Here is a 55,692-nt window from a genome sequence, read left to right on the forward strand (position 1 = left end):
CAATGTTCTGTGTCCATTATCCGGAAAAATAGTGGACATTATCGTTACCTGGATGAGTCAGCTTATCCAGACGTCGCTGACGGGGCGCTTACAGAAGAGGTATTCACTATGCCTGAATGGTGCACTAATCGCCTGGAGTTCAGTGGCAAATCCGTCTGTATCGACATCCTGCTCGAGTGGGTGACCGGCGCGGAAGTGCCGCGCTACCGTCATGCGGTCCAGCAGAGTATCCGGCTGTTCCTGGCCGGCTGCGCGGGGATACTGAAACCCACCAGTACGACGGAGTATCGCCCGTATCCGCCATTGATACCCCTGGGTACCGGCCCCGCCAGTTCGCCCAACCAGGCGTTCGAGCAGTGGCTGGGCCTGCTTCGCCGGGACGTCCCGCTGAACGGGGAGACAATCCGCGAGACGGAGCGGCTCTACCATCAGACGGGTCTGGGGGCGCTCCGGTGGGACAACATTCCCGCCGCCGCGCAGCAGGTGATGCGTCTGATACTGCGCGGCCAGTACGCCGACTGGTTCGGGGTTGTCGGTCTGTCTGACAACATCGACGCCGGCGAGTGCTGGGAAAGGCTGGCTGTGCTGCCGGACTACGCCCCGCCCTGTGACATGCTGCTGGTTATCCCGACGCGGCTTGCCGCCGAGATTAACGGCAACGGCAGTCTGCTGAGCGGGATGTCCACCCAGGCGAGCCTATACGAGCGTCTGTACGGCATGGTCTGGCCGTCGGGTCACAACGTACGCCACGAGCGCAGCGAGGGCGGGGCTCTGACGGTATGGCTGGACTCGCCCTGGTATCCGCCTTCAGGCGAGCTTATAGGGGAGTTATCCGCTGTGTTTGACTGCCAGGTCCGGCACAGCTACTGCGAGCCAGTGAACGGTGTGCAGGGTTACGACTGCTATGACCAGGGCGAACACGTGGACGGCCATCAGGGCCTGCCCGTGGACGTGTGGTCAGTCGATCCGATGCTGACGGGCGGTGACATGCCGCATCTGTTGAACGCGGAGGCCGCCAGCTACGGTGGCATTCGTGGTTAAACCACAGGGCTGAACTCTCAGCCGGGTAGCAACCTGAGAGGGTTGCTGCCGCTTCACATACCCCGGGGGAACACGTTCCCCCTTGCCCGGGTGGCGTGTTCCCCTTTTTTACGGAGAACTCGCATGACCGGACTCATCGACCATGAGAAAGCCTTTATTTCACTCTTTAACCAGACTGCCTGCTACCACCACCGGCACCGGGTGTTTGAGGACTTCATCAGCTGCAGCGTCATCGCCCTGGAGAACCGCCTCTACTTCAGCGACCTGCGGGAGAGCAAGTACATGCGCATCATCAGCGGCTATCAGAAACCGGATGTGATGCGTATGACGCAATTGCTGGCCCATGTGGTCAACGGCCTGGAGGCGGGTTTCTGTGATTTTCTGGGTAAGGTATTTATGCAGCTCGACCTGGGCGATAAATACCGCGCCCAGTTCTTCACCCCGTGGGACCTGGCCAGAATGATGGCCATGCTCCAGTTGGGCGATATGGACAGGCTGTTTCAGGCCAGACCCTTCATCACATTATCCGAGCCGGCCTGCGGCGCAGGTTGCATGGTTCTCGCCGTCGCTGATGTGCTGAACCAGGCAGGGTATGCGTCACACTGCCGGCTCTGGGTATCAGCCACCGACGTTGACCCACTGGCGGCGGGGATGGCGTATGTCCAGCTGTCGCTCTGCGGCGTGGCCGGAGAGGTAGTGATTGGCAACTCGCTCGACAATGAGCGGCGCAGGGTGCTGTATACCCCAGGGCATTACCTCGGGAACTGGCCTTTGCGTCTGCGGCACACACGAGCTCATACTCAGCCACGAAGCCTGTAGAACAGGCTCGGCAATAGTTATGTATGTTTGGCCCTCCCTTCACCAGGGGGGCTATCTTCAGATTACCGCTGACACATGACTTCACTGTTCCAGGGTATTCTGTAGGATTTTAAGAGTGTCGATCATGGTTAGATTTTTTCCTAAGATCTGAAGTAATTCATCATAATTGATATTTATAGTTTCTCCATTTTCGTATTTTAAATAAAGATTAATGCCATGAATGAGTTTGTTTCGTTTGAAGTTTCTGTTTTTTACCAGAGAATGTAGAAGAAGAATTATTTGCTGATCTTGGACGGAAAATCTGTTTAGTCTGATGAAACTCTCTTCAATGGTGAATGTGTCCAAGGCTACCGCACTGACATTGTGTAGCCTGTAAGTGAAAAACGAGGATGTTTTTATCAGAAGCGTACCATCTGCTATAGTCATCCCTACGATGTGATATTTGAAAAGACTAATTAGATGGAAAAATATATTCTTGTAACAGGGCAGGCCAGTGGTATTGGCCATTATGCGGCTACGCAATTTCATAAGGCTGGCTTTAAGGTTATTGGGATAGATCATGCTATTTCAGAAGAACTCGATGAGTCAATTGTGCAGATTAGTTGCGATTTATCAAAATGGAGTGAAGCGGAGGCTGCTTTCAGCAAGATAGAACGAATTGATTATGCTGTTAATTGTGCTGGTGTGGCAGGCATCAGAAAACGCCTTTCAGACATTACAACTGAGGAGATCACTCAGTCCTACAATCAGATATTTCTTCCAACCTTCCATGCTTGTAAGTTGGAGGTTGCGAAAATGTTGGGGAATTGTGAGGTTGCTAAAATAATCAACATTGCAAGTTCCACCGCTTTTGTTGGTGGTAAGAATATGGTCGCTTACAGCAGTGCTAAAGCTGCTATTGTAAATCTGACAAAGGTATGTGCCGTCGAATGTGCTCCAAATATACAAGTGAATTCAATTTCACCTGCGACGATTGACACACCCATGATACGCAATAAATACGCAGGTTCTCTTCCTGATTACAGTGAGGCATACCTTACAGGGCGCTGCGGAACGGTAAAGGATGTATGGTCAGCGATAAACTTCCTGCTTCAAAATGATTTCATGACAGGAAGTGATATTGTCATGGATGGTGGGTATTCGTCCTTGTTTTCATTGAAACTAAACCAGAGAGAATGAACGATATAAATATTTTGTATAGCACTATAAACAATATTGATGCAACAGCTCCTTTATTGAGGTTGTTAACTCTCATCATAAGTGGGATTGAAATCCCACTTATGATGGTTTCGGCAGTGAAAGAAGAGACGAAATAGCGCAAAAAAATATGTTTTGTTATTTTTTTGATTTTTTCGAAAAGTAAAGTATTTAAAAGATTACTAATCCAGACAAAAATAAACGTCATCCCCATTATGGAGGGTAATTGGGAGTAGACAGCATAGTAGTCGGCCCTCTCACCCAGGCTGGCAAGGAAATACCCTAAGCCTACAAAAAGAGCATCGCACAGGAAGCCATACCTTACGGCGGTGTTCGCAAAAAGCTTGCCATACCGGTCCTGAATGATGTTGACTATCGTGAATGTAAAGGGGAAAAATACTAGTCCAACGGACATATGTATCTGATACCCAAGCAGATGCAGAGATTTATGATCGTAGAAGAAGAAGGTGGATGATGTAAGAAATATGCAAAAGAGTAATGGCAGATAAATTTTGTCATGTTGATTATCTGTTGTCTGTCCAAACATTTTGTCCAGTATTTTGAGGTCCATTCTAATTATTCCTAGATAAAATAAGTAATACGGGAATGATTAATGCGTTTCCTTCAACAGCAACGCAAGTTCCCTGCTTTGTATACACTCTGGATGCGCCCTCTGAAGTGTCAATTTTTACCAGTTCAATTCCTGTTGTCGTTTTGTATAAACAAAATGTGTTGTTTTTATATAAGGCTGTAGAGTTGACAAATACAATATCATGAGTGGATATAAAGGGAGGGAAGGTGAGGTGTATTGCTTCGAAGCAATAAGTTAAGTATGGAGATTTAACCTCATTATTCAGAAGTAACTCAAGTTTCAACGGTTGTCTGTCCTGAAGTACTAATGGTGTACTTGCCGATATAAGATTATTTAGATTGCCCTCATCTATTTGCGGTATTAAATAACATGTTAGCTCATTATTATATACCGCGACCGGGATCTCAGGGTGCTGGTAATCTCCGAATAAATAATCTTCTGAAACACCAAACTTGTCACTCAGCATGAGTCGTTTTGATGCTACTGGTGATTTATTATGAAACAGCCAGTTTTTAACTGTTGATATTTTTTCTCCACTGATCAATGACAGCCTTTTTTCCTTGCTTTTGATATCAGGGCAAAGTTTGTCTGAGAGTGTGAGTGCTTTTTTGACGAAGTTTGTAGAATAATTCATTTGTTTGATCTATATCAATTTGCTCGTGTGTCTTTTGTGTAAAAAGACACTATTGCTATTTGTGTTGGTTATGGATTCTAGATGCTTATTTCGTAGGTTGCAATTAGATAGCCGTTTTAAGTCAGGCTGTCTTTGAGGGGATGAAATAGAGCATTTCATTCGGAATGATTCGGAATCATTAAAGGAATTAGTAGAAATGTTGCGTAAAAATAACCATCAGGAGAATGGGCGTAAATGTTCAAACAGCGAGAATTATCGGATCTTCAAAAGAAAATTCTTATTTTGATGTTATCAGCTGATAGCTTTTCTTCAGGGCTTTTCCCGCTACAAAATATTAAGCGGTCTCTTAGAAATCATTGTGTTTATTATGCCTGCTACTTGCTGGAGACTTCCGGACTGGTTCGTATGCAGCGAAGGCCCAATCGCCGGGTCTTTATCGAACTGAGCGATGCCGGACGTACGATGGCGGCTTCGCTGATGCCTGTTGAATATCGTCAGCATCGGGAGGCCGGGAACCGGATATTACCTTCCCGCGCTCAGAGAAGAGAGATGCGGGACATTGAAATCGACATCAGAGGACGGCCTTATACTGTCAGCCGGGCAGCATTTGTTATCCGTCCTGATGGCACGACAAGTCTTGCATTGTGGAGTGAAAACAAAGGGCAGGCCTGGCTGAACGGTAATGCCCGCCAGGTCAGTGAGTGGTACCAGACCTGCTATGACGCCGGGTTGCCTGTGAATGTACAGGTGGAAGATGACCGTTGGATGGCCTGGCTAGGCGACAGATTACCAGGCCGGTGACGGGAGGAGGCCGTCGTTATTTTTCCCTCACTATGCTGAGTTAAGCGTGGCGGGGCAGACAGACCGGAAACAGAATGTCGTTTTATCTCTGCATTTGAGGATATTCGATGTCTTACGCTGATACGCCTGAACAGGCGGCCATTATCAACTGGCAGGGCGAACGTCTGGTGGTGAAGGCGTTTGCCGGCACCGGGAAAACGCACACCTTGGTGCGATACGCGCTTGCCAACCCTGAAAGCCGGATGCTGTACCTGGCCTATAACCGGGCTGTCAGGGATGAGGCTGAGCAGATGTTCCCCTTCAGCGTGGAATGCAAAACCTCCCATCAGCTGGCGTGGCCCGGGTTCGGGCGTCCACTGGCATCCCGCCTGACCAGTAATCTGCGTATCACCGACGTCGCACGGCTGCTCAACACCCGCCACTGGTCGCTGGCGCGTACCGCCCTGGAGACGCTCAACCACTTTCTCTGCAGCGCCGACCCGGAGCTGGGTCTGATGCACCTCCCGGCGGAGAAGGACCTCGGCGGCATAGCTCCCCCTGATATTATTGGTGCGGCGCAGGTCCTGTGGCAGGCGATGTGCAGTCCACAGTCTGATTTCCCCGTCACCCACGATACCTACCTGAAGCTCTACCAGCTCTCGGCCCCGGACCTGTCGCGCCGGTGGCGCACCATTCTGTTTGATGAAGCCCAGGATGCCAACCCGGTCACTCGCGCGCTGGTTCTGGGCCAGAAGTGTAACGTGGTGCTGGTCGGCGACCGGCATCAGCAGATATACCGCTTCCGGGGAGCGGATAACGCTCTGGACGCGCCTGTATTGCAGGATGCAGACCAGCTCTGGTTGACGCAGAGCTTCCGCTTCGGGCCGGAGGTGGCCCGGGTGGCAAACGTGCTGCTTCAACGCCAGGGCGAAACACAGACGGTGAAAGGGAGTGGGAGTGCTGACCGGGTGGTGGAGACGCTGCCGGCTGACGCGGCACACTATACCGTGCTGAGCCGCACCGTGGCCGGCGTCATTGGTGCTGCCCTGAGCGCCAGTCTGACTGGGAAAAGCGTGTACTGGGTTGGGGGGATTGAAGGCTATAAAGCCGAAGAGCTGGAAGACCTCTACTGGTTCTCCGTGGAGATGCCAGAGCGGATGCGCAGCTCACAGCTGACGAAGGATTACCGGGATTTCGCGGAGTACAAGAGTATCGCGAAGGCTACCGGCGATATCGGTATGAACCAGGGCATCCGGCTGCTGGAAACGTACTTCCCTCTGCCGCAGAAGCTGAAGGTGCTGAGAGCGCAGGCGGTGGGGAGTGAGAGCGAGGCGGATGTCACGGTGTCCACGGCCCACCGCAGCAAGGGCCTGGAGTGGGACACGGTGATGCTCGATGAGGACTTCGCCGATATCACCGACCCGCAGATGCCGGAGGCCGAACGTACCGACGAAACCAACCTGCTGTATGTCTCCGTTACGCGGGTGCGCAGGACGCTGGTGATGAACGGCCTGATACACGCCCTGCTGAATGCCCCAGATAAAGAAGACGAAAAGGATAAACCAGAGGGGCCGGGGCGTCATGCTTAGCTGGTTGAAATCCCTTCCCGGTCGGGTCGGGCAGGTAGAGACGGGAGCCAGTGCTGCACCGGCTCCCGTCCGGCAGGACATTCCCGGCTACCATCTCCCGCAGACACAGGATGCTCTGACCACTGCCCCGGTACGCCAGATTTATCTGCAGCAGCTGTGGGATAACTGCGCCCTGCCCGCAGAGCAGTACCAGACCCTGTATTTCACCCCTCTGGCACAACTCCTTGCCCGGGTACAGAACGTGCCTGCGGCTCCATCTGGTCCCTGGTCGGGGATCGGCGGCTATGGGGATATGGTGGTGAGGTATGTGACCTGCGCGGTACGTCTGGCCAAAGCCCATTTGCTTCCCCCGGGAGCCGCGCCAGAAGAGCAGGCGGCGCAGGGCATGCTGTGGAACGCCGTGGTGTACTGGTCGGCCTTGTTCTACCACCTGCCCCTGTTAAGCCAGTTGACCGGCGAGCTCAGAAGCGGAGAGCCTTGGCTCCCAGGGATGAGTGCCCCTGCCGGGCCGTACCGGTTCCGATTTAACCCGACACCGTCCCAGGCAAACGTGGCGCAGAGCGCCGCCACCCTGATGGCCTGCCAGCTCCTGCCCCGGCGGGCCACGGGCTGGCTCGCCACCGTCCCGGCGACCCTGGACTGCCTGGCGCAGCGCCTGTGCGGTCTTCCCTCCCCACTGTCGGTGCTTGATGAACTTCTGGCGACGGCCGCAGAGAAGAGTGGGGCAGTGAGCCTGCCCGTATCCCGGCAGTCGCTCGCCTCCACCCCGGAGACCGGAATTCCTGCATTAATGCCTTCGGCCGGGATTGAGCCGACAACCCGTGTCAGTGGAGACACAATCGCTTCAGCAGACCCCTTGCCCGGGACGGGAATACTCCAGTCCGCGCTGGCTGCGGATGAAATCCTTCCTTCTTCTGGCACAACGGGTAGCCCCGATGGGACAGACGGCATTATCAATGAAGCTACGCTGGTTCCTAACGACGATATGCAGGCACTCCTGGTATTGCTGGGGAGCGATGCAGATGCTGCAGTGCCTGATGAGCCCGCCGCAGACGTCGCTTTGCCTTGCGGAGCCGATGAACCGGTACCCGGGCCAGCTCACCAACCTGACCCCCGTGCCACTGTATTTCCGGTGACGGGCGAACAGGGCAATACACGGGAAGTTGACGCTCTGGCTCAGGGGGGTGGGGTGTTTGTCGCCCGAAACCGCAGTGCCCTGGCACAGGAAGGCGAGGCCTTCCTGTGCTGGCTGCGTGACGGCATTCGCAGCGGAAGTCTGCCGGTGAACGGGCCGGGTGATGCCCTGCAGGTGGTGTCGGGCTTTGTTCTGCTTCCGGTCCCGGGGGTGTTTTTCCGCTACCTGAAGGAGACAGGGCGCGACGGAGATAAAAGAGAGGCGGTGCAGCAGGCGTTTGAGCGACTGGATCTCCATAAACGGCGGGATAACCGGCGGTATTTTTTCGCCAGGATTTACGCCACCGGGGACGGCAGAGGCCCGTTTACGCGCACCAAAGGTTATCTGGTGAAGGCTGGCCTGCTGTTTGACCGCATACCTTCTGACAGCGCGTACTTGATTATTGACTGACCGGGGCCGTTTGCCACCGGGCCGGGAAGAAGACATTACTGGCAATAAAGAGAGTGTCCCATGGATATATCAGAAAGTAATGCATGCTGGAAGCAGCTGATTGACAACTATTTTTTTAGCAAGCTGCTGCGGGAGGCCACCGAATGGAGCTATGAGAAGGTGGTCAGCGGGTTCCGGAAGTTTACCGGCGAGGCCCTCCCACCGGGAGCGGTGACGCAGCGGGATGTCCTGTGCTGGCGACGGGAGGTGGTCAGGGATCAGAGGCTCTCGGAGCACACCTGGAACAACAAAGTGACGCATATGCGGGCGCTGTTTAACTATGCCATGAAGCACAAGCTTTATCCCGGAGAGGACAACCCCTTCAACGGCGTGTCGATTCGCACGGCCAGAAAACGCAAGCGGGTGCTGTCTGAAGACCAGATTATCCGCGTGTACCTGATTATGCAGCAGTTTGAGGATGAAGAGCGGGAGGGGAAAAAGCGCTCACGCCGGGGCGGAAACAGCCAGTGCGCATTGTACCCGGCGTGGTACTGGCGTGCTGTGCTGGACACGCTGCGCTACACGGGGATGCGGCATAACCAGCTGATGCATATCAGGGTGAAGGATGTGAGCCTGAAAACCAACAGCATTGAGCTGCGGCAGGAGGGAAGCAAAACGCACCGGGAGTGGACGGTACCCGTCGTCAGTCAACTGCAGTCGCAGCTCCGCCGTCTGATGACCGAGATGAAGGTCTGCGGAGCCCGACCGGAAGATCCGCTGTTTGACGTTCAACGTCTGCTGACGCTCGGGGCGGGCTATGAGCCCGGCCCTGACGGCCCAGCCCGGCAGCCGGTTCGCTCTTTTTTTCGACGGTTGTCGCGGGAGTGCGGTTTTGCGGTGACGCCGCACCGGTTCCGGCACACGCTGGCGACAAGACTGATGGAATCGCCGGATCGCAACCTGCCGCTGGTTAAGGGGCTGCTGGGGCACCGGAACGTGGCCACCACGCTGGAATACATTTCTCTCAGCATGGAGCTGACCGGGAAAACGCTGGAGCGGGAGCTGGGGGTTTACATTGACGCGCAGAAAAAATGAACGATGGGGGCGGTTTTACACATATTGACAATGGGGGTATTGACTGCAATCATAACCGATGATCGAGAAAAGGGAACTGCTGCAAACAGTTCCCTTTCTTGAGAAAGATGTTGAATCCACGAAGTGTAAATCATCTGTTCATATGGATTCGGACACCCTCTCTTAACCGTCCGTCAGGCTTCTCAGTTCTGACCAACGTGCTTTGATGTAAGTGGTGCCCGGACTCGGAATCGAACCAAGGACACGGGGATTTTCAATCCCCTGCTCTACCGACTGAGCTATCCGGGCAACGGGGCGCATTAAACCGTAAACCCCATTCCGCGTCAATGGCTTTGTTGCACTGCGTGGTGCGTTTGCCTGATTTATGTGCGGGCTGTTACAGACTTCATGTTGAACCCCCCGGCAGAAGGTGCCATGATTGCGCCAGTTTTCTTATCTACTACGGGGCGCCTTGATGTTCACTCTCAATTCCCATGCATCTTTCGGGATGGCGCTCGTCTGTGCTGCTATAACCTTCCGAAGTCCCTTGCTCACCATGCGGTGAGGGCAATGTTTGCTCGCTGCAGGACATCAGTAAAATCAGGAATTGCCTGGTTTTACTGATGTCTGGCGGTCGAAGTGGATTCACACCTAAGACCTTCAGAACGCCTTCGTTGGGGAGTTTTCCCTTTGCCGTGCCGGTTGGCACCCACTCATCCTTGCAGACGGGGATTTGTGCTTATGAAATCACTGAAAATTGCCGCCAGCCACGACGTGGCTGCATTACTTTCCACGCATCGTGAAGTGGTCACGCTCGATGAGACTGACTTCACCGATGTGGCGGCAGTTGTCATCTCCGTTGCGGACAGCCGCAGCGGCATTCTGGCCTTGCTTAAACGCACGGGTTTTAATTTACCGGTGTTTATTTTTAGTGAAACCGCTGTTGACGGTTTGCCTGCGGTAACCGGCGTGATAACCGGTAAAGCACAGGATGACCTGGAGCTGGAAACCGCGGCCAGCGACTACGAAGAAGATCTGTTGCCGCCGTTCTTCAACACGCTGACCAGGTATGTGGCGATGGACAACAGCACTTTTGCCTGCCCGGGCCACCAGCACGGGAAATTCTTCAAAAAACACCCGGCGGGGCGGCAGTTTTATGATTTCTTTGGCGAGAACGTATTTCGTGCCGACATGTGCAACGCGGACGTTAAGCTGGGTGACCTGCTGATCCACGAAGGCTCAGCCAAGCATGCCCAGAAGTTCGCCGCGAAAGTATTTCATGCCGACAAAACCTATTTTGTGCTTAACGGCACCTCTGCGGCGAACAAAGTAGTAACCAATGCGCTGCTGACGCGCGGTGATCTGGTGCTGTTTGACCGTAACAACCATAAATCAAACCACCACGGCGCACTCATCCAGGCCGGTGCGACCCCGGTTTATCTGGAAGCTTCCCGTAATCCCTTTGGTTTTATCGGCGGCATTGACGCGCACTGTTTTGATGAGAAATACCTGCGAGAGCTGATTACGGAAGTGGCACCTGAACGTGCTCAGGAGGCAAGGCCTTTCCGTCTGGCTGTTATCCAGCTAGGCACCTATGACGGCACAATTTATAACGCTCGCCAGGTGGTAGATAACATCGGCCATCTGTGTGATTACATCCTCTTTGATTCAGCATGGGTTGGCTACGAGCAATTTATTCCGATGATGGCGGACTGTTCGCCACTGCTGCTGGAGCTGAATGAAAACGATCCGGGGATCTTTGTGACTCAGTCGGTTCACAAGCAGCAGGCCGGGTTCTCCCAGACTTCGCAGATCCATAAGAAAGATAACCATCTTCGCGGCCAGGCACGTTTTTGCCCGCACAAGCGGCTGAACAATGCTTTTATGCTGCATGCCTCAACCAGCCCGTTTTACCCGCTGTTTGCTGCGCTGGATGTGAATGCCAAGATCCACGAGGGCGAAAGCGGCCGTCGCCTGTGGGCGGAATGTGTGGCGCTGGGCATTGAAGCGCGCAAAGCGATTATTGCCAACTGTAAGATGATCAAACCGTTTATTCCGCCGGAAGTGGCCGGGCGCCCGTGGCAGGATCACCCCACGGAGAAGATCGCTCAGGAACGCCGGTTCTTCAGCTTTGAACCCGGTGAGCGCTGGCATGGCTTTGAGGGCTATGCGAAGGACGAGTATTTTGTCGATCCCTGCAAACTGTTGTTAACCACACCGGGCATCGATCCAGAAACCGGCCGCTACACCGAGTTCGGTGTGCCTGCGGCGATCCTCGCTAACTATTTGCGTGAAAACGGAATTGTGCCAGAGAAGTCGGATCTTAACTCGATCCTGTTCCTGCTTACCCCGGCGGAAAGCCACGAGAAGCTGGCTCAGCTGGTGGCCATGCTGGCGCAGTTTGAACAGCATATTGAGGACGACACGCCGCTGGCGGATGTGCTGCCCACGATTTATCAGAAATACCCGGTGCGCTACAAGGGTTACACGCTGCGCCAGCTTTGCCAGGAGATGCACGATCTGTACGTGAGCTTCGAGGTCAAAGAGCTGCAGAAGGCGATGTTCCGCAAGGAGAGCCTGCCTGCCGTGGTGATGAACCCGCAGGACGCCAACATCGAGTTTATTCGTGGCAACGTGGAGCTGGTGCGCCTGAGCGAATCTGAAGGGCGTATCGCGGCGGAAGGCGCGTTGCCTTATCCACCGGGCGTGCTTTGCGTGGTGCCGGGTGAAGTTTGGGGCGGGGCGGCGTTGCGCTACTTCCTGGCGCTGGAAGAGGGCGTGAATATGCTCCCGGGCTTCTCCCCTGAGCTGCAGGGCGTGTACAGCGAGACGGATTCGGACGGTATTAAGCGGCTGTATGGCTACATGTTGAAGTAAGAGGAAATAGCCCCTCACCCCAGCCCCAAGGGGGCGAGGGAGCAGAGAAGGGTGAAGAAATTGAGTCCCGGAAAGTCCCCTCTCCCTTTTAGGGAGAGGGTGAGGGTAAATTACCGCCGGCGATAGCTCTTCTGGGCGTTATTCACCTTATACAGATAACGACGAGACTCTGCGGACGGGTGGCGGGTGGTCAGTGTTTGATAGACATCGCCCGGTGCCATGCTGTTAATCAGGCTAAACGCCTGCGTCTTATCGTTAGAGAACACCCGCAGCACGCTACCCGCACCGCCGTTATAGGCCGTAATGACCGCATAGCGACGTGACGTTGGGTTATCAATCTGCCCCAGATAGCTGTTCTGCAAAATCGCCAGATAAGCCGTGCCGGTATCGATATTGCTTTCCGGATCGAACAGGAAACTGCGGCTTGGTTTGCCCCATTTCCCCTGCGCTTTAAACACGTCTACCCCGGCGCTGTGCTGAACCACCTGCATCAGGCCCAGTGCGTCTGCGTGGCTTACCGCATACGGGTTGAAGCTGGATTCCGTCTGCATGATTGCCAGAATCAGCGACTCGTCCACGCCGTATTTCTTCGACGCTTTACGCACCATACCGATGTATTTATGGGCACGTTTGTCGAGGTGGTTGGGCACAAGATTGATGGTCACGCTATAGACGATTTTCAGCCCGGTACTGCGCTTTTGCAGGCGCGTTTGCAGCAGATAGTCGGCAAACTTCGTCGCGCGGCCTTCCCAACGAATGGGCTGGCCGGTGTTATCCACGACCTGCCCGTAAAGGAACGGCTCTTTGGAGATCTGGACGTCGTTGGCATCGGAATAGAGATCTATTGAGCCAGGATCGTCTCCCATCAGTAGGGTCGTAATGATCGCCTGGCGCAGGTGAGCGGCAGGGTCAGTGCCCGCGATGGTCTCAACGGTAATGGTACCTTCGTCGAAGTTGATGTGGCTGCGCGTCAGATATTGGTCGGTGTATTTGACGTAATCCTTCGGGCCTGCGATCAGGACCTCTTTCATACCCCAGATATTTTCGATGTTGTTGGCAAACTGCCCCATCAAAATATCAAACCCGTTGGTGTCCTTTACGTAAGCTTCGTTAAAAGCATCATCGCCTTTTTTACTGGAGCAGGAGATCAGCAACGGGGCCACAAGAGCCAGCGCGAGAAGTTTTTTCATCATTCCGTGTATGCGTGTTGTGTTTGCAAAAAGGTGCCGACGATTACTGTTTTTCTGGCGGGGTGAAGCCTTCGATATGGACTTCTTTCCCTTCAAACAGGAAATTGACCATCTCGTTTTCCAGCTCTTTACGGTGTTCCGGGTTCATCATGCTCATCTTTCTTTCATTGATCAGCATGGTTTGTTTGGACTGCCACTGCGCCCAGGCTTCTTTGGAGATTTCGTTGTAGATCCGCGTGCCCAGTTCGCCCGGATACAGCTGGAAATCCTGGCCTTCAGCTTCGCGCTGCAGGTAAGTACAAAAAATCGTTCTGCTCATGATTATTCCTCTTCTTCGGCGCGAACGGGCGCCAGGGCAACCGGTTCGGCACGTAATTGTTTTAGCAGGCGCTCTACGGGAGCCGCCAGCCCGACAGATGGTGGCTGGCCTAAGTTATACCAGAGAGCGGGGCCTTCATCCATGCAGGCGCCAATCGACGACACTGGAAGCCACATCGGCACAATGTCCAGATGGAAATGGCTAAAGATGTGGCGGAAAGCCGTTAACTGCGTGAGATTATCTGCAGGAATACCTTGCTGCTCCAGCCAGTGGCGTAATTCCTGTTCTTCCGCGAACTGTGGGAAGCAGAATAAGCCTCCCCATAGCCCCACCGCCGGACGCTGTGCCAGGAAGACGTCATCGCCATGCTGCATCATCAGCATATAGCCTGTGCGTTCCGGTAGCGCCACTTTAGGCTTCTTGCCGGGATAGTTAGCCCAGCTGTGATTGGCATAAGCCACGCAGCCGTTGCTCAGCGGGCAAAGCTCGCATTTTGGCTTTGAACGGGTGCAGACCATGGCACCCAGATCCATCATCGCCTGATTAAACTGGCTAACGTCCTGTGCCGGAGTCACGCGTTCGCTGATTTCCCAGAGGCGGTTTTCGACCTCTTTTTTGCCCGGCCAGCCGGAAACGGCATAGCAACGGGCGAGCACGCGCTTAACGTTGCCGTCGAGAATCGGGAAGTGTTTGCCCAACGACAGAGACAGAATTGCGCCTGCGGTTGAGCGCCCGACGCCAGGCAGGTCGGCCACGTCGTCATACGTTTGAGGGAAAACGCCACCGTGTTTATCGGCAACCTGCTGTGCGGCTTTATGCAGATTACGCGCGCGGGCGTAATAGCCCAGACCCGTCCACAGATGCAGCACTTCGTCCAGCGGGGCGTTTGCCAGATCGGTCACGGTGGGGAAACGCGCCATAAAGCGCTCAAAATAAGGGATGACCGTCGCGACCTGGGTTTGTTGCAACATCACCTCAGAGAGCCATACTTTATAAGGCGTTTTCTCCTGCTGCCACGGCAGGGTTTTGCGCCCATACTTGTGGTACCAGTCGAGGACTTGTTGGGCGAATTGAGGAGCTTGCATGGTCAACGCGGGATATCCGGCAAAGGTGTAATAAAGGAGCCGATTCCAGCACAGCGGCGTAAAGCTGTAAACCGGAACTTTCTGCCACTTGCTTCTCATCCTTAACTTTGGATAATGCCCGTTTCCCGAACACTAAGCGAAGCGTTAAGAAAACCATGAAGAATGACGTCATTTCACCGGAATTTAATGAAGAAGGCCGTGTACTGCGCCGCATCCGCAGCTTTGTCCGTCGCCAGGGGCGGCTGACAAAAGGCCAGCAGCACGCGCTGGATAACTACTGGCCGGTGATGGGCGTTGAGTTCCAGGCCGAGCCTGCCGACTTTAGCGAGATTTTTGGCCGCGAAGCGCCTGTCACGCTGGAAATCGGTTTTGGTATGGGCACTTCGCTGGTGACCATGGCGCAAACCAATCCGCAGCATAACTACCTCGGTATTGAAGTGCATTCGCCGGGCGTGGGCGCTTGCCTGAGCACCGCACATGAGGCGGGCGTGGAGAACCTCCGCGTGATGTGCCACGATGCGGTGGAAGTGCTGGAAAACATGATTCCTGACAATTCTTTGAACATGGTTCAGCTGTTTTTCCCTGATCCATGGCACAAAGCACGTCATAATAAACGCCGTATCGTTCAGGTACCGTTTGCTGACCTTGTTAAGCGTAAGCTGAAGCTGGGCGGTGTGTTCCATATGGCCACTGACTGGGAACCTTATGCTGAACATATGCTCGAAGTGATGTCCTCTATCGAAGGGTATAAAAACCAGTCGGAGAGTCACGACTACGTACCGCGTCCGGACTCGCGTCCGGTAACCAAATTTGAACAACGTGGCCATCGTCTTGGTCACGGCGTATGGGACTTAATGTTCGAGAGGGTGAAATAATGGCAAAGAATCGTAGCCGTCGTCTGCGTAAGAAAATGCACATCGAAGAGTTCCAGGAACTGGGCTTCTCGATTGCCTGGCGCTTCCCGGAGGGCACCTCCGAAGAGCAAATCGATAAAACCGTGGACGAGCTGATCGCCGAAGTGATTGCGCCGAACAAGCTGGCGTTTGACGGCAGCGGTTATCTGGTCTGGGAAGGTCTGGTGTGCATGGAAGAGATTGGCAAATGCACCGAAGAGCATCAGGCGCTGGTGCGTAAATGGTTAGAAGACCGCAAGCTCGAAGATGTTCGCATCAGCGATTTGTTCGACGTCTGGTGGGACTAAGCTTTAGCAAAACAGGCTGGTTAATTAACCAGCCTTTTTTTCAGGAGCTGATTTTTCAGGAGAAAATATGATCCGTAAGGTTCTTTTAGGCGCGCTGCTGGTCACCGCCGCTTCAGCACACGCGGACTACCAGTGCAGCGCCAATCCACGCGATGACGTGGTCATTAATCCGCAGTCCGTACAGGTTGTGGGTGAGAACGGCAATCTGGTCATTGCGCCTGACGGCAGCGTGAAATACAACGGCGTTCAGAAGACGCTGACCGCCGCGCAGCGCCAGCAGGCGTTGAACTACCAGAAAGCCCTGCGCACCGATTTACCGTGGATTGATAGCGGGGCCCGCTCTCGCGTAGAGAAAAGCCGCATAGCGCTGGACGGCATTATTGCTAAACAGGTCGGGGAGAGCAGCAGCATGCGCAATCGTCTGACCAGGCTGGATGCCCAGTTAAAAGAGCAGATGAACCGGATTATCGAGCGCCGCCAGGATGGGCTGACGTTCCACTATAAAGCGGTCGATCAGGTGAGAGCCGATGGTCAGCAGTTGGTGAACCAGGCGATGGGCGGCATTCTGCAGGACAGCATTAATGAAATGGGCGCACAGGCGGTGCTGAAAGGTGGCGGCAACCCGCTGCAAAATGTGCTGGGCAACCTGGGCGGCCTGCAAACGGCGGTTCAGAACGAGTGGAACAATCAGCAGGCTGATTTTGAACAATTCGGTCATGAGGTGTGTAACCGGGTGGTGTCGCTGGAAAATCAGCGCAAAGGGCTGGTGGGTTCGCTGAAGTAATTTCCCCCTCCCTCTCTCCCCAAAGGGGAGAGAGGAGAAACTCAGGCTTCGTCGGCTAAAAACAACTCCAGCAGGGAGTTTAAAAACAACTTCCCGTGCTCGGTTATCTGCCAGTACTCATCCGTCTCAGTCATATAGTTTTTCGCCAGCGCCTCATCTAACTGCGGGCGAATTATCGCTTCATCTAAACCGGTATAAAGCGTGAACTCACTGCGCGGCGCGGCTTCCAGCAGGCGGAAACGGTTCATAAAGAATTCGAACGGTTTATCTGCCTGCTCAACGTCATGCTGGCGGTCGAGGTATTTTCCTTCCATATAGCCGCGTGGATGGCGCGTTTTCGCCGTGCGCGTAATGCGCCCGTCCGGGAAGGTGATTTTGCCGTGCGCACCGCAGCCAATCCCCAGATAGTCACCAAAACGCCAGTAGTTCAGGTTGTGCTGGCACTGATAACCCGGCTTAGCATAGGCGGAGGTTTCGTATTGCTGGTAGCCTGCGGCGGTCAGTAACTTATCGCCTTGCTCGAAGATATCCCATAGCGCGTCATCGTCCGGTAACTTCGGCGGACGTGACCCAAACAGCGTATTCGGCTCGATGGTTAATTGATACCAGGAAAGATGCGGGGGATTCAGGGCTATGGCCTGACGCAGGTCGTCCAGCGCCTCTTCGAGCGACTGATCAGGTAAGCCGTGCATCAGGTCAAGGTTAAAACTTCGCAGCCCCAGGCCACTCGCCAGGTTAGCCGCACGTTTGGCTTCGCCTGCATCATGAATACGGCCCAGGCGTTTTAATTTGGGCTCGCTAAAGCTCTGTACGCCGATTGAGATACGGTTCACGCCTGCTTTCTGGTAACCAACAAAGCGGTCGGCTTCGACCGTGCCGGGGTTAGCTTCCATGGTGATTTCAGCGTCAGCCGCCAGTTTCAGGCGCGAGCGCACGCCGTCCAGCAGCGTTTGCATGGCTTCGCTGGAGAGCAGGCTTGGCGTGCCGCCCCCAATGAAAATAGTCTTTACCTCACGCCCCTGAGCAAGTGCCACGTCGCGGTCGAGGTCGCGCAGCAGATGGCTCACGTATTCGTCGTGCGGTACGTCCCCTTTCAGCGCGTGGGAGTTGAAGTCACAGTACGGGCACTTCTGTACGCACCACGGGATGTGAATGTAGAGACTAAGAGGTGGCAAATCAGCCATTACGCATTGCTTCCAGTAACAGTTTCAGCGCCTGTCCACGGTGGGAAATCGCGCTCTTTTCATCGCGGGTCAGCTCCGCCGCGGTTTTTCCCTCGGACGGAACGTAGAAAATAGGATCGTAGCCAAAGCCACCTTGTCCGGCCGACGCGCGGGTCATTACGCCCGGCCAGCTGCCGTGAAAGACCAGTGGCGTTGGGTCTTCCGCGTGACGCATATAGACCAGTACGCAGTGGAACTGAGCCTGGCGTTTATCGTCCGGCACGTCTTTCAGCGCTTCCAGAAGCTTGTCGAGGTTCTGCTGGTCACTGGCATCTTCTCCCGCGTAGCGTGCGGAATAGATCCCCGGTGCGCCGCCCAGAGCATCCACCGCCAGGCCGGAATCGTCGGCCAGCGCCGGAAGCCCGGTTACTTTTGCCGCATGGCGGGCCTTGAGAATGGCATTCTCAATAAAGGTCAGGCCGGTCTCTTCGACAGATTCCACGTTCAGCTCGGTTTGCGCGATCACATCAAAGCCGAAATCCGCCAGCAGACTGGCGAGTTCACGCACTTTACCGGCGTTACCGGTAGCTAATACGACTTTTTGCATAGTCAGTCCTGTGTTATTCGAGGGGGGCAATCAATGCCGCGACTTCCGTCGGGATCTGCTGCGGGTCGATAATTTTAACTTGTTTATGGCGACCAAGTTCGCCTTTCTCTATCGCTACCTGACCTTTTGCTACCCGGAACTGTTTGGCCAGATATTTTACCAGGTGAGCGTTGGCCTGCCCGTCTACCGGCGGTGCGGTGATGGCGACTTTTAACTCGTCGCCATGCATACCGACCAGGCTGTCGCGGCTGGCCTTTGGCTGAATATACAGCCGCAGAACCAGCCCGTCAGGCTGCTGTGTCACAGCACTCAAATGACGTACCAGAGGCCAGGGAACAGGTCCATGCCGAGGTAGTTCAGTGCATAAAGAATAAGAATGACCACCATGGCGGAGAAATCAATGCCGCCCATGGCAGGCAAGATGCGGCGAATCGGTGCCATCATTGGCTCGGTCATTTGCATCAGCACGTATTCAATAGGGCTGCGGCCCTGGCTTATCCAGCTCATCAGCGAACGCACGATGATCACCCAGAACACCAGGGTACCGGCTGATTTTAGCAGCGACAGCACGCCGATAAGTAAGTTTAACGGATCGAGCGACAGCCCGCCGGACTGGATCAGCAGCAGAATAGGGAATTTCAGCGTGGTGAGGATAAACGCCACCAACAGGGATGAGGTATCAATTGGGCCGAGGGACGGCAGCACGCGGCGAAGCGGCCCGATAACAGGCTGGGTAACTTTAACGATGAACTGGGCAAACGGGTTGTAGAAATCACAGCGCGCCCACTGCATCCAGATGCGGATAAGCAGCACCATTACGTAAAGCTCAATCAGGGTTTTGACCAGGAACGTCAACGTTAGCATGGTTTTCCTCAAAAATGATGGTGATTAACGAGCGGGGTAATCCCGCGCGCCGAAAATAGCGGTTCCAATGCGCACCATGGTGCTGCCTGCGGCAATCGCGGCTTCCATGTCATCGGTCATGCCGAGAGATAATGTATCGACCGTGGTAAAGCGGTCTTTGAGCGCATTGCAGGCCTCTGCCATTTTGCGGCAAACGGCAAGCTGGCGCTCGTAGTTCGGTTCTGGCGCAGGGATGGCCATCAAGCCCCGCAGCGTCAGACCCGGTAAGGCCGCCACTTCGGCAGCTAACTGCTCCAGCTCACTCAACGCGATGCCGGACTTACTGTTTTCGTCGCTGATGTTAATTTGAATCAGCACGTTTAGCGGCGGCAGCGTCGACGGGCGTTGTTCGCTGAGTCTGCTGGCAATCTTCAGCCGATCGACGGTATGGCACCAGTCAAAATTTTCCGCCACAAGGCGGCTTTTGTTCGACTGCAGCGGCCCGATAAAGTGCCATTCCAGTCCTGTTACACCTTGTTCAGTAAAGTGGTGAATCTTATCCACGCCTTCCTGCACATAGTTTTCGCCAAAGGCGCGTTGCCCGGCAGCAATCGCTTCTGCGAGGGCGATCGCAGGCTTGGTTTTACTGACCGCAAGCAGAGTCACTTCTTCTGGGCTTCTGCCGCAGCGTGCCGCAGCGACTGAGATTTTCCCATGTACCTGTGCCAGATTGTGCGCTATCTCATTCATGATCGTTGGAGGTGATATGGATATCGAAGAAATTGTGGCCCTTAGTGTAAAGCATAATGTGTCCGATCTACACCTGTGCGCACGCCAGGTGGCACACCGGCGAAAGTGTGGCAGGCTGACAGTCCACCCGGGGAAGGTGCCGGAGGTTAAAGAGGTTCTTGTGGCCCGGCTCAGCGCAGAGCAAAAGCTGCAGCTTAGCCGCGCCGGGTAGCTTGGTTTCTCGCTTACGCTCGCGAACGGCATCAGGATACGTGCTCATGCTTTCCGCCACCAGGAAGGCTGTTCGCGAGTGCTGAGATTGCTGGCATCCTCCTGCCCTGATCTGAAGGCGCTCAAAGCCCCGCCGCAGCTCTGCGAGGTTTTAGAGGAAAGCGAGGGGCTGATACTGGTAACCGGGGCGACCGGGCGCGGGAAATACACAACGCTTGCTGCGATGATCCAGCATCTCAGCCAGCATTTTGATGGCGATGTGCTCATGCTGGAAGACCCGATCGAATTTAATCACCCCTCTGGCAGTTGCCTGATTCAACAGCGGGAACCCGGCCTGCACTGTGAACGCTACGTTTTAGCGCTAAAAGCCGTTTTACGGGAAGACCCCGATGTCATTCCGCTGGGCGAGCTGCGTGATAGCGAAACGACAGGCCTCGCGCTGACCGCCGCAGACCCGGAGTCAGCGACTGCCAGCAATGGCTGCTGGTTGATGTGGATCTATCCGCCCAGGAAGGAAAGCAGCCGCGGTGAAACATTATGCTGGCGGACGCGCTGCTGCGGCGTATCAATTCACGTGCTAAGCAGCCCTCGTCAGGCTACCGGGATCGCCGCCATTTTCTGGCCATTGCCGCAAGGCATGAACTGCAGAGCGCAGGAAACGACGCGCCCGGCAGTTAAGCCCTTCACGGGTGGGACTCGAACCAGCTTTCGAGAATAATCACGGCGGAGGCGGAGTCGATGCTGCCTTTATTCAGCGCGCGAAAACCGCCGTGTTCGAACAGGCCTGCCCGGGCTTCGACGGTACTCAGGCGCTCATCCTGCAGCGAGACCTTCACGCCAAAGCGTCCGTGTAGGCGGTTAGCAAACTTGCGGGCTCGCGCCGTCAGAGGTTGTTCGGTGCCATCCATATTCAGCGGCAGGCCCACGACCACTTCTTCCGGCTGCCATTCTTTCAGGATTTTTTCTACCGCATTCCAGTCCGGGGTGCCGTCCTGCGCTTTTAGCGCGGTTAACGGGCGCGCAGTGCCGGTAATACGCTGGCCAATCGCGACGCCGATACTTTTTGTACCAAAGTCAAAAGCCATTAACGTTCCACTGTTCATCAGGCGTGCCCCGCTTCGCTTGGCATGGTGTGGATGTCGATGCCAATCAGCCGGGCGGCCTCGCGCCAGCGTTCTGCAATCGGCGTATGAAACAGGATCTCAGGGGAGGCCGGAGCCGTCAGCCATGAGTTTTCCATGATCTCCTGCTCAAGCTGGCCCTTTTCCCATGACGCGTAGCCGAGGGCAACAATCACCTCTTTTGGCTGCCTGGCCGTCCCCAGGGTTTCCAGCACATCACGAGAGGTGGTAATCACCGTGTCGTCGGAGATGCGAATGCTTGAGCCGAAGTTATCCGGCGGAGAGTGCAGGATAAAGCCGCGATCCTCCGCCAGCGGGCCGCCAATGAAAACGGGCTTATCCAGACGAATGGTTGCGTCGCGCGGGTCTGGTTCTATTTTTAGCTTTTCGAGAACGCCATCAACCTGCAGGTTTTCCAGCGGTTTATTGATGATAATCCCCATCGCGCCTTCATCGTTGTATTCACAGATATAGACTACGGAGCGCTTAAATAAAGGGTCCTGGAGAGCCGGCATGGCAATAAGAAAGTGATGCTGTAAATTCATTGTCAGAGGTTCTGATCCCGGTTGATAAAAGCGGCATTGGCTGCGCGAAGTGTGACCAGCTTACCACTAATGAAGGAAGACGGGCTACCCGCCGTGAATCGTGCCTTCGAAGGGGAAGGCGGGTAGATGTTACCCGCCAGATGTGCTTAGTGTGCGAGGCGTTTTTCGATAGCGTCGAACAGCATGCCGGTAATCGAAACAGGGAATTCGGCTTCGATTTCGCGGATGCAGGTTGGGCTGGTGACGTTAATCTCGGTCAGACGATCGCCGATAATATCCAGACCAACAAAAATCAGCCCTTTCGCCTTCAGCGTTGGGCCAACGCGGCGGGCGATTTCCCAGTCGCTTTCGGTCAACGGACGCGGTTCGCCACGCCCACCAGCGGCCAGGTTGCCGCGCGTTTCGCCGCCCTGTGGAATACGTGCCAGGCAGTAAGGAACAGGCTCACCGTCTACCACCAGTACGCGTTTGTCGCCGTCTTTAATGGCAGGCAGGTAGTTCTGCGCCATGCAGTAGCGGGTGCCCAGTTCGGTCAGCGTTTCGGCGATAACGCCGATGTTTGGGTCATCCTGCTTCACGCGGAAAATAGACGCGCCGCCCATGCCGTCCAGCGGCTTCATAATGATGTCGCCGTGCTGCTGCCAGAAGGCTTTCAGCTGCGCTTTGTTGCGGGTGACCAGCGTTTCCGGTGTTAAGTCGGCAAACCAGGCGGTAAACAGCTTTTCGTTACAGTCGCGCAGGCTCTGCGGTTTGTTAACGATCAGCGTGCCTTTCTCTTCTGCGCGCTCAAGAATATAGGTCGCGTAGATAAATTCAGTGTCGAACGGCGGGTCTTTGCGCATCAGCACCACGTTCAGATCGGCCAGGGCGATATCCTGCTCGGTGCCAAACTCATACCACTTGTCGTAGTTTTGTTCGACGCTGAGCAGGCGCGTGCGAGCGCGTGCTTCGCCGTTGTTCAGGTACAGGTCAGCCATTTCCATGTAGTGCAGTTCGTAACCACGACGCTGCGCTTCCAGCAGCATGGCAAAGCTGGAGTCTTTTTTGATGTTGATGTGTGCGATGGGGTCCATCACGATGCCGAGCTTGATCATTGTTGTTCTCCTTTAGCCCAGGTCGCCAAAGCGCACCTGTAGTGCGGTGATGGCGGTGAGCGCGGTGGTCTCAGTACGCAGAACGCGCGGTCCCAACAGAATATCAGTAAATTGGTGCTCTGCGGTCATGGCAATCTCATCCGCAGACAGGCCGCCTTCCGGGCCAATCAGCAGGCGGACGCGCTCGACCGGCTGCGGCAGCGTGTTGATGCTGGCGCTGGCTCGCGGATGCAGATTGAGCTTCAGGGCATCATCCTGCTCAGCACACCAGGCTGCCAGGTCCATCGCCGGGCGAATCTCGGGCACCCGGTTGCGGCCGCATTGTTCGCAGGCGGCAATCGCAATCTTTTGCCACTGCTGGAGTTTCTTGTTCAGCCTTTCCGCATCGAGTTTTACGCCGCAGCGTTCGGAAAACAATGGTGTGATCGCGTTTACACCCAGTTCCACGGCCTTCTGAATAGTGAATTCCATCTTTTCACCGCGTGACATGACCTGACCGAGATGCAGCCAAAGCGGTGACTCACGGTCATCCTCATTGCCCGCCAGGATTTTAACGCGCACGCTTTTTTTATCCGCCTGCACGATTTCAGCGTCGAACACCTGATTACTGCCGTCGAACAGCTGAATGGCCTGTCCTGTGCCCATGCGCAGCACACGTCCAACGTGGTTAGCCGCATCTTCGCTCAGGGCAACGTCCTGGCCAACGGAAAGATTTTCAGGATGGTGAATGCGGGGTATACGCATGAAGTGAGTTCCGGTTAGTTGCGCTGCAGGAATGGCTTCTTATCCTGACCTTCTCCCAAAAAGGGAGAAGGGATTTTCCGTCCCTTTCTCTGTGGGCCTGAGGGGCGATGTTCGTCACAGCAAATAAAGAATTGCCGCTAGTGTAGGTTAGCTGTTTCGCGCCTGGCAAGCCCGCAGCACATATGGATTATGATTGCCCTGGACTTTCGCAATGCGTTCATCCCGCTCACACTCCCAGTCGTTGACCGGATAGCGTTTATCCCATGCCTGAAAGAGCTGAGTCTGCTGGCGTGAAAGCGACAGCTGGTATTGGTCGCGCATGTAGAAATAAGTGCGTGCAATCGCACCTCTTGCGCGTTCCGGCGGCTCGGCCACTTTATCTTTAAAATCAATTTTCATGGCGCACAGGCCGTACTGGCCTTCGCCGCCGTTCCACTGGCTGTACATGAAGTTATTTCTGTCGGCGTTAACCTCGCCAACGGCAGGCTGCAGGTTGTGCATATCGCTTTCTATTTTGCGGTATACCGGATCTTTGGCGCAGTTTTTACGCCCGCCGTCCTGCCAGCATTGCAGCAGGTGACCGAACTGCCAGGCCGGCATGACGTGTTCCCATTCAATACGTGTGGCCCGGTTTTCGTTCTTCCGCACTTTATAGCCACAGGATTCAAGATCCGGGATACCCTTTTTACCCTGCCAGCTGATTTTACACCCGCAGTAGAAGTCGCCCGGAGCATCGGCGTTGACCTTGACGCCTGCGGTTTTGGCCTGTGCGAAGCTATTGATGCCGGTGCTGAAGGCGGGCAGCGAACTGAGGGCTGCAACGAATGCAACAGCCCAAGAAATTTTGCGAGACATTTCCAGAATCCTTACTAAAACGTGCCCGCACCCTACCTGATCGAATATCCAGTTTCAATCAGAGGTGGCGTAAAAGCCCCAGAAATAAGTGATTAATTACATGAGGTTGTAACGTCAGGTTTTAATAACTGACCGCAATGGGTGCAGCGATATTCAGCTTCGCCGCGCAGCACCCGGTTGTGGCGACGCACGGTGAGCTGATGCTGCTGACAAGGGCAGCGGTAGGGGAAGGTATTTTTGCGTACCGAATCGACTTCAAACTTATGCGTGCGGCGGGCCGGGACGCCGAGCACGGTTTCCATCATCCATTTCCATTCTCTGCCGTGAGGGGCGACACGGCCAAAATGCTTCCATACCAGCAAATGGGCCAGCTCATGAGGCACGACTTCGTCGATAAAGGTCTGCTGATTCTCCATCAATAAGACGGGATTGAGGCGAATTTCGTAGCTTTCCAGCCAGGCGGTGCCGGCGGCGGTGCCACGCTGCTGAAAGACCATTTTGGGCTCAGGATAATGGGTGCCTAAATGCACGTTGGCCTGCTGAAGTTTTTCACGCAGGCAGCGCATCACGGCTTGCTGGAGAGCGATGGGGAGTCGGGGGGCTTTCATAACGGCAGAGAATAATGGGGGAGATAACCCGGCGCAAGCCCCTCCCGCGATCGGGAGGGGACATTCAGGCTTAATTATGTGCGCCGATTTCGCGTAATTTACGGCCTTTCATCAGGTTACGTTCGATGTGCTCCAGCGAGACATGTTTAGTCTCAGGAATAAGCCACAGCGTCAGGACGATGAAGAACAGGTTCAGCGCCGCGTAAACCCAGAAGGTGTTAGCGTTGCCCAGCGTGTTCAGCATGGTCAGGAAGGTGGCACCGACGATCATATTGGCAATCCAGTTGGTGGCGGTGGAGCAGGTGATGCCGAAATCGCGCCCTTTGAGCGGCTGGATTTCGGAACACAATACCCAAATCAGCGGGCCCGCGCTCATGGCGAAGCCAACGATAAACATCAGCAGCATGGCAACCGCGAAGTACTGTGCGCCCTGGGAGTGAATGCCGACGTGCAGCATGGTACCCAGCACGCCCATGCCAACGGCCATGACCAGGAAGCCGAGCACCAGCGTTGGCTTGCGCCCCCAGCGATCGACCAGACCGATAGCGATGAAGGTTGCCAGCACATTAATCAGGCCGACGATCACGGTGCCCCACATTTGCTGCGTGGTGTTCGCGAATCCGGCAATTTCAAAGATTTTTGGCGCGTAGTACATGATGACGTTCATGCCGGTGAACTGCTGCATGACCTGCAGCAGTACGCCGAGAAAGACCGCGCGACGGAAGTTGGAGTTGTCCTTAAACAGCGACCAGCCGCTCTGCTTGACCTTCAGGCTTTCGCGGATTTCATCCAGCTCACGTTTCGCTTCTGCGCTGGTATCGCGCAGACGCAGCAGCACGCGTTCAGCGTCGTGGAAACGGCGTTTGGCGGCAAACCAGCGCGGGCTGTCCGGCAGGAAAAACACGCCAACCAGCAGCAGCAAAGCGGGAAGGGTGATCACGCCCAGCATCCAGCGCCAGGACTCGGTGTAGCTGAAGGCGGTATCGGAGAGATAAGCCCCCAGAATACCGATGGTTATCATGAGTTGGTACATGGAGATCATGCTGCCGCGGATTTTCTCCGGCGCAATTTCTGACAGGTACAGCGGCGCAGTGTAGGAAGCGACGCCGACGGCCAGGCCCAACAGGACGCGGGAAACAATCAACACTTCAACGTTAGGCGCAAAGGCCGAGAACAGGGAACCGAGCACAAACAGCACGGCACCAATCATCAGGCTGTATTTTCGCCCCAGTTTGAAAGAGAGCCAGCCGCTGCCGATGGCGCCGACGGCAGCCCCGAACATCATCGAACTCACCACCCATTCCTGAGTGTGGGAGGTGATGGCGAAATCTTTGGCGATAAACGGCAGCGCACCGGCAATCACGCCGATATCCAGGCCAAACAGCAGGCCGGCGAGTGCGGCCAGGAAGCAGACAAAAAAAGTCATGCTTTTGTTTGAGCGCCCGGTGTTTTTATTGTCAGGCATATCACCCTCCATGTGGGTTATTCGGATTTGACGGTTTTAAGGGTAGGGCAGCAAAGGGATGAAGTGTGTGATGATAATCACAGTGATGTAATCGTTTACACTAAAGATTTAAATTGAGAGGAAATTGAATGCCGATAAAACAGCGTATTAAAGGCAATTAAGACCCCTCTTGTGGTGAATTATCGGGGCTGTATGAGGCGTTATGTAACAAATGATGTGTTTGAACACGCAGTTAAATAAGAAGGGGAGTTAAGGCTTTTTAAGAAAATTGTAATCGGTTTCAATGCGCAGCCAAAGATAGCCGAAGCCAGGAGGAGAGAGGTTGGGTGGCGTAGAAGCAAAAAGCAAAAGGCCAGCATGAGCTGGCCTTTAAAGCACAAAGCGGTGGCGGATTATTTCAGGCCAGCGGCTTCACGCAGCAGTGCGGCTTTGTCGGTTTTTTCCCATGGGAAATGTTCGCGACCAAAGTGACCGTATGCGGCGGTCTCTTTGTAAATCGGGTGCAGCAGATCCAGCATCTGAATCAGGCCGTATGGGCGCAGATCGAAGAACTCGCGCACCAGCAGGGTCAGCTGCTCGGTAGAGATTTTCTCAGTACCGAAGGTTTCCACCATGATGGAGGTTGGCTCCGCCACGCCGATAGCGTAAGAAACCTGAATTTCACAGCGGTCAGCCAGGCCTGCAGCCACGATGTTTTTCGCAACATAACGCGCAGCATAGGCAGCAGAACGGTCAACTTTAGACGGATCTTTACCGGAGAATGCACCGCCACCGTGGCGAGCCATGCCGCCGTAGGTATCAACGATGATTTTACGGCCGGTCAGACCGCAGTCACCCATTGGGCCACCGATAACAAAACGGCCGGTTGGGTTGATGTGGTATTTGGTGGAGGCGTTCAGCCACTCGCCCGGCAGAACAGGTTTGATGATCTCTTCCATCACCGCTTCCTGCAGGTCTTTCAGCGCGATGTCTTCAGAGTGCTGAGTGGACAGCACAACCGCATCGATACCGACAATTTTACCGTCGTCGTACTGGAAGGTGATCTGGCTTTTCGCGTCCGGACGCAGCCATGGCAGCGTGCCGTTTTTGCGCACGTCTGCCTGACGCTGCACCAGACGGTGGGCATAGGTGATTGGCGCTGGCATCAGCACGTCGGTTTCGTTAGTGGCGTAGCCAAACATCAGGCCCTGATCGCCCGCACCCTGCTCCAGTGGATCGGTACGGTCAACGCCCTGATTGATGTCCGGGGACTGTTTACCAATCGCGCTCAGAACGGCGCAGGAGTTGGCATCAAAGCCCATATCTGAATGCACGTAGCCGATTTCACGCACGGTTTTACGGGTGATTTCTTCGATATCAACCCACGCGCTGGTGGTGATTTCGCCGCCAACCAGAACCATACCGGTTTTGACGTAGGTCTCACAGGCTACGCGTGCTTTCGGATCCTGCTCGAGGATGGCGTCAAGGACGGCGTCGGAGATTTGGTCAGCGATTTTATCAGGATGCCCTTCAGATACAGACTCGGACGTAAAAAGGTGTTTAGCCATATTTTCTTCACCCTAAGAGGATTTATTTAGTTCAGGCTGCTGCTCTACGCCACAGCGGTGGCGAGATAGACCAACCCGGGAACTTATTGCCACAGATTGAAAAACAGGCAGTCTAACAGTTAATCAGTATAGATGGATTAACATCTGGACGGCCATTTTAGATTAGACAATCGGCAGATAGCCAGAATTTTTTAGGGTAACGGCAACATGTGATAAATCTTTAGTGGAAAGCGGAGCTGACACTGCTGGCAATTTACACATTTTGTTTTGCTTTTTACCCCTTATATCGGTATAAAGCGGCGCGCGCGGCTTAATCAAAAGCACACGATTCGTGTTGCCCACTTCCAGCCGGGTTGAGCAATTATTCAGAGCCTGTCAGGTACAGTGTTCGCAGCTTTGGCTTGTCGCATACATGTTCAACGTATGCGTGGAGGTGATACGAGTAATGAACCGCCGTCATTCATTTAACCCAGCCCGCCATTCTGGCGCGCATATGCTCCTCGCAGCCTGCATCTCATGTTTTCAAACTTGCCGATGTTTTACCCATCTCGGCGCTTCTCAGGATCCCCGGGCCGGTCTGTAATCCGCCGTGGTAACTGAACAAGGGCGCTCTTGTATTACAAGAGTTTTCTCGTGGTTTCGCCGTCCTGTCATACAGGGTTCGGATACGTGTTTTACAATGATATGAAAATGAAACCGGTCGCACAGCCTGGCTGTCAGCGTCTTCTGCTGTCAGTACGCGCTGTTAATGGGTTGTTATTGCAGGATACCCCTGCGATAGTAGTCAACTGTTTTGCACAATCGACAAAATCTGAGGTTCGCCATGACTGACAAAATCACTTCTGTTTCGGGTTCGTCAGTGGGCGAGCAGGATGTACATCGTTCCATTCAGGAGGTTGCCATGAGCTCCGAGGAAGCCAGCAAGATGCTGCGTACATACAATATTGCCTGGTGGGGCAATAACTATTACGACGTCAACGAACTGGGCCATATCAGCGTTTGCCCGGATCCGGACGTTCCGGAAGCTCGCGTGGATCTCGCCGAGTTGGTGAAAGCGCGCGAAGCTCAGGGTCAGCGCCTGCCTGCGCTGTTCTGCTTCCCGCAGATCCTGCAGCACCGCCTGCGTTCGATTAACGCCGCCTTTAAGCGTGCGCGCGAATCCTACGGCTACAACGGCGACTATTTCCTGGTTTACCCGATCAAAGTTAACCAGCACCGCCGTGTGATTGAGTCGCTGATTCATTCCGGCGAACCGCTGGGCCTGGAAGCAGGCTCTAAAGCCGAGCTGATGGCCGTGCTGGCGCATGCGGGGATGACCCGGTCGGTTATCGTCTGTAATGGTTATAAAGACCGCGAATACATCCGCCTGGCGCTGATCGGCGAGAAGATGGGCCATAAGGTCTACCTGGTTATCGAGAAGATGTCCGAGATTGGCATCGTGCTCGAAGAAGCTGAGCGACTGAATGTGATCCCTCGCCTGGGCGTTCGCGCCCGTCTGGCCTCTCAGGGGTCCGGTAAATGGCAGTCCTCCGGCGGTGAGAAGTCCAAATTCGGCCTGGCGGCAAACCAGGTTCTGCAACTGGTCGAAATCCTGCGTGAACGCGGCCGCCTGGACAGCATCCAGCTTCTGCACTTCCACTTGGGTTCGCAGATGGCGAACATTCGCGATATCGCCACCGGCGTTCGTGAGTCCGCGCGCTTCTACGTTGAGCTGCATAAACTGGGCGTAAACATCCAGTGCTTCGACGTTGGCGGTGGCCTGGGTGTGGACTACGAAGGGACACGCTCCCAGTCCGACTGCTCGGTTAACTATGGCCTGAACGAGTACGCGAACAATATTATCTGGGCGATTGGCGATGCCTGCGAAGAAAATGGTCTGCCGCACCCGACGGTGATCACCGAGTCTGGCCGCGCCGTGACCGCGCACCACACCGTGCTGGTTTCCAATATTATCGGCGTGGAACGTAACGAATACACCGAAGCAACACCGCCTGCGGATGACGCCCCTCGCGCGCTGCAAAGTATGTGGGAAACCTGGGAAGAGATGCATCAGCCGGGAACTCGCCGCTCGCTGCGTGAATGGTTGCACGACAGCCAGATGGACCTGCACGATATCCACGTCGGCTACTCCTCCGGGGCGTATAGCCTGCAGGAACGTGCCTGGGCAGAACAGCTGTACCTGAACATGTGCCACGACGTGCAGAAGCAGCTTGATCCAAGCAACCGCGCGCACCGTCCAATTATCGACGAGCTGCAGGAGCGCATGGCGGACAAAATGTACGTCAACTTCTCGCTCTTCCAGTCGATGCCGGACGCGTGGGGGATCGATCAGCTGTTCCCGGTGCTGCCGCTGGAAGGGTTGAATCACGCACCGGAGCGCCGCGCAGTGCTGCTGGACATTACCTGCGATTCCGACGGGGCGATTGACCACTATATTGATGGTGACGGCATTGCTACGACGATGCCGATGCCGGAATACGATCCGGAGAACCCGCCGATGCTGGGCTTCTTCATGGTGGGTGCGTACCAGGAAATCCTCGGCAACATGCATAACCTGTTCGGTGATACCGAAGCGGTGGACGTCTTCGTCTTCCCTGACGGCTCCGTGGAAGTTGAGCTGTCTGACGAAGGCGATACCGTGGCAGACATGCTGCAGTACGTGCAGCTCGACCCGAACAAGCTGCTGACCCAGTTCCGTGACCAGGTGAAAAACACTGGCCTTGACGATGCGCTGCAGCAGCAGTTCCTCGAAGAGTTCGAAGCTGGCCTGTACGGATACACGTATCTGGAAGACGAGTAAGCTATCGTTTTGCCTCTCCTCCCTGAGGAGGGGCAAAGGGAGCGTAATAGCCTATACTCTCTTGAACCCGTATGAATTAGCGGCGATAATCCGCTCAATAAATAGCAGTCCCCAATCCAATCCCTTCCTCGTCGGGTTTAACGACGCGGAGGGGATTTTTTTTAGGCGTTTTTTAACCCCAACCGAGAGGTCAGACAATGAGCACCTTAGGCCACAAATACGATAACTCCCTGGTATCTAATGCCTTTGGTTTTTTACGTTTCCCGCTGAACTTCCAGCCGTACGATAGCGATGCAGACTGGGTGATCACCGGCGTTCCGTTCGATGCGGCAACGTCAGGTCGCGCCGGTGGCCGCCACGGCCCGGCAGCGATTCGTCAGGTATCCACCAACCTGGCATGGGAAGGAAACCGCTTCCCGTGGAACTTCGACATGCGCGAGCGTCTGAACGTTGTGGACTGCGGCGATCTGGTTTACGCCTTCGGTGATGCCCGTGAGATGAGCGAAAATCTCCAGGCGCACGCCGAGCGTCTGCTGGCTGCCGGCAAGCGTATGCTTTCCTTCGGGGGTGACCACTTCGTCACTCTGCCGCTGCTGCGCGCGCACGCTAAGCACTTCGGCAAAATGGCGTTGGTTCATTTTGATGCGCACACCGACACCTACGCGAACGGCTGCGAGTTTGACCATGGCACCATGTTCTACACCGCGCCGAACGAAGGTCTGATCGATCCGAACCACTCCGTGCAGATCGGTATTCGTACCGAATTTGACAAAGATAACGGCTTCACCGTGCTGGATGCCTGCCAGGTTAACGATCGCGGCGTGGACGATATCATTGCCCAGGTTAAGCAGATCGTCGGCGATATGCCGGTTTACCTGACCTTCGACATCGACTGCCTGGATCCTGCGTTTGCGCCGGGTACCGGTACGCCGGTGATTGGCGGCCTGACGTCTGACCGTGCTATCAAGCTGGTCCGTGGCCTGAAAGATCTGAACATCGTGGGGATGGACGTGGTGGAAGTGGCTCCGGCCTACGACCAGTCTGAAATCACTGCCCTGGCTGCGGCGACACTGGCGCTGGAAATGCTGTATATCCAGGCGGCCAAGAAAGGCGAATAAGCCCTTAAATACCGCCCCATTTGGGGCGGTATTGCTTTACTTAATGCCATCTGCCGCCATGCGGTCACGAATATGCTGGGCACGCGCTGCAGATGCCGGGTGGTCGTCCAGCATGGAGCTTTGACGGCCTTCGTCGAGCTTAGCCAGTTTCTCAAAGCTGGTGGCAAGGCCGGTCGGGTTGATGCCGCGTTTGCGCAACAGATCGTAAGAGTAGTCGTCCGCTTCGGATTCTTGCCGCTGGGAGAACTGAGCGTTCACCAGTTTTTCGCCTAAATCCCCAAGCTGAGACTGAGACAGGTTGCCAATCACGCCGCCTGCTGATGCCGCAGCAACACGGGCTGCGTTAGTCCCGAGCGCGACCTGCATACCTTTTTTCACGTGACCCAGCGCGACGTGCCCCATCTCGTGGCCAATCACCGCTTCAACTTCGTTGTCGTCCATCATGTCCATCAGGCCGCTGTACACGCGGATACAGCCATTCGCCATGGCGAAGGCGTTGACGTCTTTGGTCACATAAACCTTGTAGTTAACCGGCAGGCCGTTAATGTTATCGCCCAGCGCGGAGGCAATTTTGTTCAACCGCTGGGAATAAGGGCTGTCTGCCGGGGCTATCGTGGCTTTGCTGTCCTGTTGCTTACAGGCGTCATCGCTCAGGGTTTTCACCTGCGCGTCGCTTAAAGTGTAGGCCTGAAAAGCTTCGGCTCCGGAGGTAAGTAGCCCGTTGGAATCCATTCCCTGGCAGCCGCTCAGCAGGGCTGCGACGCTCAGGCTCAACAATATTGGGCGCATCTTCATGGCCATTTTCCTTTCTTTATAATAGGTAAAAACAGAATCGGATTTACCGCAGGCGAGGCGGCTCCAGACTCAGTATAAAGAAGAATAAATGGCCTGCGCATCAGGTTGCGCAACTTGCGAGCGTTATCCAGAGATTTCTTACCCTGTCAACGGCACGCCGCATGTACATGACCATTCCCCTGGTGTACATTGTTGTCACATTTTCGGGCGTAGCCCATAACGCATCGTAGTCAAGGCGCGACCTTCAACCATCCGATCTGGAGTCAAAATGTCCTCTCGTAAAGAGCTTGCCAATGCTATTCGTGCGCTCAGCATGGACGCAGTACAAAAAGCCAAATCCGGTCACCCGGGTGCCCCTATGGGCATGGCCGACATTGCCGAAGTCCTGTGGCGTGATTTCCTGAACCATAACCCGCAGAACCCATCCTGGGCCGATCGCGACCGCTTCGTGCTGTCCAATGGCCACGGTTCTATGCTGATTTACAGCCTGCTGCACCTCAGCGGTTATGATCTGCCGATTGAACAGCTGAAAAACTTCCGTCAGCTGCACTCTCAGACGCCGGGCCACCCGGAAGTGGGCTACACCGCAGGTGTGGAAACCACGACGGGTCCACTGGGTCAGGGTATTGCGAACGCTGTCGGTATGGCTATCGCAGAGAAAACGCTGGCGGCGCAGTTTAACCGTCCTGGTCACGACATCGTTGACCACTTCACCTATGCATTCATGGGTGACGGCTGCATGATGGAAGGCATCTCTCACGAGGTTTGCTCTCTGGCGGGTACCCTGAAGCTGGGTAAACTGGTTGCGTTCTATGACGACAACGGCATCTCCATCGACGGCCACGTTGAAGGTTGGTTCACCGACGATACCGCAAAACGCTTTGAGGCCTACGGCTGGCACGTCGTGCGCGGCGTAGACGGCCACGATGCAGCGGCTATCAAACGTGCGGTAGAAGAAGCGCGTGCGGTAACCGACAAACCCTCTCTGCTGATGTGCAAAACCATCATTGGTTTTGGCTCCCCGAACAAAGCCGGTACCCACGACTCTCACGGCGCACCGCTGGGTGATGCAGAAATCGCACTGACTCGCGAGGCTCTGGGCTGGAACCACGCACCGTTCGAAATCCCTTCTGATATCTACGCGCAGTGGGATGCGAAAGAAGCGGGTCAGGCTAAAGAAGCCGCATGGAACGAGAAGTTTGCTGCTTACGCGAAAGCCTTCCCGCAGGAAGCCGCGGAGTTTACTCGCCGCGTGAAAGGCGAAATGCCTTCTGACTTCGACGCGAAAGCGAACGAGTTCATCGCTAAGCTGCAGGCTAACCCATCCAAGATCGCCAGCCGTAAAGCATCCCAGAACGCTATCGAAGCGTTTGGCCCGCTGCTGCCGGAATTCCTGGGCGGTTCCGCTGACCTGGCGCCTTCTAACCTGACTATCTGGTCCGGTTCTAAAGCGATCAACGAAGATACTGCCGGGAACTACATCCACTACGGCGTGCGTGAATTCGGTATGACCGCTATCGCCAACGGTATCTCCCTGCACGGTGGCTTCCTGCCGTACACCTCTACCTTCCTGATGTTCGTAGAATATGCCCGTAACGCGGTGCGTATGGCTGCGCTGATGAAACAGCGTCAGGTGATGGTGTACACCCACGACTCCATCGGCCTGGGCGAAGATGGCCCAACTCACCAGCCGGTTGAGCAGGTTGCTTCCCTGCGCGTAACCCCGAACATGAGCACCTGGCGCCCATGTGACCAGGTTGAGTCTGCAGTAGCGTGGAAGTACGGCGTTGAGCGTCACGACGGCCCGACCGCCCTGATCCTTTCCCGTCAGAACCTGGCTCAGCAGGATCGTACCGAGCAGCAGCTGAAAGACATCGCTCGCGGTGGCTACGTGCTGAAGGATTGCGCCGGTCAGCCTGAGCTTATCTTCATCGCTACCGGCTCTGAAGTTGAGCTGGCGGTTGCCGCATGGGACAAACTGACTGCCGAAGGCGTGAAAGCGCGCGTAGTGTCCATGCCGTCTACCGACGCGTTCGACAAGCAGGATGCGGCTTACCGTGAATCTGTGCTGCCGAAAGCCGTTTCTGCTCGCGTGGCTGTCGAAGCTGGCATCGCAGACTACTGGTACAAATACGTTGGCCTGAACGGCGCTATCGTCGGCATGACCACCTTCGGTGAGTCTGCGCCGGCGGAGCTGCTGTTCGAAGAGTTTGGCTTCACCGTGGAAAACGTGGTGAAACAGGCTAAAGCGATTCTGTAATCCGTCTCGCTAAATAGTAGGGTCGCTTCGGCGGCCCTTTTTTATGCCGATTATTCCATTTATGCCCTGTTCTTTATTCCACCACTGCGGCGCTCAGTTGCAGTTATTCCACCAAAACTGTGATGTACGTCAGAAGTTGAGCGGAGCATGTTGGGGTATCGTTCCTTTTATTCCCGCTTTCGCTTAACATAGCTGAAGCGTTTCAGTCGAATAAATGTTCGACAATTAAGCAAACAAGTGCAGTTTCATGAGTGCGAGGATTCCCCTCAGGCGGTTGCTGGATTACTCTGTCAGCCACTTAATCCCAGGGATTCTGGCAGGAGAGATATGACCGTACGCATCGCTATTAATGGCTTCGGTCGCATTGGGCGCAACGTGGTACGTGCTTTGTACGAATCTGGTCGCCGTGCGGAAATTACCGTGGTAGCAATCAACGAACTGGCAGACGCTGCGGGTATCGCGCATCTGTTGAAGTACGATACCAGCCACGGCCGCTTTGCCTGGGATGTGCGCCAGGAGCGTGAAGTCCTGTTTGTGGGCGATGACAGCATCCGCCTGCTGCACGAACCGGCTATTGAAGCGCTCCCGTGGCGTGAACTGGGCGTTGATATCGTGCTGGACTGTACCGGCGTGTTTGGCTCCCGCGCTGACGGTGAAGCTCACATTCTGGCAGGGGCGAAGAAAGTCTTGTTCTCGCATCCCGGCGGTAACGACCTCGATGCGACCGTCGTCTACGGCGTGAACCATGAGCAGGTCGAAGACAGCCACCGTATCGTCTCCAATGCCTCCTGCACCACAAACTGTATTATTCCAATCATTAAACTGCTGGATGAAGCGTTTGGCATTGAGTCCGGGACGGTCACCACTATCCACTCGGCCATGCACGATCAGCAGGTGATTGACGCTTACCACCCTGATTTGCGACGCACCCGCGCGGCGAGTCAGTCGATCATTCCGGTGGATACGCGTCTTGCGGCCGGTATCACGCGTATTTTCCCACAATTTAATGACCGTTTTGAGGCGATCGCGGTACGCGTGCCCACGATAAACGTGACGGCAATTGATTTGAGCGTGACGGTCAGAAATTCAGTAAATGCATGTGAAGTCAACCACTTGCTGCAAAAAGCGGCACAGGAAGCATTTCATGGTATAGTTGACTATACGGAATTACCGTTGGTCTCTACTGATTTTAACCACGATCCGCACAGTGCAATCGTCGACGGCACGCAAACGCGGGTCAGTGGGCAACATCTGATTAAAACTCTAGTCTGGTGTGATAACGAATGGGGCTTTGCCAACAGGATGCTCGACACCACGTTGGTTATGGCTCAATGGATTTCAGGTAAGGCGCACGTTGCGTCTGCAAAACTTTAAGAATCAACGAGAGGATTCACCATGTCTGTAATTAAGATGACCGATCTGGATCTGGCGGGCAAACGCGTCTTCATCCGTGCCGATCTGAACGTGCCGGTTAAAGACGGAAAAGTGACCAGCGATGCGCGTATCCGTGCATCTCTGCCGACCATTGAACTGGCGCTGAAACAGGGTGCTAAAGTCATGGTGACTTCTCACCTGGGTCGTCCGACCGAAGGCGAGTACAACGAAGAATTCTCTCTGCTGCCAGTGGTTAACTACCTGAAAGACAAACTGTCTAATCCGGTTCGTCTGGTAAAAGATTACCTGGACGGCGTAGAGGTTGCCGCCGGTGAGCTGGTTGTGCTGGAAAACGTTCGCTTCAACAAAGGCGAGAAAAAAGACGACGAAGCGCTGTCCAAAAAATACGCTGCACTGTGTGACGTGTTCGTGATGGACGCTTTCGGTACCGCTCACCGTGCGCAGGCTTCTACCCACGGCATCGCTAAATTTGCTGACGTGGCTTGTGCAGGCCCGCTGCTGGCCGACGAACTGGAAGCGCTGGGTAAAGCGCTGAAAGAACCTGCTCGCCCAATGGTGGCTATCGTGGGTGGTTCTAAAGTTTCGACTAAACTGACCGTGCTGGATTCCCTGTCCAAAATCGCTGACCAGCTGATTGTTGGCGGCGGCATCGCGAACACCTTCGTTGCAGCCCAGGGCCACAACGTCGGTAAATCCCTGTACGAAGCAGACCTGGTTGATACCGCTAAAGATCTGCTGACCCGTTGCGATATCCCAGTGCCAACTGACGTGCGTGTGGCTACTGAGTTCTCCGAAACTGCGACCGCAACCCTGAAGTCCGTAAGCGACATCAAAGACGAAGAGCAGATTCTGGACATGGGCGACGTTTCCGCTGAGAAACTGGCCGTGATCCTGAAAAACGCGAAAACCATTCTGTGGAACGGCCCGGTTGGCGTCTTCGAATTCCCTAACTTCCGTAAAGGGACCGAAATCGTTGCTCGTGCTATCGCAGACAGCGAAGCCTTCTCCATTGCAGGCGGCGGCGACACTCTGGCCGCTATCGACCTGTTCGGTATCGCAGACAAAATTTCCTACATCTCTACCGGCGGCGGCGCATTCCTCGAGTTCGTGGAAGGCAAAGTACTGCCAGCTGTAGCGATGCTCGAAGAGCGCGCTAAGAAGTAATTCCTACGGGCAGGGTAACCTGCCCGTTGATTTATTGCCGCCCGGCAAGATTCAGGACGGTGATTCGATTTTTCCAAGGCCTACAGGACACATCAACATGTCTAAAATTTTTGATTTCGTAAAACCAGGTGTTGTAACTGGCGACGACGTACAGAAAATCTTCCAGGTAGCAAAAGAGAACAACTTTGCTCTGCCAGCCGTTAACTGCGTCGGTACCGACTCCATTAACGCCGTTCTGGAAACCGCTGCGAAAGTAAAATCTCCGGTTATCGTTCAGTTCTCTAACGGCGGTGCTGCTTTCATCGCTGGTAAAGGCGTGAAAACTGATGTTCCACAGGGGGCTGCTATCCTGGGGGCAATCTCTGGCGCACACCACGTACACCAGATGGCTGAACACTATGGCGTGCCGGTTATCCTGCACACTGACCACTGTGCTAAGAAACTGCTGCCGTGGATCGACGGCCTGCTGGACGCGGGTGAAAAACACTTTGCCGCTACCGGTAAACCACTGTTCTCTTCCCACATGATTGACCTGTCCGAAGAGTCTCTGGAAGAAAACATCGAAATCAGCTCCAAATACCTGGCTCGCATGTCCAAACTGGGCATGACCCTGGAAATCGAACTGGGCTGCACCGGCGGTGAAGAAGACGGCGTGGATAACAGCCACATGGACGCTTCTGCTCTGTACACCCAGCCAGAAGATGTTGATTACGCTTACACCGAGCTGAGCAAAATCAGCCCACGTTTCACCATCGCAGCGTCCTTCGGTAACGTACATGGCGTGTACAAACCAGGTAACGTGGTTCTGACCCCAACCATCCTGCGTGATTCTCAGGAATATGTTTCTAAGAAACACAACCTGCCGCACAACAGCCTGAACTTCGTTTTCCACGGCGGTTCCGGTTCTTCTGCTCAGGAAATCAAAGACTCCGTAAGCTACGGCGTGATCAAAATGAACATCGATACCGATACCCAGTGGGCAACCTGGGACGGTATCCTTCAGTACTACAAAGAAAACGAAGCTTACCTGCAGGGGCAGCTGGGTAACCCGAAAGGCGCTGACCAGCCGAACAAAAAATACTACGATCCGCGTGTCTGGCTGCGCGCAGCCCAGACTTCGATGATCGTTCGCCTGGAGCAGGCATTCAAAGAGCTGAACGCGGTAGACGTTCTGTAATTTGAGTTTTGCCGTTACTGCTGAAGCCCGCTTTGTGCGGGCTTTTTTTATGGATGGTATGGCTCAATTTTGTGATCTACATGGCAAAAATACGGGTTTTTGTTTACCCTTTGCAACTGGACTACGCTTTCAGGACGTAGAATTTTTGCCCTGTGGGCAGCCCTCAGACAAGGAACAGTAAATGGAAGATCTCAACGTAGTAGACAGTATTCATAATGCGGGAGGCTGGCTGGTGCGCAATCAGGAACTTCTCCTGAGCTATGCGGTAAACATCGTCGCCGCCGTGGCCATTTTGATCGCCGGGATGATCGTTGCCCGTCTGGTCTCCGGGACCGTTAATCGCCTGATGCTGGCTCGCAGCATCGACAGTACCGTCGCGGACTTTCTTTCCGCGCTGGTGCGCTACGGGATCATCGCGTTCACGCTGATTGCCGCCCTGAGCCGTGTTGGGGTGCAGACCGCTTCTGTGATTGCCGTGCTGGGTGCCGCCGGTCTGGCCGTGGGTCTGGCGCTGCAGGGGTCCCTGTCCAACCTGGCCGCAGGCGTGTTGCTGGTCACCTTCCGCCCCTTCCGTACCGGGGAGTATGTCGATCTCGGTGGCATCGCGGGCACAGTGCTGAATGTGCAAATCTTCTCCACCACGCTGCGTACCGTGGATGGCAAAATTGTGGTTGTGCCGAACGGCAAAATTATCGCCGGCAATATCATTAACTTTTCCCGTGAACCTGCCCGCCGTAACGAATTCATCATCGGCGTGGCCTACGATGCGGACATCGATCAAGTTAAGCAGATCCTGACTGACATCATCACCAGCGACGAGCGTGTGCTGAAGGATCGCGACATCACCGTGCGCCTCAACGAGCTTGGCCCTTCATCCGTCAACTTTGTGGTGCGGGCATGGAGCAAAAGCGGTGACCTGCAAAACGTTTACTGGGACGTGCTGGAGCGCATCAAGAAAGCCCTTGATGCAAACGGCATCGGCATTCCTTATCCGCAGATGGACGTTCACGTTCGCCAGATTAAAGGCTCTGATAACGCATAACCTCCAGGGCCAGCGTTCGCTGGCCTTAATTTTACCTGTAATAATTAGCCATTCTTATCAGCGATTAAAACTATCAATTTCCTCTAATAATTTTTGCGCATTACACTCACGCTCAATGATGAACATTTAAAGGGTGTACAGCGTGTTATCTTATTATTTTCAGGGTATTGCATTGGGAGCCGCGCTAATTCTGCCGCTGGGGCCGCAAAATGCCTTTGTGATGAACCAGGGCATTCGTCGCCAATACCATCTGATGATTGCTTCCCTGTGCGCGCTGAGCGACATCATTCTGATTTGTGGTGGGATTTTTGGCGGCAGCGCCATTCTGATGCAGTCTCCCTGGCTGCTGGCGCTGGTCACCTGGGGCGGCGTGGCATTTCTGCTGTGGTATGGCTGGGGCGCGCTGCGCACGGCGATGAGCAGCAACCTGGAGCTGGCTTCGGCCGAAGTGTTGAAACAAGGGCGCTGGAAAATCGTGGTCACCATGCTGGCAGTGACCTGGCTCAACCCGCATGTCTATCTGGACACCTTTGTGGTGCTTGGCAGCCTGGGCGGCCAGCTGGCGGATGATGCAAAACGCTGGTTTGCACTGGGGACCATTAGCGCCTCTATTCTCTGGTTTTACGGCCTGGCGATTCTTGCCGCCTGGCTTGCTCCCCGTCTGCGTACCGCGAAAGCGCAGCGTATTATCAACGGCGTGGTTGGGATTGTGATGTGGTTTATCGCCGCGCAACTGGCCCGGGATGGCGTGCAGCACATCGCGGCGCTGGTGGGCTAATTCGCCATAATCTGATAGACAAGTTACCATTACAGGCTAAGCTTGCTGGCAGACGCCGGGAGTTTATTGCAAGGCGTAATCACAGTGGAACGTAGCACGGAGGAGTTACAGTGAAGTTTAAAATTTTAGCATTAGCCGCGTTAATGGGATTAGGTTCTGTTTCTGTACAAGCAGGTGAGTTGCCAAACGGGCCGCACGTGGTCACCTCCGGGACAGCCAGCGTTGATGCCGTACCTGATATCGCTACGCTCGCTATCGAAGTCAACGTGTCCGCTAAGGACGCCGCTTCTGCCAAAAAACAGGCCGACGATCGCGTGGCACAATATCTGACTTTCCTGCAGAAAAATGGCGTTGAGAAGAAGGACATCAATGCTGCTAACCTGCGCACACAGCCAGAATATGACTACCTGAAAGACGGCAAAACGCAACTGAAAGGCTATCGGGCGGTACGTCAGGTGGAAGTCACCCTGCGTCAGCTGGATAAAATGAACGAGCTGCTGGATGGGGCACTGAAGTCCGGCCTGAACGAAATCCGTTCCGTGTCGCTGGGGGTTGCGCATCCGGAAGAGTACAAAGACAAAGCACGTAAAGAGGCGATTAGCGACGCAACTCGCCAGGCGAAGCTGCTGGCCGAAGGCTTTAACAGCAAGCTGGGCCCGGTATACAGCGTGCGTTACCACGTGTCTAACTACCAGCCCGCACCGATGGTTCGCATGATGAAAGCGGACGCGGCTGCCCCGGTTTCCGCGCAGGATACCTACGATCAGCAGACTATTCAGTTTGACGATCAGGTTGACGTCGTGTTTGAACTGCAGGGCGCGCAGACCCCGGCGGCCCCTGCTCAGTAAGATGTGACCTTTACCTTAACCCTCGCCGCTGCCGGCGAGGGTTACTCAAAGCGTTATTCCGTATCCTGCCTCAAGACCTTGTGTCCGTACTCCAGCAAAGCATCCGTCACGTTGCGCATCATGCGGCTTTCCGGCGCAAAGCGGTGCCAGTAAAGCATGCGGCGCTGTAGCAGGCCCGGTGTCAGGTCGATTAATTCCCCGCTATTTAACTCGCGCTCAATTTGCAGGTGCGGGATCATACAGCAGGTTGTGCCCTGGCGCGCCAGCTGCACAAAGGCTTCCGAAGAGTTAACGATATGACACGGCACGCTGCCCGGCGACAGGTCAAAGTTCTGCTGTAAAAATGCCTGATGCATATCGTCGAGATGATCAAAGGCGACGGCAGGGGCTTTTAGCAGCGCCGACCGCGTGACGCCGTTCGGGAAATAACGCTCGGCAAAATCTTTCGATCCCACAAACAGGTAGTCCAGCGCGCCCAGGCGATCCACCAGGCAGCTTGGCAGCGGCTGAGGCTGAATGGAGACCGCACCAACCACTTCACCCCGACGCAGGCGCTCCTGAGTGCGGGTTTCATCTTCCACCTGAAGATTCAGGCGAATGGGGGAGTCGGCCAGAACCGGTGCAAGGGCAGGCAGCAGCCAGGTGGCCAGACTGTCGGCGTTGACCGCCAGCGAGAGCAGCAGCGGCGTGGAGCCGGTTTGCTCGTCGCCCAGCCACTCTTCCTCCAGCAGTTCCACCTGACGTAAAAGCGCCAGCAGTTTTTGGCCCTGTTCGGTAGGGCGGGGCGGCACGGTACGCACCAACAATGGCTGGCCGAACATCGTTTCCAGTTGCTTAATACGTTGTGACACCGCCGACTGAGTAATGCACAGCTTCTGCGCCGCACGCTCAAATCCTCGTTCACGAATTACCGCATCCAGCGCCTGCAGCGTTCTGTAGTCCGGGCGTTTCATTGTTGTTCATCTGCTCCTGATTTCGTCGTGCAGCCACTATGACATAAATTTGCCGCTGATTCAGACCAAATCAGCAAACCGGCAAGGTGTTCGAACGTGATGACGTTGGCATTGCGGCAAAGCCGGGGACATTTTTCCGACGCATGCTCTATAATGCGCGTCAGTTTCCACATCACAGGCATAAAATTATGACGCAGGATGAACTGAAAAAAGCAGTCGGATGGGCAGCACTCCAGTACGTGCAGCCGGGCACCATTGTGGGCGTGGGGACGGGCTCAACCGCCGCGCATTTTATTGATGCTTTGGGCACCATCAAACACCAGATTGAAGGTGCTGTTTCCAGCTCCGACGCTTCCACCGCGAAACTGAAAAGCCTTGGGATCCCTGTTTTCGATCTCAACGAGGTGGATTCATTAGGCGTTTACGTTGATGGTGCCGATGAGATCAACCACCAGATGCAGATGATCAAAGGCGGTGGTGCCGCGTTAACCCGCGAGAAAATCATCGCCTCCGTGGCCGACAAGTTTGTCTGCATCGCGGACGCTTCCAAGCAGGTTGATATTCTTGGTAACTTCCCGCTGCCGGTAGAAGTGATCCCGATGGCGCGCAGCGCCGTCGCGCGTGAGCTGGTAAAACTGGGCGGGCGCCCGGAGTACCGGCAGGGCGTGGTCACGGACAACGGTAACATCATTCTGGATGTGCATGGTTTGAGCATCATGGAGCCGATGAAGCTGGAAAATACCATCAACGGTATACCTGGCGTCGTTACCGTGGGCCTGTTTGCGAACCGTGGCGCGGATGTGGCGCTGATTGGCACTGCTGACGGCGTAAAAACCATCGTGAAATGATCTGACCGGGGCGCGTTCAGCGCCCCAAAAAACCGTATAAAAAATGACAAATTATTTTAACCGCATATTTGGTGACATATATCACATTTTGGTAACAGTGCTGTGATTCATGCCTGGTTCACTCTCTCGCTCAGCATTTTATTCTGACTCCCGCCGCCTTATTCCCGCCTGACGATACGGCGACGCAATCGTTCATATTGCCCCAAACGTAGATTTTGATATTTTGACAGAAGGGTAACTTATAGGCGGTGGCGCATCATCGCCTAAAAACGAACACAACAGCACTGAAAATAGGGTCGGGAAATGGCAAAAGTATCACTGGATAAAGACAGAATTAAATTCCTGCTTGTGGAAGGCGTGCACCAGAAGGCGATAGACAGCCTCCGTGCAGCGGGATACACCAACATTGAATTCCATAAAGGCGCGCTGGATTCCGAAGCGCTCAAAGAGTCGATCCGTGATGCTCACTTCATTGGCCTGCGTTCCCGCACCCATTTGACCGAAGAGATCTTTGCCGCGGCTGAAAAACTGGTGGCCGTGGGCTGCTTCTGCATCGGCACCAACCAGGTTGATCTGGATGCGGCGGCGAAGCGTGGTATTCCTGTGTTTAACGCCCCGTTCTCTAACACCCGTTCCGTTGCCGAACTGGTGATTGGTGAATTGCTGCTGCTGCTGCGTGGCATTCCTGAAGCTAACGCCAAAGCGCACCGTGGCGTGTGGAACAAGCTGGCGGTAGGCTCTTTTGAGGCCCGTGGTAAAAAGCTGGGCATCATTGGTTACGGCCACATTGGTACACAGCTGGGGATTCTGGCTGAATCTCTGGGGATGCACGTCTACTTCTACGATATCGAAAACAAGCTGCCGCTGGGCAATGCCACTCAGGTTCAGCATCTTTCCGACCTGCTGAACATGAGCGATGTGGTGAGTCTGCACGTGCCGGAAAACGCCTCCACCAAAAACATGATTGGCGCGAACGAACTGGCGCTGATGAAGCCGGGCTCACTGCTGATCAACGCCTCCCGTGGTACGGTGGTCGATATTCCTGCTCTATGTGGTGCACTTTCCAGCAAGCATCTGTCTGGTGCGGCGATTGACGTCTTCCCGACTGAGCCAGCTACCAACAGCGATCCGTTCAACTCCCCGCTGTGCGAGTTTGACAACGTGATCCTGACCCCGCACATCGGCGGTTCAACTCAGGAAGCGCAGGAAAACATCGGCCTGGAAGTGGCGGGCAAGCTGGCGAAATACTCCGATAACGGCTCAACGTTGTCTGCGGTTAACTTCCCGGAAGTTTCGCTGCCGCTGCACGGGGGCACAACCAGCCGCCTGCTGCATATTCATGAAAACCGCCCAGGGATCCTGACCGCGCTGAACCAGATCTTTGCCGATCAGGGTATCAACATCGCCGCTCAGTTCCTGCAGACCACGCCGCACATGGGGTACGTGGTAATTGATATTGATGCGCCTGAAGATGTTGCTGAGAAGGCGCTGAAGTCAATGAAAGGGATTCCGGGCACCATTCGCGCCCGTTTGCTGTACTGATCTGACGAATGGCCTCTTCCCCGAAGGGGGAAGGGGCATCACCACTGCCAAAGGCGCGATGGCGTCACCACGGCAGGCAAAGGAATATCCCACTGTTCTACCGGCAATGTCTCCACCTGCTGGCAATCATGTGCCAGGCCAACCGGGTAAAGGCCGTGCTGTGGCCAGTGCTGTAGCGTCCTGTCGTAGAATCCACCGCCCATGCCCAGACGCTGCCCCGCTTCATCAAAGGCAACCAGCGGCGTAACCAGTACATCCAGCTTATTCAGCGGCAGCACGTCGCGAACATCCAGCTTAGGCTCAAGAATTTTCAGGCGATTGGTGACCAGATTGCTTTGCGGCGTGTAGCGCAAAAACAGCAGGTTACCGGCGCTAAAAGGATGAAGTACCGGGAGATAAACGTTTTTGCCCGCCTGCCATAAAGCCTCAATCAGCGGCGTGGTATTAAGCTCGCCGTCGAACGAGAGAAACAGCGCCACGGTGTGAGCACGAATAACCGGCTCAAACGCCAGCATACGTTCAGCGGCCTGCAGGGCAAAGGTTTGTTGTTCAGCGGGAGTGAGTGACCGGCGTCTCTGCCGTATCGTTTGGCGAATGTCCTGACGAAGCGTTGAGGTTAACGGGATATGCGTCATGATGGCCGGGTAGTAAAGAGGGAATCTCCGAGATGCCGCCGCAGGCTGTAACCCTTGAACCCTTGGTTCAAGGTGAGTGTGTCGTCATGGTTTTAAGGCTTCTCGGACGAACCGAGCATGCTCACCAACCGCGGAGCGCCACACTCTTGTGGTATGAAATATCGGCTCAGGGGACTGGCCCGCTTGCAAACATCTCAGAGAAATTTTGTCTTCGAAGTTACTCTACCATAGTCAACTGCGAAGTGTTATTCAAACTTTGGACCCTGTCGGTCTGCAATGCGACCTTGCTCAAGCAATGCTTGTTCGATGGTCTGCTGTAGCATCCGAATACGCTCTTCCATACTGGCGGCGTAGTCACGGGTTTTCGACTTTTCCTGAGCCAGTTCGTAGCAAATGTTAAGTGCTGCGATGAACACCAGCTGCTCGGTATTTGTGACTCTAGTGCGAACTTTTAAATCTTGCAACCGCTGATTCAGCTCTTCCGCAGCCTGATTCAGCGCATCCTGTTGTTCAGGCGGACAATTCACGCGTAATGAACGACCGAAAATTTGAATATCGACTGGTTGTGCAGACATGCCACCTTCCTGCTGTTTACTCGCCTGCCTTAACGCCACCGACCCCGGTAGCGGAAGGGGCGCCACTATAGCTATCCCGATATCAAGATACAAGCCCTTTTCTGGTATCTGCGGGGGTCCTGGTGGTAGCATAACACACACTATTCCTGCCAACGATGACGAATGCGCATGTCAATACAGAACGCAATGCCGGACTACGACTTAGTCGGCCAACTTTTGAACCAACAGGGTGTGGGTCTGACGCCTGCAGAAATGCACGGTTTGATCAGCGGCATGCTGTGCGGTGGTAACAAAGACACCAGCTGGCAAACGCTGCTGCATGACCTGACTAACGAGGGCCTGGCCTTTAGCCAGAACCTTGCCGATCCGCTACGCCAGATGCACGGCGCCATTGGCGACGCGCTGGAAGACGAAGGCTTCCTGTTCCAGCTTTACCTGCCGGACGGGGATGATGTCTCCGTTTTCGATCGCGCCGATGCGCTTTCCGGCTGGGTAAACCATTTCCTGCTGGGCCTCGGCGTGATGCAGAGCAAGCTCGACAAAGTCACCGGTGAAACCGGCGAAGCCATTGACGATCTGCGTAATATTGCCCAGTTGGGTTATGACGAGGACGAAGATCAGGAAGAGCTGGAAATGTCCCTCGAAGAGATTATTGAGTATGTGCGCGTTGCGGCGCTGCTGTGCCACGACACCTTTACTCATGCGGCACCGACCGCACCTGAGGTACGCAAACCTACGCTCCACTAACGGTCAAAAAGTCAGGAGATGTGATGAACCAGCAGGAATTTCTTCGCCGTCGCCAGGCGCTTCTGGCGAAAATGGTGCCTGGCAGCGCTGCGTTAATTTTCGCGGCCCCGGAAGCGACCCGTAATGCCGACAGTGAATACCCTTATCGGCAGAGCAGCGATTTTTGGTACTTCACAGGTTTTAATGAGCCGGAAGCTGTGCTGGTGCTCATTAAAAGCGATGAGTCGCATAATCACAGCGTACTGTTCAACCGCGTGCGGGACAAAAGTGCAGAAATTTGGTTTGGCCGCAGGCTTGGCCAGGACGCTGCCCCGCAGAAGTTAGGAGTGGATCGCGCGCTGGCCTTCAGCGAAATTGGTGAGCAATTACATCTCCTGCTAAACGGCCTGGATGTGGTTTACCACGCTCAGGGCGAGTACGAATATGCGGATAACATCGTTTTTGCCGCGCTGGATACGTTGCGTCGTGGTTCGCGTCAAAACCTGACCGCGCCAGCAACGCTGACCGACTGGCGCCCAATGGTGCACGAACTACGCCTCTTCAAATCCGAAGAAGAGATTGCCGTTATGCGTCGCGCCGGGGAGATTTCCGCGCTGGCGCATACTCGTGCCATGCAGGCCTGCCGCCCGGGAATGTTTGAATATCAGCTCGAAGGTGAAATTCACCACGAGTTTACCCGCCACGGCGCGCGTTATCCTTCGTACACCACTATTGTTGGCGGCGGCGAGAACGGCTGCATTCTGCATTACACCGAAAACGAAAGTGTACTGCGCGACGGCGACCTGGTGCTGATAGACGCCGGGTGCGAATACCAGAGCTACGCCGGCGATATCACACGTACTTTCCCTGTTAACGGCAAATTCAGTCCGGCTCAGCGTGAAATTTACGACATCGTGCTGGAATCGCTCGAAACCTCGCTAAAACTCTACCGGCCGGGCACCTCCATGCAGGAAGTGACGACGGAAGTGGTACGCATCATGGTTAAGGGGCTGGTGAAGCTCGGTATTCTGAAAGGCGATATCGATCATCTGATAGCCAATAACGCCCATCGCGCGTTCTTCATGCATGGCCTGAGCCACTGGCTGGGGCTGGACGTTCACGATGTAGGTTCTTATGGCGTGGACAAGTCTCGCGTGCTGGAGCCGGGTATGGTCATCACCGTGGAACCAGGGCTTTATATTGCGCCGGATGCAGACGTGCCCGCGCAGTACCGTGGCATCGGCATCCGCATTGAAGACGACATTGTGATCACCAAAGACGGCAACGAGAACCTGACCGCCAGCGTGGTGAAATCCGCAGACGATATCGAAGCGTTGATGGCGGCGGCGCGCCAGCCATGAGTGTCATCATTGTTGGCGGTGGGATGGCGGGGGCTACGCTGGCGTTAGCCATCTCAACCCTCACCCAGGGGAAATTGCCGGTGCACCTGATCGAAGCGATTGCTCCGGACTCAGCCGTTCATCCGGGGTTTGATGCCAGAGCCATCGCGCTTGCACAGGGCACCCGGCAGCAGCTGGCCCGCATTGGCGTATGGTCTGCGCTTGCCGACTGCGCCACGGCAATTAAAACCGTACACGTCAGCGACAAAGGCCATGCTGGCTTCGTCACCCTTGAGGCTGAAGATTACCAGATTGATGCGCTTGGGCAGGTTGTGGAGCTTCATGATGTCGGGCTGCGTCTTTTTAGCCTGCTGCGTAAAGCGCCAGGCGTAACGCTGCACTGCCCGCAGCGCGTTGCGTCGTTTACCCGGCACGAACATAGCGTGCAGGTTGTGCTGGATAACGGTGTTGAACTGCTGGGCAATATTCTGGTTGCCGCGGATGGCACGCGTTCTAAGCTGGCGGCGCAGTGTGGTATCACCTGGCTGCCGCAGAGCTACCAGCAAATCGCCGTGATTGCCAACGTCACCACCTCTGAACCCCATCATGGCCGGGCATTTGAGCGCTTTACCGAACACGGGCCGATTGCCATGCTGCCGATGTCCGACGGGCGCTGCTCGCTGGTCTGGTGCCATGCGCTGGATGCCCGTGAGGAGGTTGAAAGCTGGAGCGAAGCAGCGTTTTGCCAGCAGCTTCAGCGTGCCTTTGGCTGGCGGCTGGGGCGAATTACTCATGCAGGCATTCGCCATCATTATCCGCTGGCGTTACAACAGGCTTCACAGACCGTATCCCATCGCCTGGCGCTGGTGGGCAATGCCGCGCAAACGCTGCATCCGATAGCCGGGCAGGGATTCAACCTTGGCCTGCGCGACGTTATGTCGCTGGCTGAAGGGTTAGCAGAGGCACACGCGGCAGGCACGGATGTCGGCAGTTTCCCGGTTCTGGCTGCTTATCAGCAGCGCCGTGCCGCAGATAAAGCGGCAACCATCGGCGTCACTGACGGGCTGGTTCAGCTGTTTGCTAACCGTTGGGCACCGCTGGTGGCGGGCCGTAATCTTGGCCTGATGGCGATGGAACATTTTACTCCGGCACGAGACGTGCTGGCTCAGCGCACCCTGGGTTGGGTGGCGCGTTAAAGGAGAGTCAATTTGCAAAGCGTAGATGTGGCGATTGTCGGCGGCGGCATGGTGGGGCTGGCGGTAGCCTGCGGGCTTCAGGGCAGCGGCCTGCGCGTTGCGGTCATTGAAAGCCACCTTCCTCAGCCGTTGGCACCTGAAGCTGCCCCGGAACTGCGCGTTTCGGCGATCAATGCGGCCAGTGAAAAGCTGCTGACGCATCTGGGCGCGTGGTCAAAAATTAGCGAGCGAGCCAGTAGCTATCACGGGATGGAAGTCTGGGAGCGAGACAGCTTTGGGCAAATCGCCTTTGATGATAAGAGCTTCGGTTTTAGCCATCTGGGGCACATCATCGAAAACTCGGTAATTCACCAGGCGCTGTGGCAACGTGCGGAGCAATGTAGCGACATCAGCCTGATGGCCCCCGTGGACATCAACCAGGTCGCCTGGGGTGAAAACGAAGCGTTCCTGACCCTTAAGGACGGCACGATGCTAACTGCAAGGCTGGTGGTGGGCGCAGATGGCGCCAACTCCTGGCTGCGGGACAAAGCCGATATCCCGCTGACGTTCTGGGACTATAACCACCATGCGCTGGTGGCGACGATTCGCACCGCCGAGCCGCATCAGGCCGTTGCGCGTCAGGTGTTCCACGGCGAAGGTATTCTGGCGTTTCTGCCGCTTTCTGACCCGCATCTTTGCTCGATTGTCTGGTCGCTGCCGCCGGAAGAAGCGGTGCGTATGCAGCAGGCCGATGATGAAGCGTTTAATCAGGCGCTTTCCGTCGCGTTTAATATGCGCCTCGGGTTGTGTTCTGTTGAAAGCGAGCGTCGTACCTTCCCGCTGACGGGCCGCTACGCCCGCAGCTTTGCCGGTCATCGTCTGGCGCTGGTGGGCGATGCCGCCCATACCATTCACCCGCTGGCCGGGCAGGGCGTCAACCTTGGTTTTATGGATGCCGCTGAATTGATTGCGGAAATTCGCCGCCTGCATCGCGAAGGCAAAGATTTTGGGCAGCATCTCTACCTGCGTCGCTATGAGCGCAGCCGCAAGCACAGCGCGGCGGTGATGCTGGCCAGTATGCAAGGCTTCCGGGATCTGTTTGCCGGCAGCAATCCGGCAAAAAAACTCTTCAGAGACATTGGCCTGAAGCTTGCCGATACGTTGCCGGGGGTTAAACCGCAGCTGGTTCGCCAGGCGATGGGGCTACAAGATCTGCCGTCCTGGCTGCGCTGAATCCTCGTCATACTTCGAGCTACAGCGGTGTTAGCGGCACTCAGCCACTCGATGTAATCTATAGTGATAACTCCGTCACATTTCCCTTCCCGATGACCGGGAAGGGTATCTGCTCCCTCGTTTGAAATATTCTAATCTCAGGACAAATCTCGGATTACATTTTCTAATCTTACAAATTATGCGATGTAGTCAATTTGTTTCTGAAATGGTCGTAAATGTTAGCCAGTGCTAAATTCGACACTAAATACCTGCGGTTAATGTGGAGTGAATCGCATTTTTACAGTGAATAACTCTGCACACTTCCTCTCCCATTTTGGTCATAAGCTAATGCAATGACCGTTTTTCGCTTATGGTTTACGCCCCCGTTCGGTGGTAAGTTCAGGTCAAAGGTAACGTTTGCGTCGCTATCGGGGAACGGTGGCGATGCCGGGTTTCGTCTGACGGTTGGCAAAGCCAAATCCGCTTTGCAACCAGATGGTTAAAGAGGAAAAGATGACTCAACAGACCCCCTTATTTGAACAGCACACGCTCTGCGGTGCCCGCATGGTTGATTTCCACGGCTGGATGATGCCGCTGCACTACGGCTCGCAAATTGATGAGCACCATGCTGTACGCACCGACGCCGGTATGTTCGACGTGTCGCACATGACCATCGTCGACCTGCACGGCAGCCGTACCCGCGAGTTTCTGCGTTACTTAGTCGCCAACGACGTCGCCAAACTCACCCAGCCGGGCAAAGCCCTTTACACCGCCATGCTCAATGCTTCCGGTGGCGTGATTGACGACCTGATCATCTATTTCCTCACCGAAGACTATTTCCGCCTCGTTGTTAACTCCGCCACTCGTGAAAAAGACCTTGCCTGGATTAACCAGCACGCTGAACCGTTTGGCGTGTCCGTCACCGTGCGTGACGACCTGGCGCTGATTGCCGTTCAGGGGCCGAATGCGAAGGCCAAAGCCGCCACGCTGTTTAGCGAAGCGCAGCGTAAGGCCGTGGAAGGCATGAAGCCATTCTTTGGCGTGCAGTCCGGCGATCTGTTCATTGCCACCACCGGCTACACCGGCGAAGCGGGCTATGAAATTGCAATGCCGAACGACAAAGCTGCAGGATTCTGGGCGCAACTGGTTGAAGCGGGCGTTAAGCCTTGCGGCCTGGGCGCTCGCGACACGCTGCGCCTGGAAGCGGGCATGAACCTTTACGGACAGGACATGGACGAAGGCGTTTCTCCGCTGGCCGCGAACATGGGCTGGACCATCGCGTGGCAGCCGGAAGATCGAGCGTTTATCGGCCGTGAAGCGCTGGAAGCACAGCGCGCGAACGGCGCCGAAGAGCTGGTTGGCTTGATCATGACCGAAAAAGGCGTATTACGTAATGAGCTGCCGGTACGGTTTACCGACGCGCAGGGCAATACGCACGAAGGGGCAATTACCAGCGGCACTTTCTCGCCAACGCTCGGCTACAGCATTGCGCTGGCTCGCGTCCCGGCGGGCATCGGTGAAACGGCGATTGTGCAGATTCGTAACCGCGAAATGCCGGTCAAAGTCACCAAACCTATTTTTGTTCGCGCCGGTAAGCCGGTCGCGCTTTAAATTTTGAAATCAGGTATCAGGAGAAAACAATGAGCAATGTGCCGAACGAACTGAAATACAGCAAAGAGCACGAATGGCTGCGTAAAGAAGCTGACGGCAGCTACACCGTGGGCATCACCGAACACGCGCAGGAACTGCTGGGCGACATGGTATTTGTTGACCTGCCTGAAGTGGGCGCCACCGTTTCTGCCGGTGATGATTGTGCCGTTGCTGAATCCGTGAAAGCGGCTTCTGACATTTACGCCCCAATCAGCGGTGAAATTGTTGCGGTCAACGACGCGCTGAGCGACAGCCCGGAGCTGGTCAACAGCGAGCCTTACGGCGAAGGCTGGATCTTCAAAATTAAAGCCAGCGACGAAGCACAGGTTGCCGCGCTGCTGGATGCTTCTGCCTATGAAGCACTGTTAGAAGACGAGTAATTTTTAAACCCCTCTCCCATGTGGGGAGGGGAAACCATTTCAGGAATCACCGCTCATGACCCAGTCTTTACGTCAGTTAGAGAATCACGAAGCGTTTATCGACCGTCACATTGGCCCGGATGCGCAGCAGCAGCAAGAAATGCTGGAGACCGTCGGCGCGAAGACGCTCCCCGACCTGATCGCCAGCATCGTTCCGCAGGACATTCAGCTTGCTGAGCCGCCTCAGATTGGCTCCGCGGCGACCGAGTTTGCCGCGCTGGCCGAGTTAAAAGCCATCGCCAGCCGCAATAAACGCTTCAAAACTTACATTGGCATGGGTTATACCGCGGTACAAACGCCGCCGGTGATTCTGCGTAACATGCTGGAAAACCCAGGCTGGTACACCGCCTACACGCCTTACCAGCCAGAAGTTTCCCAGGGCCGTCTTGAAGCGCTGCTGAACTTCCAGCAGGTCACGCTCGACCTGACCGGCATGGATATCGCTTCCGCTTCTCTGCTTGATGAAGCCACCGCGGCAGCCGAAGCGATGGCGATGGCCAAACGCGTCAGCAAGCTGAAAAACGCTAACCGTTTCTTCGTGGCCTCTGACGTTCACCCACAAACGCTGGACGTGGTGCGTACCCGCGCGGAAACCTTTGGCTTTGACGTCATTGTCGATGATGCCGCCAAAGTGCTGGATCATCAGGATGTATTTGGCGTGCTGCTTCAGCAGGTGGGCACCACCGGCGAAGTGCATGATTACACGGCACTGATTGCCGAGCTGAAGCAGCGCAAAGTTGTGGTTAGCGTAGCCGCAGATTTCATGACGCTGGTGATGCTGACCGCGCCGGGCAAACAGGGTGCAGATATAGTCTTCGGCTCTGCCCAGCGCTTCGGTGTCCCAATGGGCTACGGCGGCCCGCACGCGGCGTTCTTCGGCGCTCGCGATGAATTTAAACGCTCCATGCCTGGCCGTATTATCGGCGTTTCCCGCGATGCCGCTGGCCGCACCGCGCTGCGCATGGCGATGCAAACTCGCGAACAGCATATCCGCCGCGAGAAAGCGAACTCCAACATCTGTACTTCCCAGGTGCTGCTGGCGAACATTGCCAGCCTGTATGCGGTCTTCCACGGCCCGGCTGGCCTGAAACGTATTGCAGGCCGCATCCACCGCCTGACCGACATTCTGGCCGCTGGCCTGCAGCAGAAAGGCCTGATTCTGCGCCACAAACACTGGTTCGACACCCTTTGTGTTGAAGTGGCTGACAAAGCCGCCGTGCTGGCGCGCGCCGAAGCGCGTGAAATTAACCTGCGCAGCGACATCCTGAACGCGGTAGGCATCACCCTTGATGAAGCCACCACCCGTGAAGATGTTGTTGCTCTGTTCGACGTGCTGCTGGGCGATGCTCACGGTCTGGATATCGACAAGCTGGATCGCGACGTGGCCAACGACAGCCAGTCCATTCCGGCCCCGATGCTGCGCGACGACGAGATCCTGACCCACCCGGTCTTTAATCGCTACCACAGCGAAACAGAGATGATGCGCTACATGCACTCTCTGGAGCGTAAAGATCTGGCGCTCAACCAGGCGATGATCCCGCTTGGTTCCTGCACCATGAAGCTGAACGCCGCGGCCGAAATGATCCCAATCACCTGGCCGGAATTTGCTGAGCTGCATCCGTTCTGCCCGGCAAACCAGGCTGAAGGCTATCACCAGATGATCGCCCAGCTGTCCGACTGGCTGGTGAAATTGACCGGCTACGACGCGCTGTGCATGCAGCCGAACTCCGGCGCGCAAGGCGAATACGCTGGCCTGCTGGCTATCCGCCGCTACCACGAAAGCCGCAACGAAGGTAGCCGCAACATCTGCCTGATCCCAAGCTCTGCGCACGGCACCAACCCGGCTTCGGCACAAATGGCAGGTATGGAAGTGATCGTCGTGGCCTGTGATAAACAAGGCAACATCGATCTGCAGGATCTGCGTGTTAAAGCTGAACAGGCTGGTGAAGCGCTCTCCTGCATCATGGTGACTTACCCATCCACCCACGGCGTGTACGAAGAAACGATCCGCGAAGTGTGCCAGATCGTGCATCAGTTTGGCGGCCAGGTTTACCTGGACGGCGCCAACATGAACGCGCAGGTCGGGATCACCACGCCTGGCTATATCGGCGCGGACGTGTCGCACCTCAACCTGCATAAAACCTTCTGTATTCCGCACGGCGGCGGCGGCCCGGGCATGGGCCCAATCGGCGTTAAAGCGCATCTGGCGCCATTTGTGCCGGGTCACAGCGTGGTGCAGATTGAAGAGATGCTGACCCAGCAAGGCGCAGTTTCCGCCGCCCCGTTTGGCAGCGCCTCCATTCTGCCAATCAGCTGGATGTACATCCGCATGATGGGCGCGGACGGCCTGAAGAAAGCCAGCTCCGTAGCGATTCTGAACGCCAACTACATCGCGACCCGCCTGAAATCCGCGTATCCGGTGCTGTACACCGGCACGAACGGCCGCGTGGCTCACGAATGTATTCTGGATATTCGTCCGCTGAAAGAAGAAACCGGCATCAGCGAGCTGGATATCGCCAAGCGCCTGATCGACTTCGGCTTCCACGCGCCAACCATGTCGTTCCCGGTAGCGGGCACGCTGATGGTTGAGCCAACCGAATCCGAAAGCAAAATGGAGCTGGACCGCTTTATTAATGCGATGCTGTCCATTCGCAGTGAAATCGACCGCGTGGTTGCAGGCGAATGGCCGCTGGAAGACAACCCGCTGGTGAACGCGCCGCACACTCAGGATGAAATCGTTTCCGAGTGGGCGCACCCGTACACCCGCGAACTGGCAGTCTTCCCGGCTGGTCACGGTAATAAATACTGGCCAACCGTGAAGCGTCTTGACGACGTTTACGGCGACCGCAATCTGTTCTGCTCCTGCGTGCCGATGAGCGAGTACGAATAGTTTTAGCGACGTTGATTAAGGGCACTTCGGTGCCCTTTCTTGTTTTTGGGGA

The 55,692-nt window shown here is 55.3% G+C and carries 55 protein-coding genes, 1 tRNA gene and 1 other RNA gene; 32 read left to right on the top strand and 25 right to left on the bottom strand.

Features of this window, described 5'->3' with window-relative positions:
• Positions 1 to 108: 108 nt before the first annotated feature.
• The 3 genes from B9Y90_RS20220 (at position 109) to B9Y90_RS20235 (ending at position 3,039) form a co-directional block, all read left to right on the top strand.
• The gene (locus B9Y90_RS20220) at positions 109 to 1,041 is read left to right on the top strand and encodes a DUF1281 domain-containing protein (protein ID WP_085542322.1); all 933 of its coding nucleotides are present in this window, start codon (positions 109 to 111) and stop codon (positions 1,039 to 1,041) included.
• A 123-nt stretch (positions 1,042 to 1,164) separates the two neighbouring features.
• The gene (locus tag B9Y90_RS20225) at positions 1,165 to 1,860 is read left to right on the top strand and encodes a DNA methyltransferase family protein (protein ID WP_085542323.1); all 696 of its coding nucleotides are present in this window, start codon (positions 1,165 to 1,167) and stop codon (positions 1,858 to 1,860) included.
• Between the two features lie 459 nt (positions 1,861 to 2,319).
• Positions 2,320 to 3,039: an SDR family NAD(P)-dependent oxidoreductase gene (locus B9Y90_RS20235; protein WP_085542325.1), complete on the top strand. Its 720-nt coding sequence runs from the start codon at positions 2,320 to 2,322 to the stop codon at positions 3,037 to 3,039.
• Here the strand turns inward: B9Y90_RS20235 and B9Y90_RS27575 are convergent.
• Together B9Y90_RS27575 and B9Y90_RS26505 are read right to left on the bottom strand one after the other, a co-directional pair.
• Positions 2,984 to 3,628 (bottom strand): VUT family protein, encoded by a 645-nt coding sequence (locus B9Y90_RS27575; RefSeq protein ID WP_085542326.1) that lies wholly within the window; start codon positions 3,626 to 3,628, stop codon positions 2,984 to 2,986. The genes B9Y90_RS20235 and B9Y90_RS27575 overlap by 56 nt on opposite strands.
• A gap of 1 nt (position 3,629) precedes the next feature.
• Positions 3,630 to 4,283 (bottom strand): hypothetical protein, encoded by a 654-nt coding sequence (locus B9Y90_RS26505; protein WP_139827426.1) that lies wholly within the window; start codon positions 4,281 to 4,283, stop codon positions 3,630 to 3,632.
• A gap of 234 nt (positions 4,284 to 4,517) precedes the next feature.
• Between B9Y90_RS26505 and B9Y90_RS20245 the strand changes: the two genes are divergently transcribed.
• From B9Y90_RS20245 to B9Y90_RS20260, 4 genes are all read left to right on the top strand, one after another.
• On the top strand, positions 4,518 to 5,084 hold the full coding sequence (locus tag B9Y90_RS20245; RefSeq protein WP_085542327.1) for a hypothetical protein: 567 nt from the start codon (positions 4,518 to 4,520) through the stop codon (positions 5,082 to 5,084).
• 107 nt (positions 5,085 to 5,191) lie between these two features.
• The gene (locus tag B9Y90_RS20250) at positions 5,192 to 6,652 is read left to right on the top strand and encodes a UvrD-helicase domain-containing protein (RefSeq protein WP_085542328.1); all 1,461 of its coding nucleotides are present in this window, start codon (positions 5,192 to 5,194) and stop codon (positions 6,650 to 6,652) included.
• Complete coding sequence (locus B9Y90_RS20255) at positions 6,645 to 8,237, top strand: TraI domain-containing protein (protein WP_176227885.1); 1,593 nt, start codon at positions 6,645 to 6,647, stop codon at positions 8,235 to 8,237. Before B9Y90_RS20250 ends, B9Y90_RS20255 begins: the two co-directional genes overlap by 8 nt.
• Before the next feature lie 60 nt (positions 8,238 to 8,297).
• The gene (locus B9Y90_RS20260) at positions 8,298 to 9,311 is read left to right on the top strand and encodes a tyrosine-type recombinase/integrase (RefSeq protein WP_085542330.1); all 1,014 of its coding nucleotides are present in this window, start codon (positions 8,298 to 8,300) and stop codon (positions 9,309 to 9,311) included.
• 212 nt (positions 9,312 to 9,523) lie between these two features.
• Here B9Y90_RS20260 and B9Y90_RS20265 read toward each other — a convergent pair.
• Positions 9,524 to 9,599 (bottom strand) — tRNA-Phe (locus tag B9Y90_RS20265).
• 432 nt (positions 9,600 to 10,031) lie between these two features.
• Here B9Y90_RS20265 and B9Y90_RS20270 point away from each other — a divergent pair.
• Positions 10,032 to 12,167: an ornithine decarboxylase gene (locus tag B9Y90_RS20270; RefSeq protein WP_085542331.1), complete on the top strand. Its 2,136-nt coding sequence runs from the start codon at positions 10,032 to 10,034 to the stop codon at positions 12,165 to 12,167.
• A 110-nt stretch (positions 12,168 to 12,277) separates the two neighbouring features.
• Here B9Y90_RS20270 and mltC read toward each other — a convergent pair whose 3' ends face one another.
• From mltC to mutY, 3 genes are read right to left on the bottom strand one after another with little or no spacing between them, the layout of a single operon-like run.
• Positions 12,278 to 13,357 carry a membrane-bound lytic murein transglycosylase MltC gene (gene mltC / locus B9Y90_RS20275; RefSeq protein WP_176227887.1) on the bottom strand — a complete coding sequence of 360 codons (1,080 nt, stop codon included), beginning with the start codon at positions 13,355 to 13,357 and terminating at the stop codon, positions 12,278 to 12,280.
• 43 nt (positions 13,358 to 13,400) lie between these two features.
• Positions 13,401 to 13,676, bottom strand: coding sequence for an oxidative damage protection protein (locus B9Y90_RS20280; RefSeq protein WP_085542333.1), 276 nt, complete (start codon positions 13,674 to 13,676; stop codon positions 13,401 to 13,403).
• Positions 13,677 to 13,678: 2 nt separating this feature from the next.
• A complete protein-coding gene (gene mutY / locus B9Y90_RS20285; protein WP_176227886.1) occupies positions 13,679 to 14,761 on the bottom strand; it encodes an A/G-specific adenine glycosylase in 1,083 nt (360 codons plus the stop codon).
• A gap of 155 nt (positions 14,762 to 14,916) precedes the next feature.
• On the opposite strand from mutY, the gene trmB reads away from it, so the two are divergent.
• From trmB to B9Y90_RS20300, 3 genes are all read left to right on the top strand, one after another.
• Positions 14,917 to 15,636: a tRNA (guanosine(46)-N7)-methyltransferase TrmB gene (trmB, locus tag B9Y90_RS20290; RefSeq protein WP_085542334.1), complete on the top strand. Its 720-nt coding sequence runs from the start codon at positions 14,917 to 14,919 to the stop codon at positions 15,634 to 15,636.
• Complete coding sequence (locus B9Y90_RS20295) at positions 15,636 to 15,962, top strand: YggL family protein (protein WP_008461534.1); 327 nt, start codon at positions 15,636 to 15,638, stop codon at positions 15,960 to 15,962. Before trmB ends, B9Y90_RS20295 begins: the two co-directional genes overlap by 1 nt.
• A 67-nt stretch (positions 15,963 to 16,029) precedes the next feature.
• Positions 16,030 to 16,746: a YggN family protein gene (locus tag B9Y90_RS20300; RefSeq protein ID WP_085542335.1), complete on the top strand. Its 717-nt coding sequence runs from the start codon at positions 16,030 to 16,032 to the stop codon at positions 16,744 to 16,746.
• Between the two features lie 41 nt (positions 16,747 to 16,787).
• On the opposite strand, the gene hemW is transcribed toward B9Y90_RS20300, so the two are convergent.
• The 6 genes from hemW to B9Y90_RS27355 form a co-directional block, all read right to left on the bottom strand.
• Entirely contained in the window at positions 16,788 to 17,930 is a 1,143-nt protein-coding gene (hemW, locus tag B9Y90_RS20305) for a radical SAM family heme chaperone HemW (protein WP_085542336.1), read from the bottom strand.
• Positions 17,923 to 18,516: an XTP/dITP diphosphatase gene (locus B9Y90_RS20310; protein WP_085542337.1), complete on the bottom strand. Its 594-nt coding sequence runs from the start codon at positions 18,514 to 18,516 to the stop codon at positions 17,923 to 17,925. Before B9Y90_RS20310 ends, hemW begins: the two co-directional genes overlap by 8 nt.
• A 13-nt stretch (positions 18,517 to 18,529) precedes the next feature.
• The gene (gene yggU / locus B9Y90_RS20315) at positions 18,530 to 18,829 is read right to left on the bottom strand and encodes a DUF167 family protein YggU (RefSeq protein WP_085542338.1); all 300 of its coding nucleotides are present in this window, start codon (positions 18,827 to 18,829) and stop codon (positions 18,530 to 18,532) included.
• Complete coding sequence (locus B9Y90_RS20320) at positions 18,826 to 19,380, bottom strand: YggT family protein (RefSeq protein WP_085542339.1); 555 nt, start codon at positions 19,378 to 19,380, stop codon at positions 18,826 to 18,828. Before B9Y90_RS20320 ends, yggU begins: the two co-directional genes overlap by 4 nt.
• A 24-nt stretch (positions 19,381 to 19,404) precedes the next feature.
• Entirely contained in the window at positions 19,405 to 20,109 is a 705-nt protein-coding gene (locus B9Y90_RS20325; protein ID WP_085542340.1) for a YggS family pyridoxal phosphate-dependent enzyme, read from the bottom strand.
• Between the two features lie 67 nt (positions 20,110 to 20,176).
• Entirely contained in the window at positions 20,177 to 20,368 is a 192-nt protein-coding gene (locus B9Y90_RS27355; RefSeq protein ID WP_254902718.1) for a hypothetical protein, read from the bottom strand.
• Between B9Y90_RS27355 and B9Y90_RS20330 the strand changes: the two genes are divergently transcribed.
• The gene (locus tag B9Y90_RS20330) at positions 20,357 to 21,037 is read left to right on the top strand and encodes an ATPase, T2SS/T4P/T4SS family (RefSeq protein ID WP_441302662.1); all 681 of its coding nucleotides are present in this window, start codon (positions 20,357 to 20,359) and stop codon (positions 21,035 to 21,037) included. The genes B9Y90_RS27355 and B9Y90_RS20330 overlap by 12 nt on opposite strands.
• On the opposite strand, the gene ruvX is transcribed toward B9Y90_RS20330, so the two are convergent.
• The 8 genes from ruvX to metK all read right to left on the bottom strand — a co-directional run bounded on the left by ruvX (position 21,003) and on the right by metK (position 28,298).
• Complete coding sequence (gene ruvX, locus B9Y90_RS20335) at positions 21,003 to 21,422, bottom strand: Holliday junction resolvase RuvX (RefSeq protein WP_085542341.1); 420 nt, start codon at positions 21,420 to 21,422, stop codon at positions 21,003 to 21,005. The two genes, B9Y90_RS20330 and ruvX, sit on opposite strands and share 35 nt — an antisense overlap.
• Positions 21,422 to 21,985 (bottom strand): YqgE/AlgH family protein, encoded by a 564-nt coding sequence (locus B9Y90_RS20340; protein ID WP_085542342.1) that lies wholly within the window; start codon positions 21,983 to 21,985, stop codon positions 21,422 to 21,424. The genes ruvX and B9Y90_RS20340 overlap by 1 nt, the downstream gene beginning before the upstream one ends.
• A 146-nt stretch (positions 21,986 to 22,131) precedes the next feature.
• Entirely contained in the window at positions 22,132 to 23,079 is a 948-nt protein-coding gene (gene gshB / locus B9Y90_RS20345; RefSeq protein WP_039297932.1) for a glutathione synthase, read from the bottom strand.
• Positions 23,080 to 23,091: 12 nt separating this feature from the next.
• Positions 23,092 to 23,823: a 16S rRNA (uracil(1498)-N(3))-methyltransferase gene (rsmE, locus tag B9Y90_RS20350; protein WP_085542343.1), complete on the bottom strand. Its 732-nt coding sequence runs from the start codon at positions 23,821 to 23,823 to the stop codon at positions 23,092 to 23,094.
• Positions 23,824 to 23,970: 147 nt separating this feature from the next.
• On the bottom strand, positions 23,971 to 24,678 hold the full coding sequence (gene endA, locus B9Y90_RS20355) for a deoxyribonuclease I (protein WP_085542344.1): 708 nt from the start codon (positions 24,676 to 24,678) through the stop codon (positions 23,971 to 23,973).
• Positions 24,679 to 24,770: 92 nt separating this feature from the next.
• A complete protein-coding gene (locus B9Y90_RS20360; RefSeq protein WP_085542345.1) occupies positions 24,771 to 25,286 on the bottom strand; it encodes a SprT family zinc-dependent metalloprotease in 516 nt (171 codons plus the stop codon).
• A 70-nt stretch (positions 25,287 to 25,356) separates the two neighbouring features.
• Positions 25,357 to 26,751, bottom strand: a complete 1,395-nt coding sequence (locus tag B9Y90_RS20365) for a sugar porter family MFS transporter (RefSeq protein ID WP_085542346.1) — start codon at positions 26,749 to 26,751, stop codon at positions 25,357 to 25,359.
• Positions 26,752 to 27,143: 392 nt separating this feature from the next.
• Positions 27,144 to 28,298: a methionine adenosyltransferase gene (gene metK / locus B9Y90_RS20370; RefSeq protein WP_085542347.1), complete on the bottom strand. Its 1,155-nt coding sequence runs from the start codon at positions 28,296 to 28,298 to the stop codon at positions 27,144 to 27,146.
• A 445-nt stretch (positions 28,299 to 28,743) separates the two neighbouring features.
• Here metK and B9Y90_RS27680 point away from each other — a divergent pair, with 445 nt between their 5' ends.
• The 4 genes from B9Y90_RS27680 to speB all read left to right on the top strand — a co-directional run bounded on the left by B9Y90_RS27680 (position 28,744) and on the right by speB (position 32,216).
• Entirely contained in the window at positions 28,744 to 28,881 is a 138-nt protein-coding gene (locus B9Y90_RS27680; protein ID WP_441302660.1) for a hypothetical protein, read from the top strand.
• A gap of 107 nt (positions 28,882 to 28,988) precedes the next feature.
• Positions 28,989 to 29,129, top strand: coding sequence for an acid stress response protein YqgB (yqgB, locus tag B9Y90_RS20375; RefSeq protein ID WP_441302661.1), 141 nt, complete (start codon positions 28,989 to 28,991; stop codon positions 29,127 to 29,129).
• Positions 29,122 to 31,098, top strand: coding sequence for a biosynthetic arginine decarboxylase (speA, locus tag B9Y90_RS20380; protein ID WP_071842805.1), 1,977 nt, complete (start codon positions 29,122 to 29,124; stop codon positions 31,096 to 31,098). Before yqgB ends, speA begins: the two co-directional genes overlap by 8 nt.
• Positions 31,099 to 31,295: 197 nt before the next feature.
• The gene (gene speB, locus B9Y90_RS20385; protein ID WP_038479002.1) at positions 31,296 to 32,216 is read left to right on the top strand and encodes an agmatinase; all 921 of its coding nucleotides are present in this window, start codon (positions 31,296 to 31,298) and stop codon (positions 32,214 to 32,216) included.
• A 36-nt stretch (positions 32,217 to 32,252) separates the two neighbouring features.
• On the opposite strand, the gene B9Y90_RS20390 is transcribed toward speB, so the two are convergent.
• Complete coding sequence (locus B9Y90_RS20390; protein WP_085542349.1) at positions 32,253 to 33,011, bottom strand: metalloprotease LoiP; 759 nt, start codon at positions 33,009 to 33,011, stop codon at positions 32,253 to 32,255.
• A 268-nt stretch (positions 33,012 to 33,279) separates the two neighbouring features.
• Here B9Y90_RS20390 and tkt point away from each other — a divergent pair, with 268 nt between their 5' ends.
• From tkt to B9Y90_RS20425, 7 genes are all read left to right on the top strand, one after another.
• Positions 33,280 to 35,271: a transketolase gene (gene tkt / locus B9Y90_RS20395; RefSeq protein WP_085542350.1), complete on the top strand. Its 1,992-nt coding sequence runs from the start codon at positions 33,280 to 33,282 to the stop codon at positions 35,269 to 35,271.
• Positions 35,272 to 35,598: 327 nt separating this feature from the next.
• Positions 35,599 to 36,645, top strand: a complete 1,047-nt coding sequence (gene epd / locus B9Y90_RS20400; protein WP_085542351.1) for an erythrose-4-phosphate dehydrogenase — start codon at positions 35,599 to 35,601, stop codon at positions 36,643 to 36,645.
• Positions 36,646 to 36,666: 21 nt separating this feature from the next.
• Positions 36,667 to 37,830, top strand: a complete 1,164-nt coding sequence (pgk, locus tag B9Y90_RS20405; protein WP_085542352.1) for a phosphoglycerate kinase — start codon at positions 36,667 to 36,669, stop codon at positions 37,828 to 37,830.
• 97 nt (positions 37,831 to 37,927) lie between these two features.
• Entirely contained in the window at positions 37,928 to 39,007 is a 1,080-nt protein-coding gene (fbaA, locus tag B9Y90_RS20410; RefSeq protein ID WP_085542353.1) for a class II fructose-bisphosphate aldolase, read from the top strand.
• A gap of 181 nt (positions 39,008 to 39,188) precedes the next feature.
• Entirely contained in the window at positions 39,189 to 40,049 is an 861-nt protein-coding gene (locus B9Y90_RS20415) for a small-conductance mechanosensitive channel MscS (protein ID WP_085542354.1), read from the top strand.
• A gap of 142 nt (positions 40,050 to 40,191) precedes the next feature.
• Positions 40,192 to 40,827 carry an arginine exporter ArgO gene (gene argO, locus B9Y90_RS20420; RefSeq protein WP_039297901.1) on the top strand — a complete coding sequence of 212 codons (636 nt, stop codon included), beginning with the start codon at positions 40,192 to 40,194 and terminating at the stop codon, positions 40,825 to 40,827.
• A 110-nt stretch (positions 40,828 to 40,937) separates the two neighbouring features.
• Entirely contained in the window at positions 40,938 to 41,675 is a 738-nt protein-coding gene (locus B9Y90_RS20425; RefSeq protein WP_085542356.1) for an oxidative stress defense protein, read from the top strand.
• A 53-nt stretch (positions 41,676 to 41,728) separates the two neighbouring features.
• Here the strand turns inward: B9Y90_RS20425 and argP are convergent, their stop codons facing one another.
• Positions 41,729 to 42,628 carry a DNA-binding transcriptional regulator ArgP gene (argP, locus tag B9Y90_RS20430; RefSeq protein ID WP_008461592.1) on the bottom strand — a complete coding sequence of 300 codons (900 nt, stop codon included), beginning with the start codon at positions 42,626 to 42,628 and terminating at the stop codon, positions 41,729 to 41,731.
• A gap of 188 nt (positions 42,629 to 42,816) precedes the next feature.
• Here argP and rpiA point away from each other — a divergent pair, with 188 nt between their 5' ends.
• Together rpiA and serA are read left to right on the top strand one after the other, a co-directional pair.
• On the top strand, positions 42,817 to 43,476 hold the full coding sequence (gene rpiA / locus B9Y90_RS20435) for a ribose-5-phosphate isomerase RpiA (protein ID WP_085542357.1): 660 nt from the start codon (positions 42,817 to 42,819) through the stop codon (positions 43,474 to 43,476).
• A 303-nt stretch (positions 43,477 to 43,779) separates the two neighbouring features.
• The gene (gene serA / locus B9Y90_RS20440; RefSeq protein ID WP_085542358.1) at positions 43,780 to 45,018 is read left to right on the top strand and encodes a phosphoglycerate dehydrogenase; all 1,239 of its coding nucleotides are present in this window, start codon (positions 43,780 to 43,782) and stop codon (positions 45,016 to 45,018) included.
• A gap of 38 nt (positions 45,019 to 45,056) precedes the next feature.
• On the opposite strand, the gene B9Y90_RS20445 is transcribed toward serA, so the two are convergent.
• The 3 genes from B9Y90_RS20445 to zapA form a co-directional block, all read right to left on the bottom strand.
• Positions 45,057 to 45,653 (bottom strand): 5-formyltetrahydrofolate cyclo-ligase, encoded by a 597-nt coding sequence (locus B9Y90_RS20445; RefSeq protein ID WP_085542359.1) that lies wholly within the window; start codon positions 45,651 to 45,653, stop codon positions 45,057 to 45,059.
• A gap of 20 nt (positions 45,654 to 45,673) precedes the next feature.
• Positions 45,674 to 45,857: non-coding RNA, 6S RNA (gene ssrS / locus B9Y90_RS20450), on the bottom strand.
• Positions 45,858 to 45,898: 41 nt separating this feature from the next.
• On the bottom strand, positions 45,899 to 46,228 hold the full coding sequence (gene zapA, locus B9Y90_RS20455; RefSeq protein WP_085542370.1) for a cell division protein ZapA: 330 nt from the start codon (positions 46,226 to 46,228) through the stop codon (positions 45,899 to 45,901).
• Between the two features lie 168 nt (positions 46,229 to 46,396).
• Here zapA and B9Y90_RS20460 point away from each other — a divergent pair, with 168 nt between their 5' ends.
• The 7 genes from B9Y90_RS20460 to gcvP all read left to right on the top strand — a co-directional run bounded on the left by B9Y90_RS20460 (position 46,397) and on the right by gcvP (position 55,640).
• Positions 46,397 to 46,975 carry a YecA/YgfB family protein gene (locus tag B9Y90_RS20460; RefSeq protein WP_008461600.1) on the top strand — a complete coding sequence of 193 codons (579 nt, stop codon included), beginning with the start codon at positions 46,397 to 46,399 and terminating at the stop codon, positions 46,973 to 46,975.
• A gap of 23 nt (positions 46,976 to 46,998) precedes the next feature.
• Complete coding sequence (pepP, locus tag B9Y90_RS20465) at positions 46,999 to 48,315, top strand: Xaa-Pro aminopeptidase (protein ID WP_085542360.1); 1,317 nt, start codon at positions 46,999 to 47,001, stop codon at positions 48,313 to 48,315.
• Positions 48,312 to 49,490 (top strand): 2-octaprenyl-6-methoxyphenyl hydroxylase, encoded by a 1,179-nt coding sequence (gene ubiH, locus B9Y90_RS20470; protein WP_085542361.1) that lies wholly within the window; start codon positions 48,312 to 48,314, stop codon positions 49,488 to 49,490. The genes pepP and ubiH overlap by 4 nt, the downstream gene beginning before the upstream one ends.
• Positions 49,491 to 49,502: 12 nt before the next feature.
• Positions 49,503 to 50,702 (top strand): FAD-dependent 2-octaprenylphenol hydroxylase, encoded by a 1,200-nt coding sequence (gene ubiI, locus B9Y90_RS20475; RefSeq protein WP_085542362.1) that lies wholly within the window; start codon positions 49,503 to 49,505, stop codon positions 50,700 to 50,702.
• A 492-nt stretch (positions 50,703 to 51,194) separates the two neighbouring features.
• Complete coding sequence (gene gcvT / locus B9Y90_RS20480) at positions 51,195 to 52,292, top strand: glycine cleavage system aminomethyltransferase GcvT (protein WP_085542363.1); 1,098 nt, start codon at positions 51,195 to 51,197, stop codon at positions 52,290 to 52,292.
• 29 nt (positions 52,293 to 52,321) lie between these two features.
• Positions 52,322 to 52,711 carry a glycine cleavage system protein GcvH gene (gene gcvH, locus B9Y90_RS20485; RefSeq protein WP_008461608.1) on the top strand — a complete coding sequence of 130 codons (390 nt, stop codon included), beginning with the start codon at positions 52,322 to 52,324 and terminating at the stop codon, positions 52,709 to 52,711.
• A 55-nt stretch (positions 52,712 to 52,766) separates the two neighbouring features.
• Positions 52,767 to 55,640: an aminomethyl-transferring glycine dehydrogenase gene (gcvP, locus tag B9Y90_RS20490; RefSeq protein WP_085542364.1), complete on the top strand. Its 2,874-nt coding sequence runs from the start codon at positions 52,767 to 52,769 to the stop codon at positions 55,638 to 55,640.
• Positions 55,641 to 55,692: the final 52 nt, after the last annotated feature.

Source organism: Cedecea sp. NFIX57 (assembly GCF_900177785.1).
Classification (GTDB): Bacteria; Pseudomonadota; Gammaproteobacteria; order Enterobacterales; family Enterobacteriaceae; genus Cedecea; species Cedecea neteri_C.

Bases quoted from the DNA above. Each gene is read 5' to 3' on its own strand.
- rsmE (WP_085542343.1), bottom strand. From the start codon at position 23,823: ATGCGTATACCCCGCATTCACCATCCTGAAAATCTTTCCGTTGGCCAG.
- B9Y90_RS20245 (WP_085542327.1), top strand. From the start codon at position 4,518: ATGTTCAAACAGCGAGAATTATCGGATCTTCAAAAGAAAATTCTTATT.
- pgk (WP_085542352.1), top strand. From the start codon at position 36,667: ATGTCTGTAATTAAGATGACCGATCTGGATCTGGCGGGCAAACGCGTC.
- B9Y90_RS20310 (WP_085542337.1), bottom strand. From the start codon at position 18,516: ATGCAAAAAGTCGTATTAGCTACCGGTAACGCCGGTAAAGTGCGTGAA.
- B9Y90_RS20280 (WP_085542333.1), bottom strand. From the start codon at position 13,676: ATGAGCAGAACGATTTTTTGTACTTACCTGCAGCGCGAAGCTGAAGGC.
- gshB (WP_039297932.1), bottom strand. From the start codon at position 23,079: ATGATCAAGCTCGGCATCGTGATGGACCCCATCGCACACATCAACATC.
- mutY (WP_176227886.1), bottom strand. From the start codon at position 14,761: ATGCAAGCTCCTCAATTCGCCCAACAAGTCCTCGACTGGTACCACAAG.
- argP (WP_008461592.1), bottom strand. From the start codon at position 42,628: ATGAAACGCCCGGACTACAGAACGCTGCAGGCGCTGGATGCGGTAATT.
- B9Y90_RS27355 (WP_254902718.1), bottom strand. From the start codon at position 20,368: ATGAGCACGTATCCTGATGCCGTTCGCGAGCGTAAGCGAGAAACCAAG.
- speA (WP_071842805.1), top strand. From the start codon at position 29,122: ATGACTGACAAAATCACTTCTGTTTCGGGTTCGTCAGTGGGCGAGCAG.
- gcvH (WP_008461608.1), top strand. From the start codon at position 52,322: ATGAGCAATGTGCCGAACGAACTGAAATACAGCAAAGAGCACGAATGG.
- B9Y90_RS20320 (WP_085542339.1), bottom strand. From the start codon at position 19,380: ATGCTAACGTTGACGTTCCTGGTCAAAACCCTGATTGAGCTTTACGTA.
- B9Y90_RS20250 (WP_085542328.1), top strand. From the start codon at position 5,192: ATGTCTTACGCTGATACGCCTGAACAGGCGGCCATTATCAACTGGCAG.
- B9Y90_RS20295 (WP_008461534.1), top strand. From the start codon at position 15,636: ATGGCAAAGAATCGTAGCCGTCGTCTGCGTAAGAAAATGCACATCGAA.
- B9Y90_RS20255 (WP_176227885.1), top strand. From the start codon at position 6,645: ATGCTTAGCTGGTTGAAATCCCTTCCCGGTCGGGTCGGGCAGGTAGAG.
- B9Y90_RS27575 (WP_085542326.1), bottom strand. From the start codon at position 3,628: ATGGACCTCAAAATACTGGACAAAATGTTTGGACAGACAACAGATAAT.
- B9Y90_RS20415 (WP_085542354.1), top strand. From the start codon at position 39,189: ATGGAAGATCTCAACGTAGTAGACAGTATTCATAATGCGGGAGGCTGG.
- gcvT (WP_085542363.1), top strand. From the start codon at position 51,195: ATGACTCAACAGACCCCCTTATTTGAACAGCACACGCTCTGCGGTGCC.
- B9Y90_RS20225 (WP_085542323.1), top strand. From the start codon at position 1,165: ATGACCGGACTCATCGACCATGAGAAAGCCTTTATTTCACTCTTTAAC.
- trmB (WP_085542334.1), top strand. From the start codon at position 14,917: ATGAAGAATGACGTCATTTCACCGGAATTTAATGAAGAAGGCCGTGTA.
- B9Y90_RS20220 (WP_085542322.1), top strand. From the start codon at position 109: ATGCCTGAATGGTGCACTAATCGCCTGGAGTTCAGTGGCAAATCCGTC.
- B9Y90_RS20360 (WP_085542345.1), bottom strand. From the start codon at position 25,286: ATGAAAGCCCCCCGACTCCCCATCGCTCTCCAGCAAGCCGTGATGCGC.
- B9Y90_RS20460 (WP_008461600.1), top strand. From the start codon at position 46,397: ATGTCAATACAGAACGCAATGCCGGACTACGACTTAGTCGGCCAACTT.
- B9Y90_RS20260 (WP_085542330.1), top strand. From the start codon at position 8,298: ATGGATATATCAGAAAGTAATGCATGCTGGAAGCAGCTGATTGACAAC.
- gcvP (WP_085542364.1), top strand. From the start codon at position 52,767: ATGACCCAGTCTTTACGTCAGTTAGAGAATCACGAAGCGTTTATCGAC.
- B9Y90_RS20270 (WP_085542331.1), top strand. From the start codon at position 10,032: ATGAAATCACTGAAAATTGCCGCCAGCCACGACGTGGCTGCATTACTT.
- metK (WP_085542347.1), bottom strand. From the start codon at position 28,298: ATGGCTAAACACCTTTTTACGTCCGAGTCTGTATCTGAAGGGCATCCT.
- speB (WP_038479002.1), top strand. From the start codon at position 31,296: ATGAGCACCTTAGGCCACAAATACGATAACTCCCTGGTATCTAATGCC.
- B9Y90_RS20235 (WP_085542325.1), top strand. From the start codon at position 2,320: ATGGAAAAATATATTCTTGTAACAGGGCAGGCCAGTGGTATTGGCCAT.
- ubiH (WP_085542361.1), top strand. From the start codon at position 48,312: ATGAGTGTCATCATTGTTGGCGGTGGGATGGCGGGGGCTACGCTGGCG.
- B9Y90_RS20340 (WP_085542342.1), bottom strand. From the start codon at position 21,985: ATGAATTTACAGCATCACTTTCTTATTGCCATGCCGGCTCTCCAGGAC.
- epd (WP_085542351.1), top strand. From the start codon at position 35,599: ATGACCGTACGCATCGCTATTAATGGCTTCGGTCGCATTGGGCGCAAC.
- B9Y90_RS20365 (WP_085542346.1), bottom strand. From the start codon at position 26,751: ATGCCTGACAATAAAAACACCGGGCGCTCAAACAAAAGCATGACTTTT.
- endA (WP_085542344.1), bottom strand. From the start codon at position 24,678: ATGTCTCGCAAAATTTCTTGGGCTGTTGCATTCGTTGCAGCCCTCAGT.
- pepP (WP_085542360.1), top strand. From the start codon at position 46,999: ATGAACCAGCAGGAATTTCTTCGCCGTCGCCAGGCGCTTCTGGCGAAA.
- serA (WP_085542358.1), top strand. From the start codon at position 43,780: ATGGCAAAAGTATCACTGGATAAAGACAGAATTAAATTCCTGCTTGTG.
- B9Y90_RS20445 (WP_085542359.1), bottom strand. From the start codon at position 45,653: ATGACGCATATCCCGTTAACCTCAACGCTTCGTCAGGACATTCGCCAA.
- yqgB (WP_441302661.1), top strand. From the start codon at position 28,989: ATGAAACCGGTCGCACAGCCTGGCTGTCAGCGTCTTCTGCTGTCAGTA.
- mltC (WP_176227887.1), bottom strand. From the start codon at position 13,357: ATGAAAAAACTTCTCGCGCTGGCTCTTGTGGCCCCGTTGCTGATCTCC.
- B9Y90_RS20300 (WP_085542335.1), top strand. From the start codon at position 16,030: ATGATCCGTAAGGTTCTTTTAGGCGCGCTGCTGGTCACCGCCGCTTCA.
- tkt (WP_085542350.1), top strand. From the start codon at position 33,280: ATGTCCTCTCGTAAAGAGCTTGCCAATGCTATTCGTGCGCTCAGCATG.
- zapA (WP_085542370.1), bottom strand. From the start codon at position 46,228: ATGTCTGCACAACCAGTCGATATTCAAATTTTCGGTCGTTCATTACGC.
- B9Y90_RS27680 (WP_441302660.1), top strand. From the start codon at position 28,744: ATGAACCGCCGTCATTCATTTAACCCAGCCCGCCATTCTGGCGCGCAT.
- B9Y90_RS20325 (WP_085542340.1), bottom strand. From the start codon at position 20,109: ATGAATGAGATAGCGCACAATCTGGCACAGGTACATGGGAAAATCTCA.
- ruvX (WP_085542341.1), bottom strand. From the start codon at position 21,422: ATGAACAGTGGAACGTTAATGGCTTTTGACTTTGGTACAAAAAGTATC.
- rpiA (WP_085542357.1), top strand. From the start codon at position 42,817: ATGACGCAGGATGAACTGAAAAAAGCAGTCGGATGGGCAGCACTCCAG.
- B9Y90_RS20390 (WP_085542349.1), bottom strand. From the start codon at position 33,011: ATGAAGATGCGCCCAATATTGTTGAGCCTGAGCGTCGCAGCCCTGCTG.
- hemW (WP_085542336.1), bottom strand. From the start codon at position 17,930: ATGGCTGATTTGCCACCTCTTAGTCTCTACATTCACATCCCGTGGTGC.
- fbaA (WP_085542353.1), top strand. From the start codon at position 37,928: ATGTCTAAAATTTTTGATTTCGTAAAACCAGGTGTTGTAACTGGCGAC.
- B9Y90_RS26505 (WP_139827426.1), bottom strand. From the start codon at position 4,283: ATGAATTATTCTACAAACTTCGTCAAAAAAGCACTCACACTCTCAGAC.